The organism is Aneurinibacillus thermoaerophilus (assembly GCF_900099925.1).
Classification (GTDB): Bacteria; Bacillota; Bacilli; order Aneurinibacillales; family Aneurinibacillaceae; genus Aneurinibacillus; species Aneurinibacillus thermoaerophilus.
Genome location: NZ_FNDE01000028.1, coordinates 1 through 49,066, shown reverse-complemented (window position 1 = coordinate 49,066; position 49,066 = coordinate 1). Strand labels below are relative to the sequence as shown.

Sequence of the window (49,066 nt, the reverse complement as noted above, 5' to 3'; positions counted from 1 at the left end):
GCTCCGGTTTCCCGGAGTTATCCCGGTCGTACAGGCAGGTTGCCTACGTGTTACTCACCCGTCCGCCGCTAACCTCAGGAATGCAAGCACTCCATCGGTTCGCTCGACTTGCATGTATTAGGCACGCCGCCAGCGTTCGTCCTGAGCCAGGATCAAACTCTCCAAAAAAGTTGAAGATTGATACGCAAGCTCGTAAGCTAGCTAATAAAGAAAGAATGTTTTTCGGGCCCCATAAAAGTGCCTGAAATCAACTTTGAAGCTGACCTTCACTTTCATGGGATATTTACCTCGCACACAAACGAGTGTCACTGTTCAGTTTTCAAGGAACTTCTTTTATTCCGCCTCTTTTTAGCGGCGACTTTTTTATTTTATAACATCAAAAAGTTTTTTACAAGAACTTTTTTTAAAAATCTTTTTTTAAGCTCTTTAAGTCACTTTTGTGACGACAAGATTTAGATTATCACATGATAAGAAGGTACGTCAATACCTTTTTAGATTGTTGACACCCCTCTTCTGGTCACTTTCTTTTTCGTCCCGCAAATCGGACAGGTTTGCGATGTATGCTGCATTTCTGGCACTTGTTCATTTTGCGCTGAAGCTCTGCGAGCTTCTTGTTACGCAGGCGGTGAATGCTTCGGATTTTGCGTCCGGTCACAATAAGGAACCTTCTCGCGTGTCATGTTAAACTTCTATATAATTGTAAGCAAGAAAAACTCGCGAATGTGCTCGCCTACCTTTTGCAAACCAGGCCGCTTCTTGTTTTAACAAGCAAAAGAAGAGTACATATCGCGAATGTTTCTGCTTATATATGTGAGGAGGGTTCTATATGTCAATTATCGTGTACTCCGCCCCCGGATGTAGCACATGCGAAATGGTAAAAAATTACTTAAAAGAAAAAGGTCATACATTTGAAGTACGAGATGTATTATCTAATCGAAAATATCAACAGGAAGTTGAAGCATTAGGCGTTATGGGAATTCCTGTTACCGTCATAAACGGAAAAGCCATCAAAGGCTTTGAACCAGCAGAACTGGATAAGCTTCTGTCGGAAGCATAACAAGATGATGCCCATGCCGGGCACATCAAAGAAAGCGGCCGTAGTATCTGCCTACAGCCGCTTTCTTTGTACTTTTCATCATGTATTTAAGTCCGCAATGCTTCCGGTACACATATACAGCGTCCACTCTCCTATGTTCGTGGCATGATCGCCGATCCGTTCCAGCGACTGAATCACCTTAATAAGCTGCACACCTTCCTTTACCAAATCTGGCCGCTTCTCCATGCTCCATTCTATATAGTCAAAGCATTTCTTGTAATATTCATCGACGCCATCGTCCATATTATCAAGAAGACGAAGGTGGCGAGCATCGTCGGATTGAATCGCTTGAACGCATACTTCAAGCATTTCTGCCACTTTTTCTCCCATTATAGGAATTTCTTTCGGGGAAAGAGAGGATTTTTTTCCATTGAGACGAACAACTACCTTGGCGATTTTAACTGCATGATCGCCAATTCGTTCCAAATCAGTGGCGATCTTCAAGTATGAGCCAATTGTCCGTAAATCTGTCGCTACAGGGGCTTGAAGCGCAATCAAGCTTAAACTCATCTTAAAAATTTTTTCCGCGAGTACATTCAATTTCTCGTCACGCACAATGACATCTTTGGCTAACTTCAGATCCACTTCCTGAAAAGCACTCCACGCCTGAAAAAATCCTGCTTGGGCAATTAGGGCCATCTGCGTTATTTCGTTTTTTAACTGTTCTAACTGTCCTTCTTGCATCCAGGCACACTCCACCTTTCTTCAAGAAAGTAGGCATAACTTTCCATAAAATATCGCCTGGTATTCCCCCACAATCAAGAAAACGAGAAAATACGGCATCTTCATAATAGTAAAAGTAAATTATTAAATTACAATTAAATTTTTGTTAATATAAGATGAAATTGAGAACTCGGCATTTATCGCAAAGATAGGGAAAAAATACCCCTGTTTCACCAGCTTGAGTATAGTAAACTACTAATATGCTTAAGTTTTGGATAGACTAACAAACCTTATTATATGGAGGAAGAATATGAAAACAAGAGGAAGACCTGATTTTCCCATCCTTCTTCTAACACTTTTTCTCGTAGGGTTTGGAATTGTCATCGTATACAGCGCCAGTTCTGTTTTTTCCCTTTACAACTACGGAACAGATACCTACTTTGTAAAAAAGCAAGTGATGTGGGCTGTTATTGGTTTGGTAGCAATGCTGTTTACTATGAACGTCCCCTACACTTTCTATAAAAAACATTTTCTTACTATCGCTCTGATTATCTTTCTGCTGCTTCTTGCCGTCCTCATCCCTGGTATTGGTGTTTTGCGCAATGGGGCACGCAGTTGGATTAATCTTGGAGTCGGTTTGCTTCAGCCGGCTGAGTTCGCAAAACTTGCGATCATTATCTATTTATCCGCACTTATTGCTAAGAAGGGGGGCAAAATCCGAGACTTAAAAACAGGACTTCTACCTGTACTGGTTATTGTCAGCATCTTCTGCATGATGATCGCCATCCAGCCGGACTTTGGCTCAGCTGCCATCCTTATGATGACCGCTGTAACTGTTATTGTTGCCGGAGGAGCAAATCTCAAGCATTTGTTCATGTTTGGAATCCCTGTTGGAATCGTTGGCTTTTTATTCATTATTCTTTCTGAATACCGGAGAAACCGGCTGTTACACTTCGGGGACCCCTGGGCGGATGGATTAAGCGGTTTAGGGCACGGATACCAGCTTGCACACTCTTATTTTGCCCTTGCGCACGGCGGAATTACTGGCGCCGGATTTGGAAAAAGTATTGAAAAGTACTTATACCTTCCTGAAGCACAAACCGATTTTATTTTTTCTATTATGGCGGAAGAACTTGGATTTATCGGGGCTTGTATCTTTTTGCTTGTATATCTTTTTTTCTTATGGAGGATCCTTGTCATTGCGCTGCGAGTCAAAGACACTTTTGCGACATTGGTCGGCGTTGGCGTAGTAAGCATGATTTTTATACAGGCCTTTATTAACGTCGGGGGCGTCACGGGTCTGATTCCAATTACGGGAGTGCCGCTTCCTTTTATCAGCTATGGTGGTTCATCATTATTGGTTTGCCTGATTAGCATCGGCATTGTGCTTAGTATTTCACGCGAAGTTTATAAGCAGCGTCTACAAAAGCTAATAGGAGAAGAAAAGCAAGCAAAACAACCAACGCTTACCGTTATAAGCCAACGAAGAAAAGCATAAGCCAAAAGAACCGTCTGTTTTTAGAGACGGTTCTTTTTTATACGATCGTGAAACAACGTAGTGAAATGATTTTTGCTACATAAGCGACAAAAGGACAAGCGCAGCACGCGAGTTCTTTCTATCTGCGAAAAACGCATACTAGCGCACATGAAGCATGCCTGAATGCGCATCGAAAACACGGCCTATACGCTTCGATTCAACAACACCTGCTTCATATCCGCACTATTCTAAAAGCATATTACGATCCCCTTTATCACTACAAAAAATAGGAGTACGAGGGTAAGTTCATCCCGATTGATGCCACAGATATTAATCTGGTCGTGCATGAGTTAATTGAAACGCATAAAAAACATACCTGCTAGTAATAAAAGGCACATAAAAAACCTGGTCATTAGACCAGGTTTTTTATATACGTTGTACAGAAATTACTTGATGACTTTAGCAACAGTACCCGCGCCAACTGTGCGGCCACCTTCGCGGATAGCGAAACGAGTACCTTCTTCCATAGCAATCGGGCTGATGAGCTCAACAGTGATCTCAACGTTGTCACCAGGCATAACCATTTCTGTGCCTTCCGGCAGCTTAATGATACCAGTTACGTCTGTTGTACGGAAGTAGAATTGCGGACGGTAGTTAGAGAAGAACGGAGTATGACGTCCACCTTCTTCTTTAGACAGAACGTAAACTTGAGCTGTGAATTCAGTATGCGGTTTTACAGAACCTGGTTTAGCCAGAACTTGTCCGCGCTCGATTTCTTTACGATCGATACCACGAAGCAGAGCACCGATGTTGTCACCAGCTTCTGCTTGATCGAGCAGTTTGCGGAACATTTCTACACCTGTTACAGTTGTAGACTTCGGCTCGTCAGTCAGACCAATGATTTCTACTTGGTCACCAACTTTAACTACACCGCGCTCTACACGGCCAGTAGCAACAGTACCACGACCAGTGATAGAGAACACGTCCTCTACCGGCATCAAGAACGGTTGATCAACAGCACGTTCCGGAGTCGGGATGTAGTTGTCAACAGCTTCCATCAGCTCAAGGATTTTTTGAGCCCATTCGCCACTTGGATTGTCAAGAGCTTCTTTAGCAGAACCTTTGATAACCGGAATTTCGTCTCCCGGGAACTCGTATTCAGAGAGCAGGTCACGGATTTCCATTTCAACCAGTTCAAGCAGCTCTTCATCGTCAACCATGTCGCACTTGTTCATGAATACAACGATGTAAGGAACGCCTACTTGGCGAGAAAGCAGGATGTGCTCACGAGTTTGCGGCATCGGACCGTCAGCAGCGGATACTACCAGGATAGCTCCGTCCATTTGAGCAGCACCAGTAATCATGTTCTTAACGTAGTCAGCGTGACCCGGGCAGTCAACGTGCGCATAGTGGCGATTTTCAGTCTCGTACTCAACGTGTGCAGTAGAGATTGTGATACCGCGCTCGCGCTCTTCCGGAGCAGCGTCGATAGAATCGTACGCCATAGCTTTAGCTTTACCTTGTTGAGCAAGCACAGTTGTGATAGCTGCTGTCAGAGTGGTTTTACCGTGGTCAACGTGACCAATAGTACCAATGTTTACGTGCGGTTTGGTCCGCTCAAATTTTTCTTTAGCCATTTGGTAAAAAGCCTCCTTAATTTAAGGTTGGTTTTTTAAGAAGTTAAGTATTTGTAAAGAAAGGTCCAAATGCGCAAAGGGTATGCACCCACCTACACATTTTAAACCTTTCTTCAGTTACGATAAAGGGGTTTTACGAAAAATTACTCGCCTTTGGATTTCTTAACAATCTCCTCAGCGATATTCTTCGGCATTTCTTCATAGTGATCGAAGTGCATAGTGTAAGTACCGCGACCTTGCGTACGGGAACGCAATGTTGTTGCGTAACCAAACATTTCGGAAAGCGGTACAAAGCCACGAACCACTTGCGCGTTACCGCGGGCTTCCATACCTTCGATACGTCCGCGACGAGAGTTAATGTCACCCATGATGTCGCCCATGTATTCTTCCGGTACAACAACTTCAACTTTCATCATTGGCTCAAGCAATACCGGATTACATTTCTTAGCCGCTTCTTTTAGAGCGAGAGAACCTGCAATTTTGAACGCCATCTCGGATGAGTCTACATCGTGGTAACTACCATCTACGAGAGTCGCCTTCAAGTCAAGCACAGGGTAACCTGCAAGAACACCATTTTGCATAGCTTCTTCGATACCTGCTTGAACAGCCGGGATGTATTCTTTTGGAATCGCACCACCGACGATTTTGTTTTCGAATACGAAGCCTGTACCAGCTTCAACCGGTTCGAATTCCACGATAACGTGACCGTATTGACCACGACCGCCGGACTGACGAACAAACTTACCTTCAACCTTCGCAGCAGAACGGAAAGTTTCTTTGTACGCAACCTGCGGCGCGCCAACATTCGCTTCGACTTTAAATTCACGTTTCAGGCGGTCAACAATGATGTCAAGGTGCAGCTCACCCATACCGGCGATGATCGTCTGGCCTGTTTCTTCATCGGTCCATGTCTTGAATGTTGGGTCTTCCTCTGCCAGCTTTGCAAGAGCCATACCCATCTTATCTTGGTCAGCTTTTGTCTTCGGCTCAATTGCAATCTCGATAACTGGCTCAGGGAATTCCATAGATTCAAGAATTACAGGGTGCTTCTCATCACAGAGAGTATCCCCAGTTGTTGTATCCTTCAAACCTACAGCCGCCGCAATGTCACCAGCATAAGCCTTCTTGATTTCTTCGCGATGGTTTGCGTGCATTTGTAGGATACGACCGATACGTTCACGCTTACCTTTAGTAGAGTTCAACACGTATGAGCCGGAATCAAGCGTACCAGAATATACGCGGAAGAACGTCAGTTTACCTACATAAGGGTCAGTCATGATTTTAAACGCAAGCGCTGAGAACGGACCGTCGTCAGTCGATTCGCGTGTTACCTCCTCATTGCTATCCGGAACCACACCTTTAATTGCCGGAATATCGATCGGTGACGGGAGGTAATCGATCACAGCATCAAGCATCGGTTGAACACCTTTGTTTTTAAAGGCTGAACCACAAGTTACTGGGAAGAACTGAACGCTAATCGTAGCTTTGCGGATCACCGCTTTAAGCTCTTCAACCGTGATCTCTTCACCTTCTAAATATTTCATCATTAGTTCTTCATCAAATTCAGCAACTGCTTCAATTAACTGATTGCGAAGCTCTTCTGCTTGATCTGCGAATTCAGCCGGAAAACCTTCAGTGATCTCAATATCTGTACCAAGATCGTTTGTATAGATGTATGTCTTCTTCTCAACAAGATCGATGATTCCACGGAATGCATCCTCTACACCAATCGGCATTTGGATCGGATGCGCATTCGCTTGCAGGCGTTCATGCAGTGTGCGCACAGAGTAGAGGAAATCCGCACCAATTTTGTCCATCTTGTTGACAAATACAATGCGTGGTACACCATATGTCGTAGCCTGACGCCATACTGTTTCCGTTTGCGGTTCTACACCCGACTGCGCATCGAGAACAGCAACCGCACCATCAAGGACGCGAAGCGAACGTTCTACTTCAACTGTGAAGTCTACGTGGCCTGGCGTGTCAATAATATTGATGCGGTGGCCCTTCCATTGTGCTGTCGTAGCAGCAGAAGTAATCGTAATACCACGCTCTTGCTCCTGCTCCATCCAGTCCATTTGTGAAGCGCCTTCGTGAGTTTCACCGATTTTATGAACACGGCCTGTGTAGAACAGAATACGTTCTGTTGTTGTGGTTTTACCGGCATCAATGTGAGCCATGATACCAATATTACGAGTTTTGACTAAGGGGAATTCGCGTCCCATGTAAGTACTAGCCCCTTTCTCATCTTAGAGATTTGGCAAAGGAAAGCGGACCAACGTCCGCTTTGCATTCTACCAGCGGTAGTGAGCAAACGCTTTGTTCGCTTCCGCCATTTTATGCGTGTCTTCACGCTTTTTCACAGCGGCGCCAGTGTTATTCGCAGCATCGATGATTTCTGCTGCCAGGCGCTCTTCCATTGTTTTCTCGCCGCGTTTGCGGGAGTACTCTACCAACCAGCGGAGTCCAAGCGTAGTGCGGCGCTCCGGACGAACTTCTACCGGAACTTGATAGTTTGCACCACCTACACGACGAGCGCGTACTTCAAGAACCGGCATGATGTTTTTCAGCGCTTCTTCAAACACTTCCATCGGATCGCGGCCAGTGCGCTCCTTCACCATATCAAAAGCATTGTATAGAATACGTTGAGCAACACCGCGCTTACCGTCAATCATCATGCGGTTGATAAGGCGAGTTACCAGTTTGCTGTTGTAAATCGGGTCAGGTAATACATCACGACGAGGTACTGGACCTTTACGTGGCATTCTTTTTCCCCTCCTTTTCCGTCAATTTTCACGTTATCTCTCATATTGCTTCAAGCAAATTACGCTTTCGGCGCTTTCGGACGTTTCGCACCGTATTTAGAACGAGCTTGAAGACGATTTTGTACGCCTGCTGTATCAAGTGCACCACGTATGATTTTGTAACGTACACCCGGCAGATCCTTTACACGGCCGCCACGGATAAGAACAACGCTGTGTTCTTGCAGATTGTGACCAATCCCTGGAATATATGCAGTAACCTCGATTCCGTTTGACAAACGTACACGAGCATATTTACGCAACGCAGAGTTTGGTTTTTTCGGTGTCATGGTACCAACACGAGTACACACACCACGTTTTTGCGGGGAGTTCGTGTCAGTCATCTCCTTCTTCATGCTGTTATAGCCTTTTCCAAGAGCTGGAGATTTGGATTTGTACACTTTCTTTTCGCGACCTTTACGCACGAGCTGGTTAATTGTAGGCATGCGTCGCACCTCCTTCCAATGTTGCAAATAAAATTTAAGACCACAGGTCCTGGTGGTTCATCCATAAGCAAACGAAAAGTTTTTGCTCTCGGGCATCAAACCTTACGTTTTAATGCCCGAGAATAAGCAAAAACAAAGTTAAACTTACATATTATTATTTTAAACCAACCACCGCGGCTCCTACATCGATCCCGCATGCCTTGCCGAGACGGCGCATCGAATCGACGTAATGAACCGGTAGACCTTTATCTTGGCAAAGGGAAATAACCTTTCCGGTTAATCTGGTATCAGCATCCCTAGCAACGATAACTTCCGCTACCGTTCCGGCCTCAATGGCCCTTGTGGTCTGCTTTGTTCCGATTACAAGTGATTTGGCCTGCTCCACTTTTTCATAAGACATTTGCATATCCTCCAAAGTAGGTATTAGGCACACTCAAATATCATATCACCTGCAATAGAGCGTGTCAACAATTTTACATACTATTTTTCCAGTATAACATCTTTCAACTGACTTTCATCAAGTGCCTCTTCCGCAACTTCTTCAGCCGGCATGAGTTCATGCTTCAAAGCAATGTTGCGATAGCGAGTCATACCTGTGCCCGCAGGCAACAGCTTACCTATAATAACATTTTCCTTCAGACCTAACAAGCGGTCAACTTTTCCTTTAATGGCAGCATCAGTAAGGACACGCGTTGTTTCCTGGAACGATGCTGCAGACAGGAATGAATCGGTCTCAAGCGACGCTTTTGTGATACCAAGCAGCACCGGACGTGCCACTGCAGGCTGTTTTCCATCCCAGAGCGCTTTCTTATTCGCCTCTTCGAACTCATGGATTTCCACATAAGAACCTGGCAAGAGTTCAGTATCCCCGCTGTCAATGATACGCACTTTGCGCAGCATCTGGCGAATCATAACCTCAATATGCTTGTCGTTAATTTCTACACCCTGCATACGATATACTTTCTGTACTTCCTGCAAAATATAGTATTGAACGCCACGCATACCGCGGATCTTAAGCATTTCTTTCGGGTCAATGGAGCCTTCGGTTAATTCTTCACCAAGATCCACTTTGGAACCAACGAACACTTTCAAACGGGAACCGTAAGGAATTTGATATACTTTATTCTCGGTTTCCCCGCGAATTTCGACTTCGCGCCGATCTTTGCCTTCGCGAATGTCGATAACTTCACCTTCAATTTCGGTAATAACAGCCTGGCCTTTCGGATTCCGGGCCTCAAACAACTCCTGGATACGCGGAAGACCTTGCGTAATGTCATCGCCGGCAACACCACCGGTGTGGAATGTACGCATCGTTAACTGCGTACCTGGCTCACCGATAGATTGAGCCGCGATAATACCAACAGATTCACCGATATCCACTACATTGCCCGTCGCCAGATTACGACCGTAGCATTTCCGGCATACACCATGCTGCGTACGGCAACCGATAACGGAACGGATATTGACCTCCGTAATACCTGCGGCCACAATTTCTTCCGCAATTTTTTCATCAATGAGCTGATTTCGACCGACAATAATTTCCCCTGTTTCTGGATGGCGCACTGTTTGGAACGAATAACGCCCAACAATTCGATCCTGCAATTCCTCAATGATTTCATTCCCGTCACGAAGCGCAGTTGCCACAACGCCTTTATCCGTACCACAATCCTCTTCACGGACAATCACATCCTGTGCAACGTCGACGAGGCGACGGGTTAAGTAACCTGAGTCAGCTGTACGCAACGCTGTGTCTGCCAAACCTTTCCGCGCACCATGTGTGGAAATAAAGTACTCCAATACAGTTAAGCCTTCGCGGAAGTTGGACTTGATCGGAAGTTCGATGATACGGCCGGACGGGTTTGCCATAAGACCGCGCATGCCGGCAAGCTGTGTAATCTGTGACACGTTACCACGGGCGCCGGATGTCGCCATCATATTAATGGCGTTAAACTTATCAAGCGACGCCATAAGCACTTTCGTAACATCGTCCTTTGCTTTGCTCCAGATGCTGATAACGCGGTCGTAACGCTCGTTTTCTGTAATTAAACCGCGACGATATTGCTGCATAACCGATTGAACTTTTTTCTCCGCTTCTTCGAGAATTTGTTGCTTCTCTGGCGGAGTTTTGATGTCGGCAACAGCAACAGTAATACCAGCCTGCGTGGAATATTTAAAACCATTCTCCTTAATTTTGTCGAGTATGATCGATGTCTGCGTCGTGCCGAAGCGACGGAAGCATTCAGCGATAATCGTTCCTAGATACCCTTTTTTGACCGCGTCTTGCTCAGGCAACTTCTCTAGGAATTCGCGCACGTTCGTACCTTTTTCAAAAATAAAGAACTTATCCGGCACTTTCTTCTGAAGATTTTCTTTCGTCGGCTCATTAATATATGGTAGCTCAGGCGGGAAAATTTCATTGAAAATTAATTTTCCGACCGTTGTTACCATCAACGGAGCCGCAAATTGTTCCGGTGTGAAGGAAGTTTTGTTCAGGCTCTTCGGCGGCAGAGCGATACGCGCATGAAGTGTAATATGTCCATTCGCATAAGCCGCGATCGCCTGATTCGGATTGGAGAAAACTTTGCCTTCTCCTTTAGAAGTCTTATCTTCCATCGTCAGATAGTACGTGCCAAGTACCATGTCCTGCGACGGCGTAACAACCGGCTTGCCGTCTTTCGGGTTAAGGATGTTCTGCGCCGCAAGCATCAGCAGACGCGCTTCCGCCTGCGCTTCCGCAGACAATGGAACGTGTACAGCCATCTGGTCACCGTCAAAGTCGGCATTATATGCCGTACATACGAGCGGATGCAACCGAATCGCACGCCCCTCAACAAGCGTGGGTTCAAAAGCCTGAATGCCGAGTCTATGCAATGTGGGAGCACGATTTAAAAGAACCGGGTGTTCTTTGATTACATCCTCGAGAACATCCCAGACTTCCGGATGCACGCGTTCCACTTTACGCTTCGCAGATTTAATATTGTGCGCAAGACCTTTTGCGACAAGCTCTTTCATGACAAAAGGCTTGAACAATTCTAGCGCCATTTCTTTTGGCAAACCGCACTGGTACATTTTCAACTGCGGGCCTACGACAATAACGGAACGCCCAGAGTAGTCCACACGCTTACCAAGCAGGTTTTGCCGAAAACGCCCCTGTTTACCTTTCAGCATATGGCTGAGAGACTTCAGCGGACGATTGCCCGGCCCGGTTACAGGACGGCCGCGACGGCCATTGTCTATCAGAGCGTCTACCGCTTCCTGTAACATACGTTTCTCATTCTGTACAATGATATCCGGCGCACCAAGATCAAGCAAACGCTTTAAGCGGTTATTCCGGTTAATAACCCGGCGATACAAATCGTTCAAATCGGAGGTTGCAAAGCGGCCGCCGTCCAGTTGCACCATCGGACGAAGTTCTGGCGGAATAACCGGCAACACATCCAACACCATCCATTCCGGACGGTTTCCAGAATTACGAAATGCCTCCAATACTTCCAACCGCTTGATCACACGGTTCCGGCGCTGGCCTTGCGCTGATTTCAGCTCCTCTTTTAAGCAGTCCACTTCTTTATCAAGGTCGATTTCCGCAAGCAGACGCTTAATCGCTTCTGCGCCCATCATAGCGGTAAAAGAAGAACCGTACTTCTCGCGATAGTTGCGGTACTCTTTCTCAGAAAGCAATTGCTTTTTCTCAAGCGGCGTTTCGCCTGGATCGATAACAACATAAGATGCGAAATAGATAACCTCTTCTAGAGAGCGTGGGGACATGTCAAGCACAAGACCCATACGGCTCGGAATCCCTTTAAAATACCAGATATGGGAGACAGGGGCAGCCAATTCAATGTGCCCCATGCGCTCCCGGCGCACTTTCGCACGGGTTACTTCAACGCCGCAACGATCGCAAACTACGCCTTTATAACGAACACGTTTGTACTTTCCGCAATGACATTCCCAGTCTTTTGTCGGCCCGAAAATTTTCTCGCAGAACAAGCCTTCTTTTTCCGGTTTTAAGGTCCGGTAGTTAATGGTTTCCGGTTTTTTGACCTCTCCGTAAGACCAGGAACGAATCTTATCGGGTGATGCAAGGCCGATCTTCATATATTCAAAATTATTGACATCTAACAAGGCGCATACCTCCCATTACTTCCCGGTTTCATCCTTTACTCTTCGGCACCGCTAATGTTCAGGTGAAGTTTATCTCCAGATGTTTCCTCGTCTTCATCCGTATCCCGCATTTCAATTTCCTGTTCGTCTTCAGCGAGGATTTTCACATCCATACCTAAACTTTGCAGCTCTTTGATCAATACTTTAAAGGACTCCGGTACACCAGGTTCCGGTACATTTTCTCCTTTAACAATAGCTTCGTACGTTTTCACGCGGCCTACTACATCGTCCGACTTGACGGTGAGGATCTCCTGGAGTGTATAAGCAGCACCGTACGCTTCGAGCGCCCATACCTCCATTTCCCCAAAACGTTGGCCACCGAATTGTGCCTTACCGCCAAGCGGCTGCTGGGTAACGAGAGAGTATGGTCCTGTAGAACGGGCATGAATTTTGTCGTCAACCATGTGAGCCAATTTAATCATGTACATAACTCCTACCGTTACTTCACGGTCAAACGGCTCACCTGTACGCCCGTCATACAGAATGGTTTTGCCTGTGCGGCTTAAACCCGCTTCTTCCAGCGTGTCGAATACATCTTCTTCCGTTGCACCGTCGAATACCGGGGTAGCCATATGGATACCGAGTGCTTTAGCGGCCATACCCAGATGCACTTCCAAGGCCTGACCAATGTTCATCCGCGATGGTACACCTAACGGATTCAATACAACCTCTACGGGCGTACCATCCGGTAGAAACGGCATATCTTCTTCCGGAAGAATACGAGCGATAACCCCTTTATTACCGTGACGTCCCGCCATCTTGTCACCTACAGAAATCTTACGCTTTTGTGCGATATACACACGCACAAGTTGATTTACACCCGGCGGCAATTCGTCTCCGTTCTCACGGGTAAACACTTTAACATCAACGACAATACCGGAACCACCATGCGGTACGCGAAGGGACGTATCGCGCACTTCGCGCGCTTTTTCACCAAAGATAGCGTGCAATAGGCGCTCTTCAGCGGTAAGCTCGGTTACACCTTTCGGAGTAACTTTGCCTACGAGAATGTCACCGTCTTTAATTTCAGCACCGATGCGAACAATACCACGCTCATCCAAATTGCGCAACGCATCTTCCCCAACGTTCGGAATATCGCGCGTAATTTCTTCCGGTCCGAGCTTCGTATCACGCGCTTCCGCTTCATATTCTTCGATATGAATAGAAGTATATACATCCTCTTTTACAAGCTTTTCGCTCAACAGAATGGCGTCCTCATAGTTGTAACCTTCCCATGTCATGAATGCAACTACAACGTTGCGGCCCAATGCCAGCTCACCTTTCTCCGTGGAAGGGCCATCCGCAATAATGTCTCCCGCATTCACAAACTCGCCCTTCTTCACAATAGGACGCTGATTAATACATGTTCCTTGATTAGAGCGCTCAAATTTATGCAGTTTATACTTATCAATGTCACCCATCACTGTGCGACCGTCTACTTCTCCCTGACGGCGAATCCAAATTTCCCGCGCGGTTACACGCTCAACAACGCCAGAATGGCGAGCAATCGTAGCAACCCCGGAGTCTTTCGCCGCTTTGTATTCCATACCTGTACCGATAAATGGCGCTTCCGGTACAAGCAAAGGAACAGCCTGACGCTGCATGTTTGCACCCATAAGAGCGCGGTTGGCGTCGTCATTTTCCAAGAACGGAATCATTGCCGTCGCTACAGATACGACCTGCTTCGGAGAAACGTCCATAAAATCAACTTTATCCCGCGGCACAGTAATAATTTCACCCTTACGGCGACAAATCACCGTCTCACTAGCAAAATATCCGTCTTCTGTCAACGGCACGTTCGCCTGCGCGACATTGTATACATCTTCTTCATCCGCCGTCAAATATACGATCTCATCAGTTACGCGGCCTGTTTCTGGATCGACTCTTCGCCGTGGTGTTTCAATAAAGCCATACTCATTGATTCGCGCATACGTAGACAACGAGTTAATCAAACCAATGTTCGGACCTTCCGGAGTCTCAATCGGACACATGCGGCCATAGTGCGAATGGTGAACGTCACGCACTTCGAAGCCTGCGCGTTCGCGCGTTAAGCCGCCAGGACCAAGCGCGGACAAACGACGCTTATGCGTAAGTTCCGCGAGCGGATTGGTCTGATCCATAAATTGTGAGAGCTGCGAACTTCCAAAGAACTCTTTAATCGCCGCGATCACAGGGCGAATATTAATGAGCGCCTGTGGTGTAATCGCGTTTGCATCCTGAATAGACATACGTTCGCGAACAACTCGCTCCATACGAGACAAGCCGATACGGAACTGGTTCTGCAAAAGCTCTCCTACAGAACGTAAGCGACGATTACCTAAATGGTCAATATCGTCAGTAGAACCAACGCCATGCAGCAGATTAATAAAGTAATTAATGGAAGCAATAATGTCGGCTGGCGTAATATGTTTGACCTTTTTATCAATCATGCCATTGGAAATAACTTTAATCACTTTTCCGTCTTCAATCGGCGAGAAAATGTTAATTGCCTGCAGACGAATGTCTTCTTCCAGCACGCCACCGCGAGGCTTTATGGTTGTGAAGCCAACGCTGTCTTCCAAATACGGCAAAATGCGATCCAACAAACGACGGTCTATGATTTGACCGGCTTCTGCGATAATTTCACCAGTAGACGTATCAATTAGTGTTTCAGCTAGGCGCTGATTATATAATCTATTTTTAATATGAAGCTTTTTATTAATTTTGTAACGACCAACATTCGCCAAATCGTATCGCTTCGGGTCGAAGAACCGGGAAATAAGCAGGCTCTTTGCGTTTTCTACAGTTGGCGGTTCACCTGGACGCAATCTTTCATAGATTTCAATGAGCGCTTTTTCCGTTGAATCTGTGTTATCCTTTTCCAGCGTATTTTTGATATACTCGTCTTCCCCGAGCAAATTGAGGATTTCCACGTCCGTACCGAAGCCCAGAGCACGCAAAAGAACCGTAACCGGGATCTTCCTTGTACGGTCGATACGAACATAGATAATATCCTTGGCGTCAGTTTCAAGTTCAAGCCATGCGCCCCGGTTCGGAATCACCGTCGCCGCATACGCTTGCTTGCCATTCTTATCTACTTTTGTGCTGAAATAAACGCTAGGAGAACGAACAAGCTGACTGACAATAACCCTCTCAGCTCCATTGATAATGAAAGTCCCCGTCTCCGTCATAAGCGGGAAATCGCCCATGAATACTTCTTGTTCTTTGACTTCTCCCGTTTCTTTGTTGATGAGACGAACTTTCACACGCAGCGGAGCAGCATACGTTACATCTCGTTCTTTTGCTTCATCGACAGAATACTTCGGTTCGCCTAAACTATAATCGATGAACTCAAGAACAAGATTACCTGTGAAATCCTGAATCGGAGAAATCTCATGGAACATTTCGCGAAGTCCCTCATCCAAGAACCATTGGTATGATTTCTGCTGGATTTCGATCAGGTTAGGTAATTCCATTACCTCTTTAATTCTTGCGTAGCTGCGACGCTGGCGATAACGTCCACACTGAATTAGATGACCTGCCAACTTATTCACCTCTCAAACGGAGTTTTTGCACAAAAAAGAACAAAGCCTTCCTAATATGTAGAGAAGACTTTATGCATTTGAAGAACCGGATGTTGATATTACCTCAGTATTCCCTAGAGATAATATTGTCATACTTCATCCGATTGCTCTTTCTTTACTATTAATAAAAAAAAGGTTGACATTTTGTGCAACTTCCACTTATTCGTTCACATAATCAGTGGCATTAAATAACGATACCATAATCGAAAAATAATGTCAACTTAAGATCTTATTGCCTGAAACACGAAGTATCCTTTCTTTTTGGCGACCTCTCGAACTTCAGAGTACAATTCCTGTAGTTTCGCAAGAGCGGAAGGAGCACCCTGCTTTTTCTGAATGACAACCCAGAGGCTCCCGCCCGGCACAAGATAAGCCAAAGCTTCTTCAAAAATCCCATGCACAATCTGTTTACCGGCACGAATCGGGGGATTCGTTAAAATCACATGAAATTTTTTGCCTACAGGAACAGCAGAAAAGCGGTCGCTTACAATTGCCTCCGCGTTTGAGATTTCGTTCAATTGCAAATTACGGTTTGCAAGCGACACTGCCCGCTCATTCACATCCAGCATCAACACGTTGCCGGAAGGCGTCAACGTCGCGGCGGACATGCCAATCGGACCATACCCGCAGCCCACATCGAGAACGTCCATTCCATCTTTTATTTCCATTGTTTCAATCAGAAGTACACTTCCGAAATCAATGCGATTCTTTGAAAAGACGCTGCGATCAGTAACAAAACGAAACTCTCTGCCCCGCAAGGTGAACGTAAAGCTCTGTTCTTTGCTGTCGGCTCCAGGTTGATTCGTATAGTAGTGCTCCATCCGTGCCACCCCGCTTCTTACAATTCTTCAATTATTATATACAAAAAGGACGAGTTGCTAAACGTGATGTCAAAAAGCAAGACGAGCACGCTTCGCAAGTGTTTCACAGTTTATTTCTAAGGAGATAAAGCCCGGCGTATCTGATACGCCGGGCTTTATCGTGAGCAGTTATACAACTACTTAAGTTCAACAGTTGCGCCAGCTTCTTCAAGCTTAGCTTTCATTTGTTCAGCTTCTTCTTTAGATACGCCTTCCTTAACTGTAGCAGGAGCGCCATCAACCATTGCTTTCGCTTCCTTCAGGCCGAGACCTGTAAGTTCGCGAACAACTTTGATAACGTTGATTTTGGAAGCGCCAGCGTTCGCCAAAACAACTGTGAATTCAGTTTGTTCAGCTTCAGCAGCACCGCCAGCAGCACCACCCATAACTGCTACAGGAGCAGCTGCAGTTACGCCGAATTCTTCTTCGATAGCTTTAACCAGATCGTTCAATTCAAGAACAGACATGCCTTTAATCGCTTCAATAATTTGTTCTTTGCTCATTATGATTCCTCCTAACAAGTTATTAGATTAAGCTCCTTGGCCTTCTTTTTGTTCACTAACTGCTTTAACAGCAAGCGCGAAGTTGCGGATAGGTGCTTGAAGCACGCTAAGCAGCATAGAAAGCAGACCTTCGCGATTCGGCAGGCTTGCAATTGCCTTGACTTCATCAACAGAAAGAACTTTGCCTTCCATTACGCCGCCCTTGATTTCAAGAGCCTCATTTTCTTTTGCAAAATCAGCCAAAACCTTCGCAGCCGTGATTTCATCTTCGAGGCTGAATGCAATAGCAGTCGGACCAGTTAATACTTCGTCCAGATCAGTCAAGCCAACTTCAGCAGTCGCGCGGCGAGTCAACGTGTTTTTGTACACTTTGAACTCAACGCCCGCTTCGCGACACTTTTTGCGCAGTTCAGTAACTTGAGCCACGTTCAATCCACGATAGTCAGTTACTACAGTGCTTTTGCTGTTACGAAGCTTTTCAACGATTTCGTTAACAATTTGAACTTTTTCTTCACGTACGGACATGTTTGCACCTCCTGTAGCATGAGACTTTTATCAAAATGAAAAAAGCCCACGCAGACATGCGAAGGCTTCAGATATCAAATCTATATCTTCATCAGCACCTCGGAAGGATATTAAGCCTGCCTGAACAGGCACCTTCTGTCTACGGTAACGGCATATTCATTTATCAACGAATGCTATCTTATCAACTTTAAAAATTGATGTCAAGCAATTATTTTGCCGAAGCTGTAATTTTTAAAGTGTTTACTTTTACCCCAGGCCCCATTGTGGAGCTTACAGTAATATTTTTCATGTATGTTCCCTTTGCAGCGGCCGGCTTTGCTTTCAACAACGCATCAAGCAGCGTGCGCAGATTGTCAGCAAGCTGGCTTACTTCGAAAGATACTTTACCAATCGGAGCATGGATATTTCCTGCTTTATCTGTGCGGTATTCAATTTTACCAGCTTTGATGTCTTTAACTGCTTTTTCAACTTCAAATGTTACGGTACCGGTTTTCGGGTTAGGCATTAAACCTTTTGGTCCAAGTACACGACCAAGCTTACCTACAGTCCCCATCATATCCGGTGTAGCAACGACTACATCAAAATCGAACCAACCTTCTTGGATTTTGTTTACGTATTCTTCGTCGCCTACATAATCTGCGCCTGCAGCTTCCGCTTCTTTCGCTTTTTCACCTTTGGCAAAAACAAGTACACGCTGAGTTTTACCAGTACCGTGCGGAAGTACAACAGCACCGCGAATTTGTTGATCGTTTTTGCGCGGATCAACGCCCAGACGAACTGCTACTTCCACAGTTTCGTCGAACTTAGCTTTAGAAGCCTTTTTCACGAGTTCAAGAGCTTCTTCGATTTCGTATGCAACATTGCGGTCGATGAGCTTTGCAGCTTCTAAGTAGTTTTTACCTCTTTTAGCCACTTTCATTTCCTCCTTAATTGTGGTTGTAACGGTTGTGCCTCCCACGAAACAGGGTTGCGCGTAGGCGGATTTCCCCGCACATTACACAACCCCTCGGTAGAAACATGTATGGTTAACCAGCAAATTAGTCAACGATTGTGATGCCCATGCTGCGCGCAGTACCCTCAACCATGCGCATAGCGGCTTCCACGCTTGCAGCATTCAAGTCAGGCATTTTAGTCTCTGCAATTTCGCGAACCTTATCGCGCTTAATCGTTGCAACTTTGTTCTTATTCGGAACAGCAGAGCCGGATTCAATTCCAGCCGCTTTTTTCAATAGAACAGCAGCCGGCGGGGTTTTTGTAATGAATGTGAAAGAACGGTCTTCAAACACGGTGATCTCAACAGGGATAATCAGACCTGCTTGATCTTGTGTGCGAGCGTTGAATTCTTTACAGAACCCCATGATATTTACGCCTGCTTGACCAAGCGCCGGACCAACAGGCGGTGCCGGATTCGCTTTGCCCGCAGGGATCTGAAGCTTAACAACTTTGATAACTTTTTTAGCCATGTGGTACACCTCCTAAAAACAATGACTCTATAACTTAGCCACTTGAGTAAAATCCAACTCAACAGGCGTCTCGCGTCCAAACATATCAACCAACACTTTGACTTTGCGCTTGTCCAATTGAATCTCTTCAACGGAGCCAACCATATTGGCAAACGGTCCCTCTTTCACCCGAACCATTTCTTTCAGCACAAAGTCAACACGCTTCACGGATTCCTCCATGCCCATCTGCTTCATAATAGCTGCCACTTCTTCAGGAAGTAGAGGAGTCGGTTTTGAACCTGCACCTGCAGAACCAACGAATCCAGTTACACCCGGTGTATTCCGTACAACATACCAGGAATCGTCCGTCATAATCATTTCGACGAGCACGTAACCCGGAAAAACCTTCTTCGTTACGACCTTTTTCTTGCCGTCACGCTCTTCGGTTTCATCTTCTGTCGGAATGAGCACACGGAAGATTTTGTCTTCCATTCCCATTGATTCTACGCGCTTTTCCAGGTTTGTTTTAACCTTATTCTCATAACCTGAATAAGTGTGAACAACATACCAGTGTTTTTCCATGATTCGAGGACAAACAGGTGTCCTTAACCCCCCTAATGATTATTTCCCTGCCTTCAAGATTAACTCAAGGAGTTGGGAAATACCTAAATCAATTACAGCGAAGAAGATTGCAATAAGCGTTACTGTTACCAGTACAACGGTCGTATAAGAAACAAGTTCTTTACGGGTTGGCCAAGTAACTTTCTTCAGTTCGGCCCAAGCTTCCTTTACAAAGGCCGGTCCGCGTTTGAGTTTATCTACAAAACCCATAACGCACCCCCAATAACTTCAAACTCTCAAACTATACTAGCGAGTCTCACGATGAAGCGTATGATCGTTGCAGAATTTGCAGTATTTCTTCATCTCAATGCGTTCCGTTTGCTTACGTTTGTTTTTGGTTGTGGTATAGTTGCGTTGTTTGCACTCGGTGCACGCTAACGTTACAGTTACCCGCATGATGTTACACCTCCCACATTACTGGCTATGTACTAGCCTTTCATAATGAATTTTGCATCAAGTAAAACCGCGCAGACACACGGCTACCTCAAATACTTTATCACAAGGGAATTTCAGTGTCAAACAAAAATTGACTTAAACTAGAAATAGAATAGAAACTATACTTTGTGTAAGAAAGACAAGCAGCAACCAAAAGAATAGAGTTCATCAACAACTTATCTTTATTGCTCCACCTTAAATCTTGCTACCAGACTTTCTAACTGTTCAGACAACTGCGCCATAGTAGCTGCATCATTCGCCAGTTGCTGTGCAGCTGCGGCTTGCTGCTCACTCACCGCAGCAACTTCTTGAGAACCGGCGGAAGCTTCTTCCGTAATAGCTGAGATACGTTCCATCTCCTGGGAAACTTTGCGCGCGTTCTCTTCCGCCATTTTAATGAACGAAGTGATATGCGAACTTTTCTCACCTACAAGCGTAATATGCTTGTAAATTTCTCCGAAAGAATCCCCGGTATGCCGCACCATTTCCCGCCCCTGCGCGATCATATCATGGCCGCGCACAATCGAATCGATCGCTTCATGCGTCTCCCGTTTGTTCTCTTCGACAATACGAGAAATATTGCCTGCCGCTCGATCCGTTGCTTCTGCAAGCTTCCGTACTTCATCGGCCACAACCGCAAAACCGCGCCCTGCTTCGCCGGCACGCGCAGCTTCAATGCTTGCATTCAACGCAAGCAGGTTCGTCTGAGAAGCAATTCCAGTAATCAGATTGACAATTTGTCCGATTTCTTCCGAGCGGTCCCCCAGCTTCTGTACAACAGCCGACGCATCATCTACCATCCGCTGAATTTCTTCCATTTTATATACGGCGGCTCGTACCGCTTTTTCGCCTTCTCCCGTTAGTTGTATAGTAGCTGTGAACGTACGGTTCATCTCGTCAGCATAAGCGGAAATCTGCTGTAGACCGTTATTGACAAGAGATACTTCCATATGAACCGATTGAATAGAATTAGCGATATCTCCCGCTCCTTCAGCCAGATCGTTAATCGTTGTCGCTACCTGTTCAGCAGACTGCGTCGTCTCCTGGCTGGTGAGCGTTAAAACTTCGGAAGAACGCCTCATTTTACCTGAAGCTTCCTTAATTTCGAGAAGCAACATATGAATGTTCTCTACCATCTGATTAAAATTTTGACTAAGCACACCTACTTCATCGCTGCTTCTATTTGGCGTTTTTACGGTTAAGTCCCCTTTGGCGATCATGCTGGTCAGCTCGCTCAAATGCTGAATCGGACGAACAAAACGTGAAGAAAACACGATTAAAATAACAATAGCAAAAGTAAGAATAACAATCGCTGTGACAAATGAAAGTTTAGCTAGATAATCAAGCTGGCTGGATGCTTCTTTTACTGGGGCAGTAATGGCGACCAGCCACCCGGTAGTAGGAATCTGCGAGAAAAAAGCATATTTATCCACGCCTTTATATGTATACCTTTTGTATACAGTCTTGCCAGCAAATGCTTCGTCAATACCTTCTGTCAAATGCGGTATATTTAACTTATATAGGTTTAACTTTAAAATTTCTTCTTTTTTTGGATAACTGATAACGAGTCCGTCGCGCTGTGCCATATATGCATAGCCGGTCTGTCCAATTTTTTCGCCAGCTACTAAATTGTTCATGGTAGTAACCGGCACCGTAGCTGCCACAATACCGCTTAGCTGGTTCTCCCGGTTATAAATCGGACTTGCAATAACAATAACCATCTGCCCGCTTACGCGTGAAATAAGCGGATCCGAAATTGCATACGGCTCACCGTTTATTACTTTTTTAAAGTAATCTCGATTGGCCACATTTGTTTTCTGTCCTGCTGTCGTGAAAGCTTCTCCTTTCATATCCACAATAAAAAACATTTCATAGTCACGATGTTCTTTCAGTTGAGATTTTAAATACTGGAGTTGTAGTTCTTTGTCCATACTCCGAATATCCAGCGCAGAAGCCATATTAGTGACTAGCTCTTTTTGCTTCTCCAGCCAGCTAGTGACTTTCATATTCAAAAGCTCCAGTTGGATAAACGCCTTTTCCCTAAAATTATTTTCTAAAAACTCCTTAGCCTTGTTGTGGTTTATCCATGCCACAAAAGAAAGCGCTATCACAATTAACGGAATAATAACTATCAATAACTTTATTTTCAAACTTCTAGCTTTCATTACTTATCCTCCTCTCTTTTCTAAAAATTAGTTAGTACTATTATACCATTATAAACGCCTTACACACTATATTTTTAAAAACTTTTCCAAATATTTATAGATGACTTTCGAAATAAAAAAACAGGGCAATAGCCCTGTTTTTTCTATATTCTTATCCATATTCACGATGCTTTATAGCTATACTTGCGATACTGCGCGAACTTCCAAGTACTTCTCCAACTTTCTTTTTACGCGTTGGAGAGCGTTATCAATCGATTTGACATGACGGCTTAAATCAACAGCAATCTCCTGGTATGAGCGCCCATCCAAATACAAAAGCAAAACTTGTTGTTCCAAATCACTCAAAATTTCGCTGATTTTATCCTCAATGTCGTCATATTCTTCCTGATTAATGATCAACTCTTCTGGATCCGTCACTTTCGTGCCGCAGATAATATCCAGCAAAGTACGATCTGAGTCTTCATTATAAATAGGCTTGTCCAACGAGACGTAGGAATTAAGAGGAATATGTTTCTGTCGAGTGGCTGTTTTTATCGCAGTAATTATCTGGCGCGTAATACACAATTCAGCAAACGCTTTAAAGGAAGCAAGTTTATCCCCTTTAAAGTCCCGAATTGACTTATAAAGCCCAATCATACCTTCCTGCACAATATCCTCACGGTCGGCGCCAATCAAAAAATAGGAACGAGCTTTCGCACGCACAAAATTCTTGTACTTGTTAATCAAGTACTCAAGCGCATCACTGTCACCTGACCTTACAAGATCCACAATTTCCTCATCGTGCAAAGCATCATAGCGGGTATGGTCTGCAGCCAAACATCATCCCTCCGACCTGCCGTTATGCATCAGATAAAGCAATTATATATTATGTAACCTTTACCGTCAATGAAGTTAACCATCTCCACGGCGCCACTTTTCGAATTTTTTTTTAATTTCATCACTAAGGATAATTCCTCTTCCCTTTGGCTGCTGTTTTGTTTCGCGCACTTTCTCTCTAATATCGCGATGAATTTGCTGCATTTCCCGCCACAGCTCGCGCGCTGATTTACGTAAAGCGCCATAACCGAATGTCACCCTCTGTTCTGTATAATCTGACGTGGCGACATAAATTTGACGACGACGACCAGATAATTCGAATACTAAACGTTCGATACACTCATCCGCTGTTTCCTTTTCTTTTGTATAGCGAATATCGAGGCGATACTCCCGCAGTTTCTTGCCCATGCCTTTTACGTTATGGGCATCAAACACAACGATAACGCGCGCTCCGGTAAATCCTTGATAATCGGCCAGCCAGCCAAGCAAATCGTCCCTCGCCTCTTCGAGGCTAATTTTCTTCTTTTCCTTCAGCCGCTTCCAATCCCCGATCACGTTGTAGCCATCAACAATTAGTATTTCTTCCATCACCGATCATCCTTATTTAGCTAATGGATGACGCTGGCGGTATACTTCATACATCAATAAGGCACTCGCAACAGACGCGTTCAAAGAAGTGACGCGGCCTACCATCGGCAACTTTACCGTAAAGTCGCATTTTTCCTTGACAAGACGGCTCATGCCTTTTCCTTCACTGCCAATTACCAAAGCAACTCCCATATCAAAACGCGCTTCACGGAATTCTTTTTCTCCCGAAGCATCCGTACCTATTACCCAAATATTGTGCTTTTTGAGCTCATCAATCGTGCGAGCAAGATTGGTGACGCGGGCAACCGGTACATACTCAATTGCTCCAGCTGATGTTTTAGCCACGGTGGAAGTTAATCCGGCAGAACGCCGCTTTGGAATAATTATGCCGTGAACGCCGGTCGCATCAGCCGTACGTAAAATGGAGCCAAGGTTGTGCGGATCTTCAATTTCATCCAACAGTACGAGAAAGGGCGGTTCTCCAGACGTTTCCGCTCTATGTAAAATCTCGTCCAATTCTACGTAATCGTAAGCGGCTACGTACGCCAGTACGCCCTGATGACTTTCTCCTTCCGCCGCTTGATCAAGCTTTTTGCGAGGAACAATTTGTACGGTGACACCCGCTTTTTTGGCCAGTGCTATTACCTGATTGGCGGCTCCTTTTTGCGAATTTTCCGCAATCCATATTTTATTGATGGAACGCCCCGAACGCAACGCTTCCAGGACGGGATTTTTTCCGACGATATATTCACTCATGGCAAACCCCTTCTTATTCTTTGGTTGGAGCGGCCAAGCCGCTATCTACCCACTCAAGCGCATAAGACAAAATTTCGTCTAAACGCTTTTCCTGCCTAGTTAAATATAAAAAACCAAGCAACGCTTCAAAACCAGTGCTGAGTCTGTATTCAGCAATATTAGCATTTTTCGGAACGGTTGCCGACTTAGCGTTACGTCCCCTCTTTAGCACAGCCTTCTCTTCTTCGGTCAACCGTTCCCAAATACCTTCTACGATGCTGGCCTGCGCTTTGGCTGAAACATAGCGCACGGCGGCACGTTGCAGCAAATTCGGCTTTACCTCACCCGCCGCAATCAAATGCTGGCGGACGCGAACCTCCAATACTGCATCTCCCATGTACGCAAGGGCAAGGGCATTGATTTGTCTTGGATCTCTCGTCAGTTTATCTTGTTTCATACTGCGCCTCTATCCTTGCGTTTATTTGCGATGCCAGCGCGTGCCTTGCGGCGTATCCTCGATAATAATTCCCATCTCTTGTAATCGGTTCCGAATTTCGTCCGCCCGAGCAAAGTTTCTCACTTTACGTGCCTGTGCCCGCTCCTCAATTAACGTATTAATTTCTTCATCGGATGGGCCCGACATATTCTGTTCCGCTTCCCCAAAGGTAATGCCAAGCACGTCTCCCAATTCTGCAAATAAAGCAAGATAAGCTGCGCCGATTTCTTTTCTTAACACATTCGCTGCCATCATCTGATTCACTTCACGCACCATATCAAACAACACCGTGATAGCGTCAGCCGTATTAAAGTCATTATCCATTTCTTCGATAAAACGCTGGCGAAAACTGTCTACCCGTTGCTTTTCTTCTTCCGTGGCGGCCTCGTCCACCGCTGAATCCAGATGATGCTTCAGATTGCGCACAGCTGTATCAATACGCTCCAGAGCGTTTGCCGCCTGCCGCAAAAGCGCATCGCTAAAGTTAATCGGGTTGCGGTAGTGCGCCCCTAGCATAAAGAAGCGAATAACGCGCGCTGGATAATTCTCACGCAGTTTTTTTACCAGAATCACATTTCCAAGCGATTTGGACATTTTTTCGTTCTCAATATTAATATATCCATTATGCATCCAGTACTTTGCCATTGGATGGCCTGTCAGGCTCTCCGTTTGCGCGATTTCGTTTTCATGATGCGGAAATATAAGATCGTGACCTCCACCATGGATATCGAAAGTTTCGCCGAGATATTTCATTGACATCGCTGAACATTCAATATGCCAGCCCGGCCGACCTTTGCCCCATGGGCTTTCCCAACAAATTTCCCCCGGTTTCGCACCTTTCCAAAGCACAAAATCAAGCGGATTCTCTTTCTTATCGCTCACTTCAATGCGGGCACCCGCCTGCAATTCTTCAATGTTTTGGTACGAGAGCTTGCCGTATTCCGCAAAGGAAGCTGTACGGAAATAAACATCTCCGCTTGCTACATACGCATGCCCTTTTGCGATTAAGTCTTCAATGAAGGCGATAATTTCCGGGATGTGCTCCGTCACTTTTGGGTGGACGTCTGCCTTCTTTACACCGAGCGCCCGCACATCTTCTTCAAACGCTGCAATAAACATGTTTGCAACTTCTTCCACGCCCATGCCGCTTTCCTCGGCCTTTTTAATAATTTTATCATCTACATCGGTAAAGTTTTGAACGTACGTTACTTCATAGCCACGGTATGAGAAATAACGACGCACTACATCAAACACAATGGGTGGACGGGCATTTCCGATATGAATAAAGTTATACACCGTCGGCCCGCAAACGTACATTTTCACTTTGCCCGCCTCAAGCGGAACAAACTCTTCTTTTTTACGGGTCAGCGTATTGTATATTTTAATGCTGCTCATGGGCTTGTCGACTCTCCTTTAGTTGTTTTACTTCTTGTCTCAAGGTATCAATTTCTCGCTGCATCGAGCGCAACACTTCGCCGATTGGGTCCGGCAAATTAGTATGATCAAAGTCATGGTTTACCCTTACACCATTCTGAATAACGATGCGACCAGGAATACCGACAACTGTAGAATTCGGCGGCACTTCCTGCAACACAACCGAACCAGCTCCGATTTTTGAATTGTCGCCGATTTTCATCGAGCCGAGCACTTTCGCCCCGGAAGCGATCAGCACATTATTGCCAATCGTAGGATGACGCTTGCCCTTTTCTTTACCTGTACCGCCGAGAGTCACTCCCTGATAAAGCGTTACATTGTCGCCAATTTCGCAAGTTTCTCCGATAACGACGCCCATACCATGGTCAATAAACAGCCCTTTCCCGATTTTCGCCCCAGGGTGAATCTCTATACCGGTTAAGAAGCGGGCAAACTGCGAAATCACCCGCGCCAGTGTGTAGAACTTCCTTTTCCATAAACGATGGCTTAAGCGGTAAAACCAAATAGCATGCAATCCTGAGTACGTAAGGAGTACTTCCAGCGCGCTACGCGCTGCGGGGTCCCGCTCCATTACCGCACGAATATCTTCCCGCAACGTTTTAAGCATACTTCCACCCCTTCCATTCCTAATATTACCAATAAAAAAGCCTCCATAGCCAAATAATGGCTACAGAGGCGGTAATTTTCCGCGGTTCCACTCTGTTTCGCTCTGCTTAAAAAAGCAAAGCGCACTCAAACCCGTAACGCGGGACACGGAGTCTCCTACTATAAAATGGTTCAGAGACCCGGCTCACGGATGCATTTCCGAAAACGAAAAGCAGAGCCGCTTCCAGCACGGTACATTTTATCATACCGGCGGCTTTCTCTGGTGCCTTTCTTCCTTTTCGTACTTCTTCCGTTCCTTGCCATTATCTTTATTTTGCAATTTTCTCGTAGTTGTTTATCACATTTTGCACACGTGAAACCACTTTGTCACGGCCGAGAAGGAATAGTGTCTGATTTAGGTCTCGCCCATGTGTAAGGCCGGTAGTAGCAACACGAACGGGCATGAACAACTTCTTACCTTTCTGGCCGGTTACCTTTTGCACAGCCTTCAGTGCTTCTTTAATTGTATCAGGCGTATATTCTTTAAGCGTCACCAACTCTTCATGGAACGCCTTCATAACATCTGGAACCTGCTCGTCTGAGAGCACTGCTTTCGCTTCTTCATCGTATTGCACTTCGTTTTCAAAGAATAGAGAGGCAAGCCCTGTAATCTCGGCCGCATACTGTAATTGCTCCTGATACAGGGCAACCACTTGCTTTGCCCATTCATACTGATCTTCATTCAGCTTCTGCGGCAGCTGCCCGGCTTTTTGCATATGCGGAATACAAAGCTCAGCAATACGCTCTACAGGAGCTTGCTTAATATAATGGTTATTCATCCAATTTAACTTATGAATGTCAAAGATAGCCGGTGACTTGGATACACGACTTAGTGAAAATTTATCAATAAGCTCTTCGCGGGTGAAAATTTCCCGTTCTTCTTCAGGCGACCATCCGAGCAGCGCCAGAAAGTTCATCAGTGCCTCTGGCAGATAGCCGAGGTCGCGGTATTGCTCGACAAATTGAATAAGGGACTCGTCCCGTTTGCTCATCTTCTTCCCGTCCGGATTTAGAATCAACGCCACATGTGCAAATTCCGGCGCCTCAAAGCCGAACGCTTCATAAATCATCAGCTGGCGCGGCGTGTTTGAAAGATGTTCTTCGCCACGGATAACGTGTGTAATTTTCATAAGATAGTCATCAATAACCACGGCAAAATTATATGTCGGAATCCCGTCCGGACGGGCAATGACGAAATCTCCAATACCATTTGATTCAAATTTTACTTCACCACGAATATGATCATGTACAATGTATTCCCGGTTTTCTGGTACGCGAAAACGAATAGAAGAAGTCCGCCCTTCCGCTTTGTACGCCTCAATTTGTTCCGGGGCCAGATGACGGCATTTTCCCGAATAGCGCGGCGTTTCACATCTTGCTTTCATCGCCTCACGCTCTGCATTCAGCTCTTCTTCCGTACAATAGCAATGATAGGCTTTCCCTTCTTCTACCAGCTTGTCAATATACTCCTTATAAATATCCAGCCGATCCATGGAACGATATGGGCCTACACCGCCGTCTTTATCGATGCTTTCGTCCCACTCCGTTCCAAACCAGCGAAGGCTTTCGATTAATTTCGCTTCTGCCTCTTCCACATTCCGCTTCCGGTCCGTATCTTCGATGCGGACAATGAAGTCGCCACCGTGATGACGAGCGAACAAATAGTTAAACAGCGCCGAACGGGCACCCCCGATATGTAAATGTCCGGTTGGACTCGGTGCAAACCGAACGCGGACTTGTTTCGACATGAATGGCCACCATCCTTCAAAAATTTAGCTCCATCTATTATAATCCTTCTTTTTGCAACAATACAACAGCCATTGCGGCCACTCCTTCGCCACGGCCCGTAAAACCAAGCTGTTCTGTCGTGGTCGCCTTCACGTTTACCCTTTCTTTATCCGTTTCCACACAAGTAGCGATAACTTCGCGCATTCGTTCTATATATGGAGCCATTTTCGGCTGCTGAGCAATAATGGTCGCATCCACATTCCCCATGATATATCCTTTTTCTTTTACCAGCTTCCAGACATCCTGAAGCAACACGCGGCTATCCGCATCTTTGAACGTCTGATCGGTATCTGGAAAGCGCTTGCCAATATCCCCTAATCCCAAAGCACCCAAAATCGCATCCGTAATCGCATGCAGCAAAACATCCGCATCCGAATGGCCCAGAAGCCCTTTTTCGTGAGGAATTTCCACACCCCCAACGATAAGCCTGCGGCCTGCCGCCAGCTGATGAACATCAAATCCTTGTCCTACTCGTATCATCGCCCGTCTCCTTTCTCCGCTCCAAAATCGCTTCTCCGAACACCAAATCTTCTGGAGTCGTAAGCTTAATATTCGTATACTCTCCTTCAACAATATGCACAGTCTGTCCCATGCGCTCCAGCAACGAGGCATCATCCGTACCAATAAAGCCTTCCTCGCGCGCCCGCTCATGCGCACGGATAATATCAGACAGAGCAAAAGCTTGTGGCGTTTGCACAGCCCACAAGCTTTTTCTTGGCGGTGTGTCCACCACGATTCCTTCTGCATCCGTCCGTTTAATCGTGTCTTTGACAGGAACGGCGAGGATGGCTGCTCGCTTAGCACGGAGCGCTTCTATCAGTTTCAGCAGCGTCGGACGGGTAAGAAAAGGCCGCGCACTATCGTGAATCATGACATATTCGACAGAACGGAGAGCTTTAAGACCAAGATACACGCTGTCCTGGCGCTCCGCTCCGCCTGGAATGACACGAACCCCTCGATAGCCACGGAGCAACTCCTGCGTGCATTCCATATCTTCTTCAGCCGTTACAACGATAATTTCCTTCACATGTTCAAGCCCGATAAACAGAGAGAGCGTATGAAGCAGGACCGGTTTTCCGCCCAGTTCGATAAATTGTTTTTTCACCGATCCGCCCATTCGCTTACCCTGTCCAGCGGCTGCGATAACCACACCTATATTCACTTTCATCCACTCATTTCTTACAGCGCTTTTTCCATTAATTTCGGCTTCGCGAAAATCATGCGGCCAGCCGACGTCTGCAAAACGCTAGTTACAATCACGTCAACAAACGAACCGATATAATCCCGCCCGCCTTCGACAACGATCATCGTTCCATCATCCAAGTACGCGACACCTTGGCCATTCTCTTTTCCGTCCTTAATAACCTGCACATGCAGTTCCTCACCCGGCAACACTACCGGTTTTACCGCATTGGCCAAATCGTTAATATTCAACACAGATACACCCTGAAGCTCACATACCTTATTTAGATTAAAGTCGTTTGTCACGACCTTTCCTTTCATCACTTTAGCAAGCTTAACCAGCTTGCTGTCAACTTCGCTAATTTCCTCGAAATCTTGATCTGTGATAATAACCTTTACTTTTAATTCTTTTTGAATTTTGTTCAAGATGTCAAGACCACGTCGCCCTCTGTTGCGCTTAAGCGTGTCAGATGAGTCTGCAATATGCTGTAGCTCTTCTAGCACGAATTCAGGAATCACAAGCGCCCCTTCAAGAAATCCTGTTTTACAAATATCTGCAATCCGTCCGTCAATAATTACGCTTGTATCCAAAATTTTATATTCGGTCTGGTTCGGCTCTTGTTTTTCTTCCTTCTTTTTCTCACCTTTAAAACGACCAATCGAAAATACGGACATAATTTCATCACGTTTTCGCAACCCTACCTGAAAACCAATGTATCCGCATAGTACAGAAATAAGCAACGGAAGCAATCTCGCCACAATTGGGATAGGAATGCTATTAATGGGAAGAAAAAGTAAAAAAGCCACAATAAGTCCAATGATAAGCCCCATGGCTCCAAACAAAACATCCGTAATCGGTAGCTTAATCAGTGTTTCTTCACTGCGTTTGATAATCTTTACAATGTACTCTGTCGGCCAAGAAGTAATCAAGAAGAAGAGCATAGCCCCGAGTACCGCACTGATATACTCCACGCCGGGGATTGTACCAATATGGATGAGCGAACTCAAAAGCCCGAACAAATCAGAACCGAATTGATAGCCCAATCCCGCACCGACCAAGAGAAAAAACAGTTGAATGATTCGTCTAACCATACCTTCACCTCCTCAAAATGATTCATATTCCATTATAGTCATATCTACCGAATAAAAAACGATGAAAAAACAAAAACTGTATAAATATGGATTTTATTTTTTTCTTTTACTCTTTCTTACGAGGAAATAACGACAAAAGTTACAGGAAAAAAAGGAAAAGCTTCTCGTAGAGAAGCTTTCCCCTCTAACTATTGACAACACGCTCAAGCAGATCTGTTGCCTGCTCTTCATTAATATTTTTAACAAGCACAAGCTCGCTTAACAATATCTGTCGGGCATTGTCCAGCATTTTTCGCTCTCCCGTCGACAGCCCTTTTTCTTTCTCCCTGCGCATCAGTTCACGGACAACATCCGCTACCTCATAAATATCACCTGTACGCATTTTTTCCATATTCTTACGGTATCTGCGATTCCAACTCATGGACGTGTCAAGCTCGCCGTGTCGCAAAATTTCCATGACACGCTCAAGAGCCTGAACATCCACGACTTCGCGAATACCAAGGTTCTTCACTTTCTCCATCGGGATCATGATCTGCATATTGCCGACGGGCATCTTCATAATATAGTACTGCTGTTTCTCACCAAGGATTTCCTTCTCCTCAATGGCCTCAATAATACCTGCGCCATGCATAGGGTAAACAATCTTATCTCCGATTCGAAACAACAACCCCACCCCCAACAGAGTATCCATTTCTAATATATCATAACGCCCATTTTTTGTCAACATTTTAAAATTTATAATCATATCATATATAATATAATCATGTCAATAAATATGTCAAATTAATTTTATATTAAAAATTTGCAACCAAAAAAAGACCGGACAAGCATCCGGTCTTTCTACAAATTAATAATTTCTTCTTCCGTATTCTCACGCCTGCGTTTTCTTCGCATACGTTTAACGTTTTTCTTCACACCATAAAGCGCATAAAATACAAGCGGGATAAATACAACCATCGGAAACTGTGCTGGAAAACGCACGGCCATGATCGCAGCAATCAGGACAACAAGAGGGGTGACCCAGTAGGCCGAACGCGGAATCCCTACCTTTTTAAAGTTGGGATACTTAATGTTGCTTATCATAAGATAAGAAAGTCCTAACATACTTAGTACAAGATAAATCGGCGGAAAAGCGTTGTGATACAAAGCCAACGTTGCCAATACGCCACCTGCCGCCGTAATGGGTAATCCTACAAAATATCCCGTATTGCCGCTCGTAGAGGAATTAAAACGCGCTAGACGAAGAGCTCCACAAATTGGAAACAGTCCAGTCAGCAAAATCCCAGTCCATCCCATATCACCAAGCACAACGACATACATAATTAAAGCCGGTGCCACTCCAAATGTCACGATATCGGAAAGAGAATCTAACTCTTTGCCAAAATCGCTCTGCGCGTTTAGCATACGAGCAAGACGACCATCCAAACCATCAAATACCATACCGATAATAACCATGATAGCCGCGTAGCTCAAATCAGTCGGTTCCCCACGGAAAGCTAGCAGCATTGCAATAATTCCCAGAAACAAGTTGCCTACTGTAAACAGATTCGGTATCGTCCTCGCTATCATTCTAGACTTTTTACCTCCCTGGTACTGTTTCTATCTCTTGAAACAGTCGCCTCTTATTTGAAACCTGTCTGTATCTGGAAAATTCAAAGACAGGCCTCAAACAATTATTTTATTTTATTCCGAATCAAATATGTCTGTCAATAAACACTTGTTCCTGTATCCGTTTTAATCCTTCTTTAATTGCACGGGCGCGCACTTCACCGATTCCTTCCACATCGTCTAATTCCTCAATCGTTGCCATCATAACCCGCGGCAAACTAGAAAACTCCTCAATCAAATTATTTACAATAGAAGCCGGCAGGCGAGGAATTTTGCTTAAAATCCGATAGCCGCGCGGAAAAACTGGCTCATCACTCAAATTCGCACTCGGGGTGTATCCGAGAATCTTGAGAATGTTTACCGGTTCAAGCAATTCATCACCGGATAGCTTGTGCAATTGCATCAGTACATCTTCTGGATCAACATCATCTCCAAGACGGCAATAGTCTTTAATTAACAAATAGGCATCATCCTCGATGTTAGATACAAGCTCTTCCATTTGCATACTGATAAGGCGTCCCTCAGTCCCCAGTTCATTAATATATTTAATAATCTCCGATTTAATGCGCAGTACCATCTCGATTCTCTGTACAACAAGCGCCACTTCATGGAGTGTTACAAGTTCTTCGAATTCGAGGGCACCCAAGTTGGTCAATGCCTGATCGAGCACAGATTTATATTTTTCCAGCGTTTGAATAGCCTGGTTCGCCTTGGTCAAAATGACTCCAATATCTTTGAGCGAATAACGATACGGCCCGCGGTACAACGTGATCACGTTACGTCGTTGTGAAATAGAAATTACAAGCTGTCCGGTTTGCCGCGCCACCCGCTCCGCCGTCCGATGCCGGATTCCTGTTTCCATAGATGGAATCGAAGAGTCAGGAATTAACTGCGTATTAGCATATAAAATTCTTTTCGCGTCCTCGCTTAAAATAATAGCCCCATCCATCTTGGCAAGTTCATACAGATTAGCTGGAGTTAAATCACAGTTGATAGAAAATCCTCCGTCAACGATTGTCTGTACCGCCGGGGTATTTCCAATAACAATCAACGCGCCTGTTTTGGCTCGGAGAACATTTTCTAGTCCTTCACGAAGGGGCGTGCCCGGCGATACAAAGCAAAGTACATCACTAATAAATTGTTCACGCTTGTTGTCTGTTGCCATTATTATCCTCCCAACGCCTCCCGCAACGCTTCGGCCACGGTCTGCACCCCAATAATTTCAATTCCGCTCGGATGCTCCCAGCCCATGACATTCTTAGCGGGAATAATTACACGCTTAAATCCTAATTTTTGCGCCTCCCTGACGCGCTGCTCAATACGGGAAACTCCACGAACTTCCCCGGTTAGTCCCACCTCTCCGATTACTACATCATAAGGTTGGGTTTGTCTATCACGAAAACTGGAAGCGATACTTACCGCTACTGCAAGATCAATCGCCGGTTCATCCAGACGGACGCCTCCCGCCACATTCACGTATGCGTCCTGATTCTGCAAAAGCAATCCGACACGTTTCTCCAGCACCGCCATAATCATAGCAATTCGATTATGGTCGACTCCGGTGGCCATCCTTCGCGGCGTAGCGAAACCGGTCGGCGTAACAAGTGCCTGTAGTTCCACCAATACGGGACGGGTTCCTTCCATACTGGCGACAACTGTAGACCCGGCCACACCTAGCGATCGCTCAGATAGAAACATCTCAGAAGGATTTATCACTTCTTTTAATCCATTCTCTCCCATTTCAAAAATCCCAATCTCATTCGTAGAACCAAAGCGGTTCTTAACCGCACGGAGGATTCGGTACGTATTATGCCGTTCCCCTTCAAAATAAAGTACAGAATCCACCATATGTTCAAGCAAACGGGGACCAGCGATCGCTCCCTGCTTCGTAACGTGTCCGACAATCAAAATTGCAATATCTTTCGTCTTCGCCAGCCTCATCAAATGAGCTGTGCACTCCCTTACCTGGGCAACGCTTCCAGGAGCCGACGTAATATCCGGATGGAAAATGGTCTGGATTGAATCCAAAATGACGACAGCAGGCATAAGTTGAGAAATTTGCTGCTCCAGTAAAAACAAATCCGTCTCGGCGAGAACATATAAATTCGGACTGTCCGCGCCCAGTCGTTCGGCGCGCAGCTTAATCTGTTTCGCCGATTCTTCACCAGAAATATACAATACTTTATGGTTGTTGTTTGCCAATTCCTGTGAAGCCTGAAGCAAAAGCGTTGATTTTCCAATTCCAGGATCGCCACCCACAAGCACGAGCGAACCCGGTACCACGCCCCCGCCCAACACACGGTTTAACTCACTAATATTCGTTGCCAGGCGCGGTTCATCTTCTCCTACAATGGTTGTAATGGGCACAAGTCGACTTGTTCCTATTGATACACCACGGCGTGCTGGTTCGCCAGGTTTCGTTTTTTCTTCCAATTCTTCTACCATTGTATTCCATTTCCCGCAACCTGGGCATTTGCCCATCCATTTCAGGGATTCATAACCACACTCTTGACATACATATTTCGTTTTGTATTTTGCCATACTTCTCTTCTCTTCTTTCTTCAATATTTTCTTGCTATATATGTCAAACTCCTGCTTTGTTGAGCATTTCCTAACCATTATTCTATAAAGAAAACTCAGCTAGTGCCAAGCCTTAACGCAAGCTAACAAGCTTAGCCATACACTTTCCTATTCACATAAAAAGACTCTCCTGAGCAAAGCATACTTTCTCAAGGAGAGCCTCTTCTGTATTTTATCGTTCGCGTTTTACGCGTCGTCTCTTTACTTAGAGACAGACTCGCTCGCTTTTTCCACCATTAATTCGCCATTTACCACATCAATTTTTACAGTGTCGCCTTTCTTAATATTTCCAGTTAGCAACTCTTCCGACAGGCGGTCTTCGATGTGACGCTGAATCGCGCGGCGCAGCGGACGAGCACCAAACGCCGGATCGTATCCTTCTTTTGCTAGGAATTTCTTCGCTTCCTCAGTGAGGACAAAGTCAATATCCTGTTCGTTCAGGCGTTTACGCAGCTGTTCCGTCATAAGTAGAACAATTTCCGCAATATGCGTTTCTTCCAAAGAATGGAATACAATCAATTCGTCAATCCGATTTAGGAATTCCGGACGGAAATTGCGTTTCAATTCCGCAAGTACCCGGTCTTTCATGTTTTCATAATGTTTTGTGCTGTCCGGCGTTGTAAAGCCAAGCGTTGTGTTTTTCTTAATCAAATCGGCCCCAACATTGGAAGTCATGATAATAACCGTATTGCGGAAGTCTACTGTTCGCCCTTTGGAGTCAGTTAAACGACCATCTTCAAGCACTTGTAGTAGAATATTGAATACTTCAGGATGTGCTTTTTCAATCTCGTCCAACAGCACCACAGAGTACGGTTTACGGCGCACTTTTTCGGTTAGCTGCCCCCCTTCGTCAAATCCGACATATCCCGGAGGCGCTCCAACCAGACGAGAAGTAGAATGTTTCTCCATATATTCGGACATGTCGATGCGAATCATCGCATCTTCGTCACCGAACAACGCTTCTGCAAGAGCACGAGCCAACTCAGTTTTGCCGACACCTGTTGGTCCCAGGAAAATGAAGGAACCAATTGGGCGTTTCGGATCTTTCAATCCGGCACGTGCTCGGCGTACAGCCCGGGAAATGGATTTTACCGCTTCCTCCTGACCAATTACACGCTTATGCAAAATTTCTTCCATTTTCAACAAGCGTTCGGTTTCTTCTTCTTTCAATTTCACAACCGGAATGCCGGTCCAGCTTGCTACAACAGCTGCAATATCTTCCGGAGTCACTTCAGAGTCAGTTTGACCTTGTTTTTCCTGCCATTCGTTCTTCGTTCTCTCAAGCTCTTCACGTAGCTTCTGCTCTTTGTCACGCATGGAAGCCGCTTTTTCGAACTCCTGACTTTGCACAGCCGCGTCTTTCTCTTTGCGAACTTCCTCAAGCTTCTGCTCAAGCTCCTTCAAGTTCGGTGGAATTGTGTATGATTGCAAACGTACTTTCGATGCCGCTTCATCAATCAAGTCAATCGCTTTATCCGGCAGGAAGCGGTCGGAAATGTAGCGGTCAGATAAATATACAGCCTGGCGAATCGCTTCATCTGTAATCTTAACACGGTGGTGCGCTTCGTAACGGTCACGCAGACCAAACAGAATTTGCACCGCTTCTTCTGGTGTTGGCTCGTCTACCTGAATCGGCTGGAAACGACGTTCCAAAGCCGCGTCTTTTTCAATATACTTGCGGTACTCATCCAATGTTGTCGCACCGATGCACTGCAACTCACCGCGAGCCAAAGACGGTTTCAGAATATTGGAAGCATCAATTGCGCCTTCCGCGCCGCCTGCACCAATAAGGGTGTGTAGCTCATCAATAAATAAAATAATATTGCCTGCCTGACGAATCTCATCCATAATTTTCTTTAGACGGTCTTCGAATTCACCCCGATATTTCGTGCCAGCAACAACCGTCCCCATATCAAGCGTCATCACACGCTTATTGCGAAGGGTCTCCGGAATCTCGTTGCTCACGATACGCTGGGCCAATCCTTCCACAACTGCAGTTTTACCAACGCCCGGCTCCCCGATAAGAACCGGGTTGTTCTTCGTACGGCGACTAAGCACTTGAATGACACGCTCAATTTCCTTAGAGCGTCCGATAACAGGATCCAGGCCGCCTTCGCGCGCCACCGCCGTTAGGTCGCGTGCCAAACTATCGAGCGTAGGCGTATTGACTGCCGCACTGCTTGAGTTTTGCTGGTGCGAAGACATCGCTTCACTGCTACCCAGCAATTGAAGCACTTGCTGGCGCGCTTTGTTCAAGCTTACGCCTAAATTGTTAAGCACGCGCGCTGCCACACCTTCGCCTTCACGGATTAAGCCGAGCAGGATATGCTCCGTACCAACGTACGTATGACCTAATTTTCTTGCTTCATCCATTGAAAGCTCAATAACTTTTTTGGCGCGCGGCGTATAATTGATATTGGTCGGCTGTTCGCCGCCGCGACCGATAAGAGCTTCAACTTCACCCTGGATTTTATCAAGGCCAAGCCCCAACGCTTGCAGGGCTTTCGCCGCAATACCGTCCCCTTCACGGATTAGGCCAAGAAGAATATGTTCAGTTCCGATATTTTTATGACCTAGACGAACCGCTTCTTCCTGGGCAAGCGCCAAAACTTTCTGCGCTCTTTCCGTAAAACGACCAAACATCATAAAACAAACACCTCCGAATGAAGTATAATTATTCTTTACTGCTTATTCCATCGCTGACTTTAACCGCTCCCGGATTAGACGCGCCCGGCGTTCATCACGGGAATCAGGCGTCAACTGCTGGCCTGCATATTGCTGCAAAAATCCCGGTTGTGTCATAACCATCAATTCATTCATGACGCTTAGCGGCACATTTCTAATAATGTCCAAATCAATGCCGAGTCTTACGTCGGAAAGCCGTTCTGCGGCTTCCTTTGACTCAATAGTGCGCGCATTGGTCAGAATGCCATATGAACGGCACAAGCGATCCTCTAGTTGCAGTCTGCGATTCTGCATTAAATATTCGCGCGCTGCGCGTTCCTGATCGATAATCTGCCGCGCGACACTGATAAGATTCTCGATGATTTCCTCCTCAGATTGCCCAAGCGTAATTTGATTGGAAATCTGGAATAGATTTCCTACAGCTTCGCTGCCTTCGCCATATAGCCCTCTTACTACTAACCCTACCTGTGTAATTGCGGACAAAATGCGGTTAATTTGCTGGGTTAGCACAAGGGCCGGCAAATGCATCATGACTGAAGCGCGAATGCCGGTTCCGACATTGGTCGGACAACTGGTGAGAAAACCCCGCCGTTCGTCAAAAGCAAAGTCCAGATACTTTTCAAAAATATCATCCACCCTATCCGCCACTTTCCATGCTTCTCTTAACTGAAGTCCAGAAAACAGGCACTGGATACGCAAATGGTCTTCTTCATTGACCATAATGCTAATGGCTTCGTTTTCACTAAGAATAACAGCGCCTTTGCGCGATTCGGAAAGCAAGTTTGGACTAATAAGATGCTTCTCCATCAGCACGCGCTTCTGTAACGGAGTCAAAGTGTCCATCCGTATCATTTCAAAGTTTTCTTGTTGTTTAAACGCCTCATCCTGCATGGCCTGCTCCACTCTTCCCAGAACCTGCTCCAGCTGCGAATCTGTGGCCAGCATAGGAAATGGCTGGTCTTGTAAATTCCGGGCCAATCGTACCCGGCTGCTGATGACAATATCGGCATCCTGGCCGTCGCCATTCATCCATTCACTTACCGCATTGGTTATAAACTTCTGGAAAGACATATGTTTTCCCTCCTACAAACCTGCGATTTGTTGCTCTAGTTCACGAATCCGATCCCTCAGCTTTGCCGCTTCCTCAAACTCCTCGCGCTCAATACGCTTCCGTAGCTCTTCCTTAAGTCGGTCCACTTCTTTCTTTAATTTGATCGCTCCTCCCGAGCGTTCAGGTACCTTGCCGCTATGATGTGTATTGCCGTGCACGCGGCGGAAAAGCGGGTCAAGCTTTTCTTCGAACGCTTTATAACAATTGCTACAACCGAATCTTCCGCTTTTGCTGAATTGAGCATATGTTAACCCGCACTTCTCACAACGTAGTGGCGCTTCCTGTTGTACCTTAAACGCATTAACACCAGGTTCGGCGTTGTTTAATAATCCGGATAACAGATGATGAATCGAAAAGTTGTTTATACCACCAGGGAACATATCCCCTTTTTCTTGCGCGCATACTTCGCAAATATGAAATTCTGTCTTTTCTCCGTTAACAATTTTGGTGAAATGCAGCGTTGCCGGACGCTGTTGACATTCCTGGCAAATCATATCCGCTTCCCTCCCGAGTACACATATTTCTATAAGCTAATAAATAAAAATCGTGGTCAGCATCGCCCGGAGAATCTCCGCGCGAAGACGATCCCGGAGCGGAACCGGGACAGCCGACAGGACTTTTCCGGTCGCCGCTTTCATCATCTGCATTTCTTTTGGTAAAATGATACGTTCTTCCCGTAACCGTTCAATAATATTTTCGCAGGCAGTAGCGGTTATACTCTCTCCGATCGTTTCCATTAGCACATTGTAAAAGCGCTGATTATCAATAAATTCAACTTTCCGGATGCGGATATAGCCGCCACCACCCCGCTTACTTTCCACAATATATCCTTTCTCTACTGTAAACCGGGTGCTGATTACGTAATTAATCTGGGAAGGCACACATTGGAACTTATCAGCTAATTCGCTGCGTTGAATTTCAATCGCACCATTGCTTTGCTGCAATATTTTTTTCAAATGCTGCTCAATGATGTCCGATATGTTCCTCATGTACACACCTCCTTCACCGGTTCGCTTTTTCTTCGATTTGACTTTGACTTTCTTTGACTTTAATTATAATGACATTTTAAAAAAAATGCAAGGGATTGTACTTTTATTGTTGACCTATTTTCTTGTTCCTATTCTTATATAACCTTTTTTATCCCTATAAAAAAAACCTGAAGCAAACTTACTTCAGGTTCTCCGTGAACGTTTCGATCAGCAGCAAAATGTCATAGAAGAAGAGGCATATTGTCTATACAAAGAAGGCAACCCAAACTCAAAGAAGGAGAGGGCTGCCGATATTTTATCCAAAACGACCGGTGATATAATCTTCCGTTCTTTTATCCTGAGGATTAGTAAAGATCGTTTCTGTCTGGTCAAATTCAATCATTTCTCCGAGGAGGAAGAATGCTGTGTAATCGGATACGCGCGCTGCTTGTTGCATGTTATGCGTTACAATGATAATAGTATATTTCTTTTTCAACTCAAACAGCAATTCCTCTACTCTCTGCGTGGAAATCGGGTCCAAGGCGGAAGTCGGTTCATCCATAAGCACGACTTCCGGCTCCACCGCCAGCGTCCGGGCGATGCATAGGCGCTGCTGTTGACCGCCGGAAAGTCCCATCGCATTTTTGTGTAAACGATCTTTTACTTCGTTCCATAATCCTGCTTGTGTCAAACAACGCTCTACGATCTCATCCAGCTTCTTCTTATCTTTAAAACCGTTAATACGCAGACCGGCCGCCACATTGTCATAAATCGACATCGTCGGAAATGGATTCGGCTTCTGGAATACCATACCTACCTGCTGACGTACCGTTACCGGGTCGCGATCCGGACCGTAAATATTTTCTCCCTCCAGCAAGATTTCGCCTTCTACTCTTGCGCCTTCGATCACTTCGTGCATCCGGTTAATCGCACGCAGAAATGTCGATTTACCGCAGCCTGAAGGGCCAATAAACGCGGTTACTTTATTTTTTTCAATGGTCATGTTGATATTTTTTATGGCGTGAAAATCCCCATACCATAAATTTAGGTTTCTTGCTTCAATCATTGGTCTCCACCTCGTATCTTCTATCGCTTTCTTGTAATCAGACGCGCTGATACATTCAGAACTACAACAATCAAAATTAACGTCAGCGCGCCGGCCCATGCCTGCGCCTGCCATTCCGCGTATGGGGAAATCGCGTAGTTAAATACAAGCACTGGCATCGAAGCAATCGGTTCATTCAGCGACTGACTCCAATACATATTCCCGAACGCCGTGAACAACAGCGGCGCCGTCTCACCCGATACGCGGGCGATGGCGAGCATAATGCCAGTAATAATGCCGCGCAACGCGGTTGGTAAAATAATAAGCATAATAACACGCCACTTTGGAATTCCAAGTGCAAGCCCCGCCTCGCGGATATGGTTCGGTACTAGCTTCAACATTTCTTCCGTCGTGCGCGTTACTGCTGGAATCATAATAAATGCCAGCGCTATGCCACCCGCATACGCGGAGAACCCACCCATCGCAAGCACGACGAGCGCATAAACCACGATGCCGATGACAATGGAAGGAATACCCAGCATAATATCAGTCAAAAAAGAAACTAGCTTACCAAAACGGTTGCGACCATATTCCGAAAGAAAAATACCAGCCATTAGTCCTACTGGAATACCGATGGCAGATGCTAAACTAATAAGCGTGAACGTACCTATAATACCGTTCGCCATACCACCGCCGGCTTCTCCGGGAGGAGCGGGCAATTCAGTGAAGAACGCAAGATTTAAAGCCGAAAAACCTTTAACGATAACATATCCTAAAATGCTGAACAAAGGGGTCAGTGCCAAGATCATACTGATAACAGTCAGCGTAATCATGAATCCGCTGAACATGCGGCGGCGCCCCAGATTGGCGCTTAACTTATTTACTTTTTGTTTTTTCATATTTTCTAATACCGTTTCCATCATTTCGCCTCCTGTACGCCTTTAGACGTTGACCACACGAGGAAGCGTGCAAAAATATTGACCAACAAAGTAACACCAAACAGCAAGAAGCCAATCTCAATTAATGTAGATATATAAATGTCAGAGGAGGCTTCATTAAATTCATTAGCAATGACGCTCGCCATCGTGTAGGCGGGGTCAAATATTGAATCCGGAACTTCCGGTCGATTTCCGATAACCATAGTGACAGACATCGTCTCGCCGATGGCGCGGCCAAGGCCGATAATCATCGCGCCGAGAATGCCTGAACGCGAATATGTTAATACAGCTGTACGAATCATTTCCCATTTCGTCGCGCCTAAAGCCAAAGCAGCTTCACGTTGCACGTTAGGAACAACCATCAATACTTCGCGAGAAATGGAAGCGATAGTCGGGATAATCATAATAGCTAAAATCACACCCGCGGTAAAAATCCCCACCCCGAAGGACGGACCCGCAAAAAATGGAATAAACTTTCCTAACGTGTTAATAAATAAAGGGGCGATATACTCGCGAATAATCGGAGCAAGCACAAAAATGCCCCATAAGCCGTATACGATAGAAGGAATAGCCGCCAAAAGCTCGATTAAGAAACCTACGATATCCCGAAACCATTTCGGGGCAATCTCAACAAGGAAGATAGCAATCCCCACGCTAATGGGTGTTGCGATAACCAATGCAAGAAGTGAAGAAACAATGGTTCCATAAATGAAGGGCCATGCACCAAACTGTTCAGCTACCGGATCCCAATTCGAACTAAACAAGAAGTCGAGACCGTACTTTTCAATGGCAAAGCTTGACCCGCGAAACATTTCCCATACCATAATGCCAAGCAAGGCAATAATGGAAAAACCAAAAATATACGCGATGCCTTTAAACAATTGATCTCCATATCTTTTCTTCAAGGATTACACTCCCCATTCTCTTGAAAAAAGCGGCAAAAAACTCCGCGGAGTTTTTTGCACGCTTTTCCTTGTGCTTCTTCATTATTTAAGAACCGGTTGCCCATCTACTTTTACTTTTTTCAACTGCTCCACGCACTTATCTTGCAATTCTTTCGGCAGCGGCGCATACTGCAAATCAGACGCAAACTTCTGCCCGTCCGTTACAACCCACTTAAGCATGGTCAGCATTTTTTCTGCTTTTGCTTTATCCATTTTCAGATCTTCCGGAACAAGCGCCCAAGTTGTACCGACAATCGGATAGCTGTCTTTGCCAGGCTGATTGTTCAGTTCCACTTTCAAATCTTCCGGAATATTCGTCAGCGCGCCTTTTGCGGCAGCTGTTACAGATTCGAGAGACGGAGCCACGAATTGGCCTTCTTTGTTTTTAATTTGCGCGGCGGTCATATTGTTCTGGATAACATATGCCAGCTCGATATATCCAATAGAACCCGGAGTGTTTTGTATCTGTCCTGCTACACCTTCGTTACCTTTTGCGCCGGTACCAACATTCGCCCATTTGATGGATTTGCCTGTCTGTTCTTTTGACCACATATCCGGAACTGCTTTATTCAGATATGTTGTAAAGATATGAGTCGTACCCGAACCATCGGAGCGGTGTACTGGGAAAATATCCGCATTAGGAAGTTTTACACCTTTGTTATTCTCCATGATTTTTGGATCGTTCCACTTTTTGATTTTGCCGTTATAAATGTCGGCAAGGTTTTCTGGAGTCAATTTCAGGTCTTTTACACCTTCAAGATTGTATGCAATCGCTACGCCACCAAGCGTTACTGGAATATGCAGCACGTTACCGCCGGCAGCTTTAATTTCATCTTCTTTCATCGGAGCGTCAGAAGCAGCGAAATCAACCGTTTTGGCTGTCAATTGCTTAATGCCGCCACCGGAACCGATCGCCTGATAGTTCACTTTTACATCAGAGTGTTCTTTGGAATATTCGCTGAACATTTTGGAGAATAACGGATTTACAAAGCTGGAACCCGCGCCATTTAACAAACCTGCATTCCCATGGCCGGAAGATTGTTCTCCTCCTGCTGCAGCTTCTTTGTTTCCTTCCGGTTTTAAGCTTTGGCCAGAAGAGCCACACGCCGTGAGAGAAAACATCATCACGAGCGCAAAAAGTAGTACGCCGAGCTTCTTCAACTTCACTGCGAGAATCCCCCTTAAGATTTTTGGTAAAATGGTTTTACTTTTTCTTTTGTGTTGAATAATTACGTTGTTCATAATAATCGAGGAATACAGGCACAACAAGGTGTTTTACACGATCTTTAACCTATCTTTACAAAGTGTTTACACCGTTAAAAATACAGGCTTTACTAGCATCATCCCACCTTGGAAACTACTTGTTTCTCTTTGCTTTTGTGAACCTGAGAACGAATTGTAAATTTAATGTTAAGAAATATGTAAACAAAAAAGAGTGCTTGCGTCATACAAGCACTCCGTATTTTTTCCTGATTATGCAAAATAAGATTTGCTATATAGGGTAAAATTATCCATACAGTCATGATCTGGCTCATAGCCGATTCCCGGTTTCTCTGGTACAGTAATCCATCCGTCTTCCACCGTGACTTCCGGTGTAATAATGTCTTTTTCCCAATAGCGGGAAGAAGCAGCTGTGTCGCCGGGGAGAATGAAGTTAGACAATGTAGTAATGGCCACATTGTGCGCACGACCGATTCCTGCTTCCAACATACCGCCGCACCAAACCGGAATATTGCGCTCTTTGCACAGGTCATGTATTTTCCTCGCTTCCGTCAATCCTCCTACGCGACCAATCTTGATGTTAATAACGCCGCAGCTTCCCAGTTTGATAGCTTTGCGTACGTCTTCAACAGAATGAATGCTCTCATCAAGACAGATCGGAGTTTTTAGTTGCGCCTGTAATTCGGCATGATCAACAATGTCATCATGTGCAAGCGGCTGTTCAATCATTGTAAGATTGAACTCGTCAAGAGCTTTGAGTCGCTCTGCATCTGCCAGTGTATAGGCAGAGTTCGCGTCAGCCATAAGCTGAATGTCTGGAAAACGTTCACGAACGGCGCGTACCACTTCTACATCCCAGCCAGGCTTAATTTTCACTTTAATTCTCTTATACCCTTCTTGTACATATTTTTCGACAAGCGATAACAATTCATTCACCGATTCCTCGATTCCAAGGCTGATACCGACCTCGATTTTTTTCTTTTCTCCACCTAGCGCTTTCGCAAGCGGAATCCCTTGTTGTCTAGCATATAAATCCCAAATGGCGCCCTCAATCGCCGCTTTGGCCATGTAATTGCCCCGAATAGGCTTAAAGCGTTCTTCATTCAATTCATCCGGATGAGCAATCGGTTTTTCAAGTACAAGCGGAATTAAGAAGTCTTCAAGAATGTGCCAATTTGTTTTGACGGTTTCTTCTTTATAGAAAGGTTCAATCGCCGCAACAGACTCTCCCCATCCCGATAATCCATCTTCGCTTTTTGCTTCTACTACAATAAACTCCTTATCATATTCGGTGCCCAAGCTGGTGGTAAATGGTCGCAGCATCCGCATTTTCATGTGACGCAAAATGATTTGTTTGATTCTCATACCATACACTCCCCTTTTTTATGTAGTACATAAAAATGAACCGGCGCTTCTTTATCGTTCCGGATAACATCTGTTACCGCCCAGCCCTCACAAAACAAACGGGCGAATACTTCCCGCGCCGCCTCCCGCCAAGCAATGGCGAGTGGCTTATTTCGCCGCTTGATTTGCTGAAAGTAGGCAGGAACCGGAACATAGAGAACATGATTCTCTTGCAGTTGTCTCCAGTCTGCCTTTCCTGGAACAGGATCATTGTGTATATCTGTTCTCCAATCCATAAGGAATTTTTTGGGGATTTCAGCTTTTGGTGTCAATTCACCTTTCGCTCTTCGTGCCACTCGTTCACTTCGGATATGCCATTCTACTTGAAAACGATCGGATGCGATCCCACTGTTCAATGAGTCCTGCATATTTCCGTAACAATTTTCTATATATGTGGAACAAACCGCACCCAGCTTATGGATGTTAAGATATCCATTCACCAATTCAAGCGGGTCATATGTCCATGTAACAAGGTCATATCCGAGCTTAAGCGCCTCCTCACGCTGGGCCCATTTCAGCTTTTCACCGATTTTCATATGGCGAAAATCTGGATGTGTACCTAACATATGCGAACAAACATATGCCTTTTGACCATTATAACCTGCAAAACTATATTGAAAACCCACGAGCCTCTCTCCCACAAAAGCCCCCAGAACGATTCCACCATGCTTGGCTGCCGTTAGCATTTGGTCTACCGGCATGGGTGTATCGGTTTGCCAAATTTGCTTTTCCAGTTCCGTAATTCGTTCGATTTCCTCAACGGTATTCATCGCAAGAATCGTAAGCTGATCCTTCATTTTGCCCCCCCTTTTTCAAAGGTATGAACAACGGCACGCGCCATAATTCGCGCACCAGAAATCAGCGCTTCCCGATTAAACGTCATGTGCGGATGATGCAGTCCTGGTTTAAGCCCGCACCCTAAACCCAGCATTGTGGCTTTAATGCGGGGACGCTCAAGCGTATAAAAATGGAAATCCTCCCCGCCAGGCGTAATAACATCTGGCGCCGTATTTTCTGCTCCAAGCACATCTTCGATCGCCTGTTTCATAAACACTTTCGCCTCTTCAGCAACTTCGGCCGCCGCGGTTCTGCCTTCCGGCCAAAGTGTAATTCGAGCGCCAAACATCGCCGCCGTATGACAAGCAACTGTCTGTATTTTTTCATATAATTCATCCAGCACTGCATTGGACTGTGTTCGGACATCAAGCGTAAACTTTGCGTAATCAGGGATAATATTACTACTTCCTTCATCTCCAGCATGCAAGCTTGTCATCTTCACCGTGGAGGGAATCATCGGATTAATGTGAATGTCTTGAATCGCCCGCAGCAAAGCCGATGCTACTTCGATCGCATTTACCCCCAAATGCGGACGCGCACCGTGCGCTGTCGTGCCGTGAATTTCGCCGCGTACAAGAAGGGTAGCTCCGTTGTATATTGCTGGTGACGCCTTCCCGTCTGGAAGTTCCTGTATCGGGCGCAGATGCACGCCGTACAAATAATCGACATCATCTGCAACGCCTTTCTCGACCATTTTTAAAGCGCCGGCCCCCATTTCTTCAGCCGGCTGGAAAATAACTTTTATTGTGCCATCTGGGATGAATCCGCTTATTTTCAGAAGTTGAACTGCCGAAAGCACAACCGTCATATGAGCGTCGTGCCCACAAGAATGGTTTGCCCTCCACTTTCCATCGACAGCTTGCCACAACGCATCAATATCGGCTCGCAACGCCACGGTTAATGATTTTCCATCCGTACTTCCAGAAGATAGGTTTTCCCATATCCCGACAACCCCTGTGCAATCGGAAAAAGTAATGGTCTTGAGGCCAAGAGAATGAAGTTTCTTTACTAAAAATTCTGTAGTTTTAACTTCCTTCCAGCTAACTTCCGGATTTGCGTGAAGGTGAGCAAAAGTCTGCATAATTTCCGGATACAAAGCCTGGGCTTCCGTTTTCAAATCACTCACGATTCTCCCCCTTTTCCAGATATACACGTTCGTACGTTTCTTCGTACCGCGTGAGCTTCTCGGTAATTTCTATGTTTTTCTCAATCGATATTGCAGTAACCAATGCGTTTAATAAAGAAAAAAGCGCCGGTATAGAATCGAGTGTAGACTCGGTTACAGCTACAGGAAGAACAAAGTTACTATAACGGCTTATAGGAGCTACAGGGCTATCTGTAATTCCAATAATACAGGCCTCTTTTTCTTTGGCAAAACGGGCTAACCGCAATGTTTCCTTTGCATAGCGCCGAAAAGAGAGCGCCAGAACCACCCAATTCCGGTCCATTTCCGCTATCCATTGAGCCATATCATCCGTGTCTGGACGATAAAGCCTGGTCCCACCACGCAAAAGGTTAAGGGTATAAGATAACCAAGATGCTGGCGCGTAGGATGTACGATGGCCGACAACGAGAATGTTAGATGCCTGTTTAAGGTAATGAACAGCCTCTCGAAAGGTTGAGCGCGACAACTCTTTAAACGTTTTCTCGATATGGAACATATCATTTTTCATAATTTCATCAAGAATATCCGTCTGATTATCCTGCGCATTCTCAGCGATCGAAGAGGATTTTCTGTGCAAATACAGAGTATAATTCGATTCAAGCAGTTCATTCCAGACAGCCTGCTGCATTTGAATAAAGCTTTCAAAGCCAACAGCATGGCAAAAACGAATAACCGTCGTTTCACTGACACCAGCTTTTTTGCCGATTTCAGCCGCTGTATTTTTTGAAAATTCATGCGCATTATCTAGCACATATCGGGCCACCTTTTTCTGGCCAGCAGTTAAATTATGAAAAACGTTGCTGATCTTTTCTCGAAAAGACATGTTCATGCTCCTCCAATAAAGAAGCTATTACTTCATATTCTAATATTTATGAAGTATATACTTCATAAATGAGTATAATAAATTTTCTGTATTTAGGCAAGAGAAATTAATATGCGTTTTTTACAAAAAATTTTAGAAGTGTGCCTTAAAATAAAAAACTTAAAAACAAAAATAATCCCTTATCCAGCTTACAATTGGATAAGGGATTATTTCTATTATACCTTGAAAACTGAATCAGAAGAAACATGACGCACAGGACATCCAGTCTATCTTTGGTTAAGCCCTCGACCGATTAGTATTCGTCAGCTCCACGTGTTGCCACGCTTCCACCTCGAACCTATCCACCTCATCATCTATAAGGGGTCTTACCAGCTTACGCTGTGGGAAATCTCATCTTGAGGGGGGCTTCACGCTTAGATGCTTTCAGCGCTTATCCCGTCCGCACATGGCTACCCAGCTGTGCTCCTGGCGGAACAACTGGTGCACCAGCGGTGCGTCCATCCCGGTCCTCTCGTACTAAGGACAGCTCCTCTCAAATTTCCTGCGCCCACGACAGATAGGGACCG

45 protein-coding genes, 2 rRNA genes, 1 pseudogene and 2 other annotated features are annotated in these 49,066 nt (G+C 45.4%); of the genes and pseudogenes, 2 read left to right on the top strand and 46 right to left on the bottom strand.

The genetic code is table 11. The annotated features are described in order from the left end of the window. A 16S ribosomal RNA gene (locus BLR88_RS13355) occupies nucleotides 1–168 on the bottom strand; the annotation flags it as partial. 394 nt (nucleotides 169–562) lie between these two features. Beyond that, nucleotides 563–661, bottom strand: a pseudogene (locus BLR88_RS20175) (transposase); the annotation flags it as partial. A gap of 165 nt (nucleotides 662–826) precedes the next feature. Between BLR88_RS20175 and BLR88_RS13350 the strand changes: the two are divergent. Further along, entirely contained in the window at nucleotides 827–1,057 is a 231-nt protein-coding gene (locus tag BLR88_RS13350) for a glutaredoxin family protein (RefSeq protein WP_057897065.1), read from the top strand. A 78-nt stretch (nucleotides 1,058–1,135) separates the two neighbouring features. Here BLR88_RS13350 and phoU read toward each other — a convergent pair whose 3' ends face one another. Further along, a complete protein-coding gene (phoU, locus tag BLR88_RS13345) occupies nucleotides 1,136–1,780 on the bottom strand; it encodes a phosphate signaling complex protein PhoU (protein WP_057897066.1) in 645 nt (214 codons plus the stop codon). Between the two features lie 289 nt (nucleotides 1,781–2,069). Here phoU and ftsW point away from each other — a divergent pair, with 289 nt between their 5' ends. Continuing rightward, nucleotides 2,070–3,257: a putative lipid II flippase FtsW gene (ftsW, locus tag BLR88_RS13340; protein WP_057897067.1), complete on the top strand. Its 1,188-nt coding sequence runs from the start codon at nucleotides 2,070–2,072 to the stop codon at nucleotides 3,255–3,257. A 425-nt stretch (nucleotides 3,258–3,682) separates the two neighbouring features. Here ftsW and tuf read toward each other — a convergent pair whose 3' ends face one another. The 43 genes from tuf to BLR88_RS13125 all read right to left on the bottom strand — a co-directional run. Next, a complete protein-coding gene (tuf, locus tag BLR88_RS13335; protein ID WP_057897068.1) occupies nucleotides 3,683–4,873 on the bottom strand; it encodes an elongation factor Tu in 1,191 nt (396 codons plus the stop codon). A 143-nt stretch (nucleotides 4,874–5,016) separates the two neighbouring features. Beyond that, nucleotides 5,017–7,098: an elongation factor G gene (fusA, locus tag BLR88_RS13330; protein ID WP_057897069.1), complete on the bottom strand. Its 2,082-nt coding sequence runs from the start codon at nucleotides 7,096–7,098 to the stop codon at nucleotides 5,017–5,019. Between the two features lie 69 nt (nucleotides 7,099–7,167). Next, nucleotides 7,168–7,638, bottom strand: a complete 471-nt coding sequence (gene rpsG / locus BLR88_RS13325) for a 30S ribosomal protein S7 (protein WP_057897070.1) — start codon at nucleotides 7,636–7,638, stop codon at nucleotides 7,168–7,170. A gap of 59 nt (nucleotides 7,639–7,697) precedes the next feature. Further along, a complete protein-coding gene (rpsL, locus tag BLR88_RS13320; protein ID WP_057897071.1) occupies nucleotides 7,698–8,120 on the bottom strand; it encodes a 30S ribosomal protein S12 in 423 nt (140 codons plus the stop codon). A 154-nt stretch (nucleotides 8,121–8,274) separates the two neighbouring features. Continuing rightward, nucleotides 8,275–8,520: a 50S ribosomal protein L7ae-like protein gene (locus BLR88_RS13315; protein ID WP_057897072.1), complete on the bottom strand. Its 246-nt coding sequence runs from the start codon at nucleotides 8,518–8,520 to the stop codon at nucleotides 8,275–8,277. A gap of 80 nt (nucleotides 8,521–8,600) precedes the next feature. Continuing rightward, nucleotides 8,601–12,242 (bottom strand): DNA-directed RNA polymerase subunit beta', encoded by a 3,642-nt coding sequence (rpoC, locus tag BLR88_RS13310; protein ID WP_057897073.1) that lies wholly within the window; start codon nucleotides 12,240–12,242, stop codon nucleotides 8,601–8,603. A gap of 35 nt (nucleotides 12,243–12,277) precedes the next feature. Further along, nucleotides 12,278–15,805, bottom strand: coding sequence for a DNA-directed RNA polymerase subunit beta (gene rpoB, locus BLR88_RS13305; protein WP_057897074.1), 3,528 nt, complete (start codon nucleotides 15,803–15,805; stop codon nucleotides 12,278–12,280). 260 nt (nucleotides 15,806–16,065) lie between these two features. Next, nucleotides 16,066–16,665, bottom strand: a complete 600-nt coding sequence (locus BLR88_RS13300) for a class I SAM-dependent methyltransferase (RefSeq protein ID WP_057897075.1) — start codon at nucleotides 16,663–16,665, stop codon at nucleotides 16,066–16,068. Between the two features lie 176 nt (nucleotides 16,666–16,841). Further along, on the bottom strand, nucleotides 16,842–17,207 hold the full coding sequence (rplL, locus tag BLR88_RS13295) for a 50S ribosomal protein L7/L12 (RefSeq protein WP_057897076.1): 366 nt from the start codon (nucleotides 17,205–17,207) through the stop codon (nucleotides 16,842–16,844). Between the two features lie 27 nt (nucleotides 17,208–17,234). After that, nucleotides 17,235–17,732 (bottom strand): 50S ribosomal protein L10, encoded by a 498-nt coding sequence (gene rplJ / locus BLR88_RS13290; protein WP_057897077.1) that lies wholly within the window; start codon nucleotides 17,730–17,732, stop codon nucleotides 17,235–17,237. Nucleotides 17,733–17,760: 28 nt separating this feature from the next. Continuing rightward, nucleotides 17,761–17,895, bottom strand: a sequence feature (ribosomal protein L10 leader region). Between the two features lie 45 nt (nucleotides 17,896–17,940). Continuing rightward, nucleotides 17,941–18,651 (bottom strand): 50S ribosomal protein L1, encoded by a 711-nt coding sequence (gene rplA / locus BLR88_RS13285; RefSeq protein ID WP_408863273.1) that lies wholly within the window; start codon nucleotides 18,649–18,651, stop codon nucleotides 17,941–17,943. Nucleotides 18,652–18,769: 118 nt separating this feature from the next. Then, entirely contained in the window at nucleotides 18,770–19,195 is a 426-nt protein-coding gene (gene rplK / locus BLR88_RS13280) for a 50S ribosomal protein L11 (RefSeq protein ID WP_057897079.1), read from the bottom strand. Nucleotides 19,196–19,222: 27 nt separating this feature from the next. Continuing rightward, on the bottom strand, nucleotides 19,223–19,756 hold the full coding sequence (gene nusG / locus BLR88_RS13275; RefSeq protein WP_057897080.1) for a transcription termination/antitermination protein NusG: 534 nt from the start codon (nucleotides 19,754–19,756) through the stop codon (nucleotides 19,223–19,225). Between the two features lie 39 nt (nucleotides 19,757–19,795). Further along, complete coding sequence (gene secE, locus BLR88_RS13270) at nucleotides 19,796–20,005, bottom strand: preprotein translocase subunit SecE (protein ID WP_057897081.1); 210 nt, start codon at nucleotides 20,003–20,005, stop codon at nucleotides 19,796–19,798. Between the two features lie 36 nt (nucleotides 20,006–20,041). Further along, nucleotides 20,042–20,191 (bottom strand): 50S ribosomal protein L33, encoded by a 150-nt coding sequence (gene rpmG / locus BLR88_RS13265; RefSeq protein WP_043063763.1) that lies wholly within the window; start codon nucleotides 20,189–20,191, stop codon nucleotides 20,042–20,044. A gap of 221 nt (nucleotides 20,192–20,412) precedes the next feature. Then, nucleotides 20,413–22,395: a methyl-accepting chemotaxis protein gene (locus tag BLR88_RS13260; protein WP_057897082.1), complete on the bottom strand. Its 1,983-nt coding sequence runs from the start codon at nucleotides 22,393–22,395 to the stop codon at nucleotides 20,413–20,415. Between the two features lie 177 nt (nucleotides 22,396–22,572). Next, entirely contained in the window at nucleotides 22,573–23,211 is a 639-nt protein-coding gene (gene sigH, locus BLR88_RS13255; protein ID WP_091260892.1) for an RNA polymerase sporulation sigma factor SigH, read from the bottom strand. A 75-nt stretch (nucleotides 23,212–23,286) separates the two neighbouring features. Then, entirely contained in the window at nucleotides 23,287–23,799 is a 513-nt protein-coding gene (locus tag BLR88_RS13250) for an NYN domain-containing protein (protein ID WP_057897084.1), read from the bottom strand. 12 nt (nucleotides 23,800–23,811) lie between these two features. Continuing rightward, complete coding sequence (gene rlmB, locus BLR88_RS13245; RefSeq protein WP_057897085.1) at nucleotides 23,812–24,555, bottom strand: 23S rRNA (guanosine(2251)-2'-O)-methyltransferase RlmB; 744 nt, start codon at nucleotides 24,553–24,555, stop codon at nucleotides 23,812–23,814. A 13-nt stretch (nucleotides 24,556–24,568) separates the two neighbouring features. Continuing rightward, nucleotides 24,569–24,991: a Mini-ribonuclease 3 gene (locus tag BLR88_RS13240; RefSeq protein WP_057897086.1), complete on the bottom strand. Its 423-nt coding sequence runs from the start codon at nucleotides 24,989–24,991 to the stop codon at nucleotides 24,569–24,571. Between the two features lie 21 nt (nucleotides 24,992–25,012). Continuing rightward, entirely contained in the window at nucleotides 25,013–26,425 is a 1,413-nt protein-coding gene (gene cysS / locus BLR88_RS13235; RefSeq protein ID WP_057897087.1) for a cysteine--tRNA ligase, read from the bottom strand. Continuing rightward, entirely contained in the window at nucleotides 26,412–27,071 is a 660-nt protein-coding gene (gene cysE, locus BLR88_RS13230) for a serine O-acetyltransferase (RefSeq protein ID WP_057897088.1), read from the bottom strand. The genes cysS and cysE overlap by 14 nt, the downstream gene beginning before the upstream one ends. A 61-nt stretch (nucleotides 27,072–27,132) precedes the next feature. Then, nucleotides 27,133–27,376 (bottom strand) — a binding site (T-box leader). Between the two features lie 2 nt (nucleotides 27,377–27,378). Then, on the bottom strand, nucleotides 27,379–28,857 hold the full coding sequence (gene gltX / locus BLR88_RS13225; RefSeq protein WP_057897089.1) for a glutamate--tRNA ligase: 1,479 nt from the start codon (nucleotides 28,855–28,857) through the stop codon (nucleotides 27,379–27,381). A gap of 37 nt (nucleotides 28,858–28,894) precedes the next feature. After that, nucleotides 28,895–29,377, bottom strand: coding sequence for a 2-C-methyl-D-erythritol 2,4-cyclodiphosphate synthase (gene ispF, locus BLR88_RS13220; RefSeq protein ID WP_057897090.1), 483 nt, complete (start codon nucleotides 29,375–29,377; stop codon nucleotides 28,895–28,897). Beyond that, nucleotides 29,352–30,065 (bottom strand): 2-C-methyl-D-erythritol 4-phosphate cytidylyltransferase, encoded by a 714-nt coding sequence (ispD, locus tag BLR88_RS13215; protein ID WP_057897091.1) that lies wholly within the window; start codon nucleotides 30,063–30,065, stop codon nucleotides 29,352–29,354. The genes ispF and ispD overlap by 26 nt, the downstream gene beginning before the upstream one ends. 11 nt (nucleotides 30,066–30,076) lie before the next feature. Continuing rightward, complete coding sequence (locus BLR88_RS13210) at nucleotides 30,077–31,171, bottom strand: PIN/TRAM domain-containing protein (RefSeq protein ID WP_057897092.1); 1,095 nt, start codon at nucleotides 31,169–31,171, stop codon at nucleotides 30,077–30,079. 184 nt (nucleotides 31,172–31,355) lie between these two features. Then, the gene (locus BLR88_RS13205; RefSeq protein WP_254778316.1) at nucleotides 31,356–31,862 is read right to left on the bottom strand and encodes a CarD family transcriptional regulator; all 507 of its coding nucleotides are present in this window, start codon (nucleotides 31,860–31,862) and stop codon (nucleotides 31,356–31,358) included. 149 nt (nucleotides 31,863–32,011) lie between these two features. After that, a complete protein-coding gene (gene pssA / locus BLR88_RS13200; RefSeq protein WP_057897094.1) occupies nucleotides 32,012–32,740 on the bottom strand; it encodes a CDP-diacylglycerol--serine O-phosphatidyltransferase in 729 nt (242 codons plus the stop codon). 124 nt (nucleotides 32,741–32,864) lie between these two features. After that, nucleotides 32,865–33,944, bottom strand: coding sequence for a DNA integrity scanning diadenylate cyclase DisA (gene disA / locus BLR88_RS13195; RefSeq protein WP_057897095.1), 1,080 nt, complete (start codon nucleotides 33,942–33,944; stop codon nucleotides 32,865–32,867). 2 nt (nucleotides 33,945–33,946) lie between these two features. Continuing rightward, nucleotides 33,947–35,320 carry a DNA repair protein RadA gene (gene radA / locus BLR88_RS13190; RefSeq protein ID WP_057897096.1) on the bottom strand — a complete coding sequence of 458 codons (1,374 nt, stop codon included), beginning with the start codon at nucleotides 35,318–35,320 and terminating at the stop codon, nucleotides 33,947–33,949. A 240-nt stretch (nucleotides 35,321–35,560) separates the two neighbouring features. Then, on the bottom strand, nucleotides 35,561–38,005 hold the full coding sequence (locus tag BLR88_RS13185; RefSeq protein ID WP_057897097.1) for an ATP-dependent Clp protease ATP-binding subunit: 2,445 nt from the start codon (nucleotides 38,003–38,005) through the stop codon (nucleotides 35,561–35,563). Between the two features lie 42 nt (nucleotides 38,006–38,047). Then, a complete protein-coding gene (locus tag BLR88_RS13180; protein WP_057897098.1) occupies nucleotides 38,048–39,115 on the bottom strand; it encodes a protein arginine kinase in 1,068 nt (355 codons plus the stop codon). 12 nt (nucleotides 39,116–39,127) lie between these two features. Continuing rightward, nucleotides 39,128–39,649: a UvrB/UvrC motif-containing protein gene (locus tag BLR88_RS13175; RefSeq protein WP_057897099.1), complete on the bottom strand. Its 522-nt coding sequence runs from the start codon at nucleotides 39,647–39,649 to the stop codon at nucleotides 39,128–39,130. A gap of 36 nt (nucleotides 39,650–39,685) precedes the next feature. Next, entirely contained in the window at nucleotides 39,686–40,144 is a 459-nt protein-coding gene (locus BLR88_RS13170) for a CtsR family transcriptional regulator (protein WP_057897100.1), read from the bottom strand. Between the two features lie 295 nt (nucleotides 40,145–40,439). After that, a complete protein-coding gene (pstB, locus tag BLR88_RS13165) occupies nucleotides 40,440–41,189 on the bottom strand; it encodes a phosphate ABC transporter ATP-binding protein PstB (protein WP_057897101.1) in 750 nt (249 codons plus the stop codon). A 20-nt stretch (nucleotides 41,190–41,209) separates the two neighbouring features. Then, complete coding sequence (gene pstA / locus BLR88_RS13160) at nucleotides 41,210–42,088, bottom strand: phosphate ABC transporter permease PstA (RefSeq protein WP_082706131.1); 879 nt, start codon at nucleotides 42,086–42,088, stop codon at nucleotides 41,210–41,212. Continuing rightward, nucleotides 42,088–43,011 (bottom strand): phosphate ABC transporter permease subunit PstC, encoded by a 924-nt coding sequence (gene pstC, locus BLR88_RS13155; RefSeq protein ID WP_091260890.1) that lies wholly within the window; start codon nucleotides 43,009–43,011, stop codon nucleotides 42,088–42,090. Before pstC ends, pstA begins: the two co-directional genes overlap by 1 nt. 81 nt (nucleotides 43,012–43,092) lie before the next feature. Continuing rightward, complete coding sequence (pstS, locus tag BLR88_RS13150; RefSeq protein WP_217639393.1) at nucleotides 43,093–44,217, bottom strand: phosphate ABC transporter substrate-binding protein PstS; 1,125 nt, start codon at nucleotides 44,215–44,217, stop codon at nucleotides 43,093–43,095. 306 nt (nucleotides 44,218–44,523) lie between these two features. Beyond that, on the bottom strand, nucleotides 44,524–45,636 hold the full coding sequence (gene menC, locus BLR88_RS13145) for an o-succinylbenzoate synthase (protein WP_057897103.1): 1,113 nt from the start codon (nucleotides 45,634–45,636) through the stop codon (nucleotides 44,524–44,526). Further along, nucleotides 45,633–46,472, bottom strand: a complete 840-nt coding sequence (locus tag BLR88_RS13140) for a hypothetical protein (RefSeq protein ID WP_057897104.1) — start codon at nucleotides 46,470–46,472, stop codon at nucleotides 45,633–45,635. The genes menC and BLR88_RS13140 overlap by 4 nt, the downstream gene beginning before the upstream one ends. After that, the gene (locus BLR88_RS13135; protein ID WP_057900176.1) at nucleotides 46,469–47,629 is read right to left on the bottom strand and encodes a M20 peptidase aminoacylase family protein; all 1,161 of its coding nucleotides are present in this window, start codon (nucleotides 47,627–47,629) and stop codon (nucleotides 46,469–46,471) included. The genes BLR88_RS13140 and BLR88_RS13135 overlap by 4 nt, the downstream gene beginning before the upstream one ends. A gap of 1 nt (nucleotide 47,630) precedes the next feature. Next, the gene (locus BLR88_RS13130) at nucleotides 47,631–48,500 is read right to left on the bottom strand and encodes a MurR/RpiR family transcriptional regulator (RefSeq protein WP_057897105.1); all 870 of its coding nucleotides are present in this window, start codon (nucleotides 48,498–48,500) and stop codon (nucleotides 47,631–47,633) included. A 272-nt stretch (nucleotides 48,501–48,772) separates the two neighbouring features. Continuing rightward, nucleotides 48,773–49,066: ribosomal RNA gene (locus tag BLR88_RS13125) — 23S ribosomal RNA — on the bottom strand; the annotation flags it as partial.

What these genes read in the sequence shown, in the direction of transcription:
- phoU (WP_057897066.1), bottom strand. Translation starts at nt 1,780, where the DNA reads ATGCAAGAAGGACAGTTAGAACAGTTAAAAAACGAAATAACGCAGATG.
- BLR88_RS13180 (WP_057897098.1), bottom strand. Translation starts at nt 39,115, where the DNA reads ATGTCTTTCCAGAAGTTTATAACCAATGCGGTAAGTGAATGGATGAAT.
- rpmG (WP_043063763.1), bottom strand. Translation starts at nt 20,191, where the DNA reads ATGCGGGTAACTGTAACGTTAGCGTGCACCGAGTGCAAACAACGCAAC.
- BLR88_RS13140 (WP_057897104.1), bottom strand. Translation starts at nt 46,472, where the DNA reads ATGAAGGATCAGCTTACGATTCTTGCGATGAATACCGTTGAGGAAATC.
- BLR88_RS13170 (WP_057897100.1), bottom strand. Translation starts at nt 40,144, where the DNA reads ATGAGGAACATATCGGACATCATTGAGCAGCATTTGAAAAAAATATTG.
- pstA (WP_082706131.1), bottom strand. Translation starts at nt 42,088, where the DNA reads ATGGAAACGGTATTAGAAAATATGAAAAAACAAAAAGTAAATAAGTTA.
- BLR88_RS13315 (WP_057897072.1), bottom strand. Translation starts at nt 8,520, where the DNA reads ATGTCTTATGAAAAAGTGGAGCAGGCCAAATCACTTGTAATCGGAACA.
- rpsL (WP_057897071.1), bottom strand. Translation starts at nt 8,120, where the DNA reads ATGCCTACAATTAACCAGCTCGTGCGTAAAGGTCGCGAAAAGAAAGTG.
- gltX (WP_057897089.1), bottom strand. Translation starts at nt 28,857, where the DNA reads ATGTCGAAACAAGTCCGCGTTCGGTTTGCACCGAGTCCAACCGGACAT.
- radA (WP_057897096.1), bottom strand. Translation starts at nt 35,320, where the DNA reads ATGGCAAAATACAAAACGAAATATGTATGTCAAGAGTGTGGTTATGAA.
- ispF (WP_057897090.1), bottom strand. Translation starts at nt 29,377, where the DNA reads ATGATACGAGTAGGACAAGGATTTGATGTTCATCAGCTGGCGGCAGGC.
- BLR88_RS13260 (WP_057897082.1), bottom strand. Translation starts at nt 22,395, where the DNA reads ATGAAAGCTAGAAGTTTGAAAATAAAGTTATTGATAGTTATTATTCCG.
- BLR88_RS13130 (WP_057897105.1), bottom strand. Translation starts at nt 48,500, where the DNA reads ATGTCTTTTCGAGAAAAGATCAGCAACGTTTTTCATAATTTAACTGCT.
- rplJ (WP_057897077.1), bottom strand. Translation starts at nt 17,732, where the DNA reads ATGTCCGTACGTGAAGAAAAAGTTCAAATTGTTAACGAAATCGTTGAA.
- menC (WP_057897103.1), bottom strand. Translation starts at nt 45,636, where the DNA reads ATGAGAATCAAACAAATCATTTTGCGTCACATGAAAATGCGGATGCTG.
- rplA (WP_408863273.1), bottom strand. Translation starts at nt 18,651, where the DNA reads ATGAAAGTGGCTAAAAGAGGTAAAAACTACTTAGAAGCTGCAAAGCTC.
- tuf (WP_057897068.1), bottom strand. Translation starts at nt 4,873, where the DNA reads ATGGCTAAAGAAAAATTTGAGCGGACCAAACCGCACGTAAACATTGGT.
- pssA (WP_057897094.1), bottom strand. Translation starts at nt 32,740, where the DNA reads ATGATAGCGAGGACGATACCGAATCTGTTTACAGTAGGCAACTTGTTT.
- nusG (WP_057897080.1), bottom strand. Translation starts at nt 19,756, where the DNA reads ATGGAAAAACACTGGTATGTTGTTCACACTTATTCAGGTTATGAGAAT.
- cysE (WP_057897088.1), bottom strand. Translation starts at nt 27,071, where the DNA reads ATGCTTAAAACGTTGCGGGAAGATATTCGTGCGGTAATGGAGCGGGAC.
- rpsG (WP_057897070.1), bottom strand. Translation starts at nt 7,638, where the DNA reads ATGCCACGTAAAGGTCCAGTACCTCGTCGTGATGTATTACCTGACCCG.
- BLR88_RS13185 (WP_057897097.1), bottom strand. Translation starts at nt 38,005, where the DNA reads ATGATGTTTGGTCGTTTTACGGAAAGAGCGCAGAAAGTTTTGGCGCTT.
- pstB (WP_057897101.1), bottom strand. Translation starts at nt 41,189, where the DNA reads ATGATTGAAGCAAGAAACCTAAATTTATGGTATGGGGATTTTCACGCC.
- BLR88_RS13300 (WP_057897075.1), bottom strand. Translation starts at nt 16,665, where the DNA reads ATGGAGCACTACTATACGAATCAACCTGGAGCCGACAGCAAAGAACAG.
- BLR88_RS13250 (WP_057897084.1), bottom strand. Translation starts at nt 23,799, where the DNA reads ATGGAAGAAATACTAATTGTTGATGGCTACAACGTGATCGGGGATTGG.
- ispD (WP_057897091.1), bottom strand. Translation starts at nt 30,065, where the DNA reads ATGAAAGTGAATATAGGTGTGGTTATCGCAGCCGCTGGACAGGGTAAG.
- disA (WP_057897095.1), bottom strand. Translation starts at nt 33,944, where the DNA reads ATGGCAACAGACAACAAGCGTGAACAATTTATTAGTGATGTACTTTGC.
- BLR88_RS13205 (WP_254778316.1), bottom strand. Translation starts at nt 31,862, where the DNA reads ATGGATACTCTGTTGGGGGTGGGGTTGTTGTTTCGAATCGGAGATAAG.
- rplK (WP_057897079.1), bottom strand. Translation starts at nt 19,195, where the DNA reads ATGGCTAAAAAAGTTATCAAAGTTGTTAAGCTTCAGATCCCTGCGGGC.
- BLR88_RS13350 (WP_057897065.1), top strand. Translation starts at nt 827, where the DNA reads ATGTCAATTATCGTGTACTCCGCCCCCGGATGTAGCACATGCGAAATG.
- ftsW (WP_057897067.1), top strand. Translation starts at nt 2,070, where the DNA reads ATGAAAACAAGAGGAAGACCTGATTTTCCCATCCTTCTTCTAACACTT.
- cysS (WP_057897087.1), bottom strand. Translation starts at nt 26,425, where the DNA reads ATGAGCAGCATTAAAATATACAATACGCTGACCCGTAAAAAAGAAGAG.
- fusA (WP_057897069.1), bottom strand. Translation starts at nt 7,098, where the DNA reads ATGGGACGCGAATTCCCCTTAGTCAAAACTCGTAATATTGGTATCATG.
- BLR88_RS13240 (WP_057897086.1), bottom strand. Translation starts at nt 24,991, where the DNA reads ATGAAACAAGATAAACTGACGAGAGATCCAAGACAAATCAATGCCCTT.
- rplL (WP_057897076.1), bottom strand. Translation starts at nt 17,207, where the DNA reads ATGAGCAAAGAACAAATTATTGAAGCGATTAAAGGCATGTCTGTTCTT.
- BLR88_RS13175 (WP_057897099.1), bottom strand. Translation starts at nt 39,649, where the DNA reads ATGATTTGCCAGGAATGTCAACAGCGTCCGGCAACGCTGCATTTCACC.
- rlmB (WP_057897085.1), bottom strand. Translation starts at nt 24,555, where the DNA reads ATGAGTGAATATATCGTCGGAAAAAATCCCGTCCTGGAAGCGTTGCGT.
- secE (WP_057897081.1), bottom strand. Translation starts at nt 20,005, where the DNA reads ATGGGTTTTGTAGATAAACTCAAACGCGGACCGGCCTTTGTAAAGGAA.
- BLR88_RS13210 (WP_057897092.1), bottom strand. Translation starts at nt 31,171, where the DNA reads ATGGTTAGACGAATCATTCAACTGTTTTTTCTCTTGGTCGGTGCGGGA.